Source organism: uncultured Jatrophihabitans sp., assembly GCF_964246335.1.
Lineage (GTDB): Bacteria > Actinomycetota > Actinomycetes > Mycobacteriales > Jatrophihabitantaceae > Jatrophihabitans.
Genome location: NZ_CAXTQF010000010.1, coordinates 1 through 55,146 on the forward strand (window position 1 = coordinate 1; position 55,146 = coordinate 55,146).

Consider the following 55,146-nt stretch of genomic DNA (forward strand, 5'->3'; position numbering starts at 1 on the left):
GGTCAGGGCAGCAGCAGGCAGCTGTCGCCGAACTCGTGCCACCGGTACTGCGCGCGCAACGCCTCGTCGTACGCGTCGTCGACGAGCTCGCGACCGGCCACCGCGCGCAGCAGGTCGAGGTGTGAGGCACCCGGCGCGTGCCAGCCGGTGACGAGGCCGTTGACCACCCTCGCCGGGCGGTCCGCACCGAGCACGACGTCGGTCCACCCGGATGCTGCACGGACCACGCCGTCGCCGTCGGCCGCGGTCTCCAGAGCACGCGTCACGGTGGTGCCGACCGCGACCACCCGACCGCCCCAGGCGCGGGTCATGTTGACCGCACGCGCCGTCGCGTCGGGCACCCGGAAGCGCTCGGCCTGCGGCGGTTCACCGGCGTCCGGCGACGACACCCCGGTGTGCAGCGTGATCGGCGCGACGCCGATGCCGGCGGTGACGAGATCGGTGACGAGCCGGTCGGTGAACGGGCGGCCGGCGCTGGGCATCTCGGCACTCCCCGGCTCGCGCGCGAACACCGTCTGGTACTCGGCAAGGGGCTGCGGCCGCGGCACGTAGGCGTAGCGGATCGGGCGACCGTGGCGGGAGAGGTAGTCGACGACGTCGCCCTCGACGTCCACACCGGCGCGCCACAGCCGCCGCTGGTCCCGTGGGTGCGGCTCGAGCACGCGCAGCTGCACCGCGTCCGGGAGCGTGATCACGTCACCGGCCTGCACGTTGTCGAGCGGGCCGGCGGCGCGCCCGGGTGGCCGTACCTCGACGACCCAGGACCCGTCGTCCAGCGCCGCCGCGAAGTGCACCGTGACGAGCTGGTCGCCGCGGCGGCCGTCGACCGCCGCGGGCAGCGTGCCCGAGGTGTTGACGACGACGACGTCGCCGGGCACGAGGAATTCGGCGAAGTCGGTGAACCGCGCGTGCTCGACGCCGTCGCGCCCGGCCACGAGCAGCCGCACGGCGTCGCGGCGAGCCGGCGGCGCATCCGCCTCGAGCCGATGGGGAAGTGCGAACGCCGTCATGCCGCGACCATCAGGTCGGCGGCGCGCACCCGGCGGTACAGCGGGCGCAGCGCGATCAGCCGCAGCAGCGCCGGCACGACGGTCGACGGCTCCGGCCGGTCGTCGATGTTCTCGCCGGGGAACGCCGCCTGATGCATCGCGGTGCGCATGTCGCCGGGATCGAAGGCGTAGGCGGCGACGTCGGGTTCTTCGGCCGCGAGCACCGCAGTGAGGTGGTCCAGCGCGGCCTTGCTCGAGCCGTAGCCGCCCCAGCCTTCGTAGGCCTCGACGGCTGCGTCCGAGCTGATGTTGACGACGACGCCGGCACTGCGGCGCAGCAGCGGCAGCAGCGCCTGTGTCAGCGCCGCGGGCGCGACGACGTTCGTCTCGTACACCTGGCGCAGGGCGTCGATCGGGTGTTCGGCCAGCCGCGGCAGCGGGCTGGGACCGAGGTCGCTGGCGTTGTTGACGAGCAGGTCGAGCCGACCGATGTCGCGGACGACGTGCACCAGCTCGGCGCGGTGCGCGGGATCGGTGACGTCGCCGCACACCGTGCGGACGTCGGGCAGCTCGGCGGCCAGGCTCGCCAGCGGATCTGCCGACCGGGCGTCGGTGACGACGCGCCAGCCCTGGGCGGCGAGCTCGCGCGCCAGTGCCCGACCGAAGCCGGCCGATCCCCCGGTGACGAGTGCGATGGGTTGCGTTTTCGATGTCATGCATCCCATGCTTGTAGTTGAAGTCAGCTTCAAGTCAAGGAGACGAGTGCGGCCCACCGATCTGTTGACGGTCAGCGACGTCGCGCAGCGCAGCGGGTTCGCGCCGTCCGCCCTGCGGTTCTACGAGCGCGAGGGGCTCATCGAGGCGCAGCGGACCGGCGGCAACCAGCGTCGCTACGAGCGCACAGTGCTGCGCCGGCTGGCGTTCGTCCGTGCTGCGCGCAACGTCGGGCTGAGTCTCGACGAGGTGGCGGCGGCGCTGGCGACCCTGCCCGCCGGGCGCACGCCGACCCGCGCCGATTGGACGCGGCTCTCCCGGTCGTGGCGCACCCGGCTGGACGCGCAGATAACCGCGCTGCAGAAGCTGCGCGACGGCCTCGACTCGTGCATCGGCTGTGGCTGCCTGTCCATGCGCAGGTGTCAGATCTCCAACCCCGACGACGTGCTCGCCCGGCGCGGGCCCGGCGCGCAGTTCTTCCCCGCTCCCCTCCGCGAGAGCGGCCCGTCAGGACGCCAGTCCGTCGATCACCTCGGCGCCGGGGAGCTCGGCGAGCAGCGCGGACGGTAACGCGATCTTCGACCGACGCAGGCCGCTGCCGATCACGACGGCATCGTGCGCCAGCACCGCGGCGTCGACGAGCACCGGCCAGTCCGCGGGTAGGCCGATCGGCGTGATGCCGCCGTACTCCATCCCGGTCAGGGCCACGGCGTCGTCCATCGCCGCGAACGACGCCTTGCGCGCGTCGAGCCGCTTGCGCACCACGCCGTTCACGTCTGCGCGGGTCGTCGCCAGCACCATGCACGCGGCGTACCGCGTGATGTCACCGCGGCGCCCGGCGATGATCACGCAGTTGGCCGATTCGGCGAGCGAGACGCCGTAGCGGGCACAGAACTCCGCGGTGTCGGCGAGGTCGGGATCGATCGGCGCGGCGAGCACGGCGTCGCGGCCGGCCAGTGTGCGCAGCGCGGCCGCGACCGGCTCGGCGACGAGCGTGTCGGTGGCGGGCTGCCAGTCCAGGTTCCCGGGTCCGGTCATGCACCCGAACGTACTGTGGGCGACATGAGCACTGACGCCGACACGGACTCGGCGGTCGAGCAGATCCTGCGCAGTTACGACACCATCGTGTTCGTCGGCGCCAGCGACGCCGAGCACAAACCGGCGCACTACGTGCCGGAGCACATGCGCGAGCACGGTTGGCGGATCGTCCCGGTGAATCCGCGCGGCGGCACGATCCTGGGCGAACCGACGTACCAGTCGCTGGCCGACGTGCCGCAGCCCGTCGGCGTGGTCGACGTGTTCCGCCCGTCGGAGCAGACGCCGGACATCGCGCGGCAGGCGGTCGCCGCCGGCGCCACAGCGCTCTGGCTGCAGCTGCACATCGCGTCTGACGAGGCGCGGCGCATCGCGCAGGACGCCGGCCTGCTCTACGTCGAGAACCGCTGCATGATCATCGAGCAGCGCCGGCTCAATCTCAACGCGCCGTCGCACTAGCCGACTGCCACCGCGCGAACTGCACGAGCTGGTCGGCCAGGATCTGCAGCGCGCCGTCCACGACGTCGTCAAAGGTCCCGTCCGCACCGGGCTTCTGCTCGACGGTGTTGACCGTGACGCCGAACGGTGTCGGCCAGCCGCGCAGTGAGTGCACGGCCGAGCGCACGGACACGAGAGCGGTGCCGCAGGCCTGCCAGCCGGCCGCGCCGACGATCACGCCTACTGCGCGGCCGTCGAGGTAGGGCCGGGCGTCGTCGCGCAACGCCTCGAGGTGGTCCAGGGCGTTCTTGACGAGTCCGGACATGCCGCCGTGGTATCCGGGGGTCGCGATGATCACGCAGTCGGCAGCGCGGACGGCGTCGACGAATTCGCGCGTCACCTCCTCGTGCGACTGCGTCTCGACCAGCTCGGTCGAGTAGATCGGCACCCGACCCAGCACGTCCCCGGCGAACGCCTGCGTACGCGCCCCGCGCGCCGCGACGTGCGCGAGCGCCTGCTGCAGCAACTGATTGGTCGACGAGTGCGCGCCCGTCGACCCACCCATGCCGACGATCAACGGCCGGGCGTCGGCCTGTTCGCTCGCGTCGCTCACCTCGACCACCCTATGGTCGGACGGGTCGGTAGCGCAGAGAGGACCGTCGTGGATGCAGCGCAGGCAGCCCAGTACCTCACGTCGAACCACCGGGCCGTCATGGCGACCTTCCGCCGGGACGGCCGGCCGGCGATGTCGCCGGTGACCGTTGCCGTCGACGAGCAGGGTCGGGTCTGCGTGAGCACCCGGCAGACCGCGATGAAGGTCAAACACCTGCGCCGCGACCCGCGCGTGGCGATCACCGCGTTCCCCGACGAGTTCTACGGCGAGTGGGTGCAGGTGGAGGGCAGCGCCGAGATCGTCGAGCTGCCCGACGCGATGCCGCTGCTGGTCGACTACTACCGCAGCGTCAGCGGCGAGGACCATCCCGACTGGGACGAGTACCGGCAGGCAATGACCGACGAGCAACGCGTCATCGTCCGCTTCGACATCGAGCGCGCCGGACCGAACGTCACGGGCTGATCAGCCGGCGGAGAACCCGTCCGGCATGCCTTCGGCGGGCTGCCAGTCCACGTCGACGTCACGTACCGAGCCCGGCGTGTCGCCGCCCTGCAACGCGTCGACCAGCTGCTGCACGGCCGCGCGCTCGCCCTCCGCGACGACTTCGACCCGTCCGTCCGACAGGTTCGACGCACGACCACGCACCCCGAGTGGCTCGGCGCGGCGCCGCACGAAGTCCCGGAAGCCCACGCCCTGGACGTCGCCGCTCACCATCGCCGTCAACCGGGCCTCGTCCGCCATGCCGCGATTATCGCGCGCGGCCAGGACGGGTCAGCTGGCGATGCGCAGCCTGCGTGCGTCGCCGTGCCACGGCCGCGGCGTCTGCGGCCAGCCCGCACCCGACTCGCGGTCCCAGAACTGCTGCGCACCGGCGTCGGCGGGCCGTTCGTACTGGTCGGCGATCTCGTCGATCGCGTCAGGCCGGCCTGCCGGCCGGTGCCAGGCGTCGTGAGTCACGTAGTCGGTCATGCCGGCCGCCTCTCGCCAGGGTGCGCCATCTGTCGTCAATGATCGACAGCGCGGGTTACCAGCGGGTTTCGGCAGGACGTGCGTCGTGCAAAATCACGCGGCGGTGGATCAGCCGCCGGCGAACGGGGGCAGCACGTCGACGACCGCGTCGTCGCCGAGCGGATCGTCCTCGGCAGATTGCGCGCCATCGACCAGCAGCGACGCGATCTGGCTCAGCCGGGCCGTTGCCGGGCGACTCGCCAGCCGGGCACGCAGCTCGCGCAAGGTGCCTGCGTCGCAGCGCTGCGACGAGACTCCCGCGGCACGGGCCGCGCCGGCCCAGTACCGGACGGTCACGGTCGCCACCAGTTCATGCTGCCAGAGGGCGGCCTGGCGGATAGACGCGCACATCGCGCGCATGCACCGACACCCACACCGCCCGGCCGCGTTCGAACCCGGCACCGGCGAGCAACGCCGCGTCCATGTCGAGGTCCGCGTCGAGGTCTCCGCGCACCGTCACCCGGATGCGATCACCGAGCGGTGCGAGCGCGGCCACCGTGCCGCGCCATACGCTTCGCTCGGCGGATGCGGGTGCGGGTTCGGTGGTGTGGATGGCGATCGCTGACGTGCGGACGGCGGCGAGCACCTGCCCCGCGCCGGCCGGCAGGTGGGCTGCTTCGAGTGCCACGCCGTGGCCGACGTACACGCGGGTTCCCTCGACCCGGCCGGCCCACAGGTTGGCGCCGACGAGCCGGGCGACGTAGGGCGTCAGCGGCATGGTGGTGACCTCCGCGGGTGTGCCCTGCTGCACGACGCGGCCCTGCTCGAGCACGACGATGCGGTCGGCAAGCAGCAGCGCCTCGACCGCGTCGTGGGTGACGAGCAGCGTCGGGCCGGCGAAGGCGGCGAGGTGCTCGCGCAGCTCGCTCTGCACCTCGGCGCGGGTCTGCACGTCCAGCGCCGCGAGCGGTTCGTCGAGCAGCAGCGCGCGTGGGGCGCTGGCGAGGGCACGGGCCAGCGCCACCCGCTGCGCCTGGCCACCGGACAACTGCCGCGGATGCCGGCGCGCCAGATCGCCGATGCCCAACCGGTCCAGCCACCCCTGCGCGGTGGCCTGCGCCTGCGCACCCCTGACCCCGCGCGAGCGCGGACCGAAGGCGACATTGCCCAGCACGCGCTGGTGACTGAACAGCCGGTGGTCCTGGAACACGACACCCAGCTCGCGGCGCTGCGCGGAGACGAAGGTGTGCGTTGCCGGCTCGTCGAAAACTGTGCCGTTCAGCGCGATCCGGCCGTCGTCGACCGCGGCGAGGCCGGCCACGGCCCGCAGCAACGTGGACTTGCCCGCGCCGTTCGGCCCGAGCACGGCAAGCACCTCTCCCCCGCGTGCGGCCGCAGCAGCGGACAACTCGAACGTTCCCCGCCGCACCGTGACGTGCACGTCGAGACCGTCCGCGGCCGGCCCGGTCATGACGCCGTCCCGAAGGTCGGCCGCAACCACCGGTCGCGCATGACGCCGAGCACCACCACTGCCACGAGCATCAGCGGCAGCGCGAGAGCGGGGGCCTGGGACGGGTCGTTGTCGAACACGTAGAGCACGGCGGACGGGAGCGTCTGCCGCGGGCCGCTCAAATTGCCGGCGAACAGCAGCGTCGCGCCGAACTCGCCGAGCGCGCGCGCCCAGCACAGCACAGCGCCCAGCACGATCGCCGGTGCGACGACGGGCAGCGTGACGTGCGTGAAGATCCGGCCGCGGGATGCGCCGAGCGTCGCCGCGGCCTCCTCGACGCCGACGTCGACGACCCGGAATGCACCCTCGACGGTGATCACCAGGAACGGCATCGCGACGAACGTCTGCGCCACCACGATGGCGGGAACGGTGAACGGCAGCGGCGCGCCGAACACCGACTGCACCTCGTCGCCCAGCAGGCCGAACCGGCCGAATGCGTCGAACAGGCCCACGCCGCTGATCACCGGCGGCAACACGAGCGGGATGATCACGATCGCGCGCAGCAGGCCCATGCCCGGCAGCCGGACCCGGGCCAGCACCCAGGCAAGCGGCACGCCGATGACGAGCGATGCGGCCAGCGCCAGCAGCGAGGTCTCGACCGACACGCGCAGCGCTGCCCAGATCTGGTTCTCGCGGTAGATGCGCCCGATCGAGTGCCACGGCGTCCGCCACACGAGCGCGACCGTCGGCACGAGCAGGAACAGCACGCCGATCAGGGCCGGCGGGATCACCGCCACCGGCGTGCCGAGCGCTGCGCGATTGGCCGCGCGGCGCGCCGGACGCCGGCCGGGGGTCACGGCTTGGCGAAGCCCGCCTGCGCGAGCACCTGTTGGCCCGTCGGCGACTGCACGAAGCTCACCCATGCCTTGGCCAGCGCCGGGTTCTTGGCGTGGGTGAGCGCCGCGATCGGGTACTCGGTGGTGGCGTTGACGGACGGGTCGATCGTGATGCCCTTGACCTTCGGGCCGGCCGCCTTGACATCGGTGATGTACACGATGCCGGCGTCGACGTTGCCCGACTCGACCGCGGCCAGCGTGGTCTTGACGTCCGCGAAGTTCGCCTTGGGCGTCACCTTGATCCTGGCCTTGGCGAACGCTGCGCGTGCGACGACGCCGCACGGCACCGCCGGCGCGCACAGGCCGACCTTGACGTTCGACTTCGCCAGATCGGCGAGCTTCGTCACCTTGCCCGGGTTGCTCGGCGGCACGGCGATCTGGCCGCTGTTCGACACGAAGTTCACCGGGCTGCTCGCGTCGCCGGCCTTGACCACGGTGTCCATGTTCTTCGGCGCCGCCGACGCGAAGACGTCGACCGGTGCGCCCTGGGTGATCTGCGCGGCCAGAGCGGAGCTCGCGGCGTACATCGTGGTGACGGACGTGCCCGGGTGTGCCTGGATGAACTGGGCTTTGAGCGTGTTGAACGCGCCGGTCAGCGACGCTGCGGCGTCGACGGTGATCGAGCCCTTCAGCGCGCTGCTCGACGACGACTGCGCGCCGCCGGACGACGTGGAGCCGGACGTGCTCGACGTGCTGCTCGAGGAGGAGCAGGCGGCGAGCGTCACCGCCAGGACCGCGACGATCATCGAACTGACCCAACGCTGCACAACGGCCTCCCCGACACGTACCGGTCCGAGCTTGCCGGGACCTTGTTCGCCCGACCGCTGCACCTAGGACATACCTAGGCAAAGCGACGGCCAACGTATCACTGGGCCATACGATGCACGCGTGGCCGACTACCTGCGCATCGGAGAGGTGGCACAGGCCGTCGGCGTCAGCGTCGACACGCTGCGCCGGTGGGAACGCGACGGCCGGGTGCGGTTCGAGCGGGTCAACAACCGGCGGGTGCTGCCGACAGATCGGCTCGCCGCGTTGGCTGCCTCGGTCCCCGCGCCCGCCGGATCCGGTTCGAGCGCCCGCAACCACCTGACCGGGGTCGTCGTGGACGTCCGGCGCGACGGCGTGATGGCGCAGGTCGAGCTCAGTTGCGGCGAGTTCCGGGTCGTCTCGCTGATGAGCCGTGAGGCCGCGGACGAACTGGGCCTGGCCGCCGGCGTGCGTGCGACGGCGGTCATCAAAGCGACGAACGTCGTCGTCGAAACCTGAGCGGGCCGACAGCGATTTGGACGTGCCTGGACCGGCCTAGTAACCTGAACTCACCGACGCGGGGTGGAGCAGCTCGGTAGCTCGCTGGGCTCATAACCCAGAGGTCGCAGGTTCAAATCCTGCCCCCGCTACTCAACAGGTCCGAGTGTCAAGGGCTTCAGCGTTTGCCGCTGAAGCCCTTGCTCATTTCTCCGGCATTGCACCGCAGTTCGTGGTGGGTGCGGGCGTGGTCACAATTGTGCGCCGAGGCACGTCAGGTAGGTATGACCGTCGCCCGTCCGAACCGAATGGAACCGCCATGCCGCAGATCGTCGACTTCGTGAACGTGTCCACCGCCGGCCTGGATTCCTCGCCGGTGGCCGCGACGCTGGCCGGGCTGCGGGCCAACGAAGCCCGCTACTGGAAGAACAAATACGACCACGACTTCACCGTTGATTCAGCCGACGACGCCAAAGACGTCGTCGACTACGTTCACCGGATCCTGCAGACGGAACGCGACCTCACCATCGACTCCCGGCCCCTGCAGGCGACGTCGTTCAAGGTCGCGGGTCTTCGGATGGCGTTCGTCATCTACGAGTCCGGTCTCATCGTCAACGTCATGTACGCCGTCGAACCCGGTGGAAAGCGAGCCGTCGGCTTCAAACTGGCCGACGGCATGGATGTGCCGGCCGAGCTCGACGCCAAGTTCAAGTTCGCGCGCCAGAAGTCCAAACTGGCCGGCACCATTCGCGGCTCCTACTTCGTGATCAAAGGTCAGTACTGACGAGCCTGGCCCCGGCGATGACGCGCGGACGACCTGACGCCCTGAGACCCCTTCGCCCGCGAAGCTAGCGCCATGAACTGGTTCACCCGGTGGTGGGAACGCGACATCCTGCAGGCCGACAAGCTGCCGCTGATGCTGTGCTTCGTCGCGTTCGTGGTCACATTCTTCGTCACCCGGACGATCACCAGGCTCATCCGGGACGGGCGCGGACCGTTCAAGAACAACATCAGCGGCACCGGGACGCACATCCACCACGCCGTGCCAGGGATGATCTGCCTGATCATCGGCGCATTCACGTCCGTCGGACCGACGAGCCCGCATGACACGTGGCTGAACTGCGCGGCCGCCGTCCTCGTCGGCGTGGGCACGTCGCTGGTGCTGGACGAGTTCGCGCTCATCCTGCATCTGACCGACGTGTACTGGACCGACGAGGGCCGATTGTCGGTCGATACCGTCTCGCTCGCCGCGGCATGCCTGGGTCTTGGCCTGGTCGGCTTCAGTCCGGTCGGCGTCGACGACATCGGCACCGCCGAACTCGGCATCCGGCTGTCCGCCATCGTGTACCTCGGCAGCAACCTGCTGCTGGTGCTCATATGTGTGCTCAAGGGCAAGTGGGTTGTCGCGGCGTTCGCCATCCTCGTGCCTGGCCTGAGCCTCGTGGGGGCCGTCCGGCTCGCTCGACCGCGCTCGGTGTGGGCGCGACGGCGGTACCGGGGTCTGCAGACGGACCGGTCGCAACAACGCTCGGACCACATCGACGAGCGCTGGCAGCCGGCGCTCGACCGATGGACCAACCTGATCGGCGGCCGCCCCGACCCTGCCTCACCCCCCGTGCGTGGCAGCGAGGAGTAGATCCTCGGCATGGAGCTGATTGGGGTCCTCGGCGACGTCGCGGCGCTGCGCGAGGGCGGTCAGCACCAGTTTGCGGACCCGTCGCCCGTCCCATCCCGCGCACTGCGCGGCGAGCTTGCGGTGCAGACCTTCGTCATGTGCGAGGGGCTGCACGCCGGGCCAGATGCCGGCCAGCTCGAGCAGGGAATGCTGCAGGATCGCGGCGATCGTCGTCTCGTCCGGCAGGTCGAGGCCGACGACGAGGTCCGCGCGGGACAGGAACGCCTCGTCGACCGCCTCCGGGAAGTTCGTGGTCGCCACGACGAGCGATCGCGGATGATCGACGGCAAGTGCGTCGATGCCGGCCAGGATCGCGTCGGTCGCCCGGTGCACGTCGACCGGGTTCGTCGCGAAAGCCGCGGCCGAGCGGCGCACCGCGAAGCTCTCGACCTCGTCGATCAGCACGACCAGGTGCGGGCGGCGCTGGGCGAGCTCGGGCAGCGTTTCGGTGAGCAGCCGGGTGACGTTGCGCTGGCTCTCCCCGAGCAACTCGCTGGGGAAGGCGTGCGGGTCCACCTCGACATAGGTGGTGGCGCCGGCCGGGGCCAGCGCCCGCGCGGCGGCCTGCCCCAGACCCCGCGCCAGCGTCGTCTTGCCCGTCCCGGGCGGCCCGGACAAGACGATCAGACCGTGCGGCAGGCCGGCCAGCGTGGCGAGTGCGCGGCCGTGCCGCAGGGTGAGCAGCGCCTGGTTGAGCAGCCGCTCCTTGGTGCCCGACGGGACGATGATGTGATCCCACGGCCCGTCGTGATGATCGGCGGGCAGGACGTGGACCGACAGCAGACCGGGCGGCAGCCGCTGGGCGGAGGCGGTCACGGCCACGTCGGGCGCGGCAGGTCCGGCCACTCGATCTCGTGGTAGTTGCCGGCCTGCGCGTCGCGGACCGCATCCGGCGGCTCCTCGAAGAGCACGACCGGATCCATCAGCACCCGCATCGTCTCCAACAGGCTGTCGAACATGTGGATGCGAACGACCTTCGCGGTCTCGGTCGCCGAGTCGTTGAAGTGCTGATGCCACAGGTAGTGGTCGACGACGATGATGTCGCCCTTCTTCCACGGGTGGTTCGTGCCGCCCTCCGGCTCGGCGCCGAGGTAGCTGTGCCCGTGGCCCTCGACGACGTACAGCCACGCCTCACCGGGATGGCGGTGCATCGACTGGCCGCGGCCCGGTCCGATCTCGAACATGGCCATCGTGATGCCCGACGCCTGGTAGCCGATCGCACGGTCGAGCAGGAACGTCGTGCGCGTACCGCGCGGGGTCGGCAGCAGTTCGAGCTCGTCCCAGCTCGTGTGCAGCCGGCCGCTGCGCCGGGCCTGCTGGTCGCGCGCCAGCCGGCGCAGGCGCCGCGCGTAGGGATCGTCACCCTCGATGCCCGCGGAATACCCCGGGCGGCCGGGCAGCGTGTCGACGGGCTCGTCGCCGCGGTCCTCGAGCACCGACATGCCCATGGTGGCCAGCATCGGCTCGCTGGAGAACGACAGGTAGCGCGCGGTCTCGTCGTTCTCGTTGCCCGACCGGTGCCAGGCCCACGCCGGCAGGTGCAGCGAGTCCCCCGGGGCCCACTCGATGCGCTGCCCGTCGATCTCCGTCCAACCCCGACCGGCGACGACGAACAGCATGGCGTCCCACGAGTGACGATGGATCGTCGTCGTGACACCCGGATCGATCTCGTGCGCCAGCGCGTCCATCGACCGGGTCGGCCGGTCCGCGTCCTCGCCGGTGTAGACCCCGACCCGCGAGCGGCGTGCGGTCGGCGCCATGACGACGTCCTCGAGCGCCGCGACCGTCTTCTGGTAGCCACGCCACTCCTCGATGAACGCCGCCCGGCGGCGCTTCTGGACGTGGTAGTGCGTGGTTTCTGTCGTGGTGCGAGACGTCATTCAGCCGGCCGCCTTCACGAACGACGCATCGACGATGCTCGACAGGTCGAGTTTCGAGACCTCCGGGCGGCTCGCCGCGAGCACCTGCTGCGACGTCGCCAGCTGCGCGACCGTCGGGGTCGGCACGTCCGGCAGGACTTCCTGTGTGTAGTAGTCGTACGTCGCGGCGAGCGCCTTCTGGTCACTGACCTGTAGATGCTTCTGCAGCTCGGTGATCGAGTACGCCTTGTCGCTCTTCTCCCGCTTGATGGCCTCCATGATCGCGTCGATGAAGTCCTGCACCTGCTTCTTGTGCCCGGACACATAGGCCTTCGTCGCGGCAATGCCGACGTTCGAGGTCGGGATCTTCTGCTTGGCCAGGTCGAGGACCGAGTGATAGCCGAGCGAGTCGAGCTTCGTCGTGGCCGGCGGGTGCGTCATCGCGGCATCGATGGTGCCGCTGGCAAGCGCGTTGTTGACGTTCGTCACCGAGCCGAGCGGCACGAGGTTCACGTCGGTCTTGCTGAGCCCGAGCTGCTTGAGCGCGTCCAGCGTGGCGATGTAGAGCGACCCGCTGGTGGTGGTGATGCCGATCCGCTTGCCCTTGAGTTGCTTGCCCGGCACCTTCGCATACAGCTCGTACGGGAACACCGGCGTCAGCGTGGCCAGGTAGGACACCTTCGCGCCGGACGCCGCGCCGGACACCATCTCCGACGCGCCGATCGAGGCCAATTGGGTCTGACCCGAGACGAGCGCCGGGAAGCCGTCCGAGCTGGACAGGCTGACGAGCGAGACGTTCAGCCCGTGCTTGCGGAAGATGCCGGCGTCCACGCCGATCCACAGGGGCAGCTCGTCGGCCACCACCTGGCTGAAGCTGACCTTGAGATTGGTCGTCCCGCCCTTGCTGGTGCCGCCTCCGCCACCACCCTTGTCGGACACCGCACTGTTGCAAGCGCCGAGCACGAGTGCCGCTGTCGCCGCGGCAGCAAGTGCTGTGAGCCGCCGTGTCCTGGTCCCGGTTCGCATGGTTCGCCTTCCGCTGTTCGTCGGTGGTGGAGTGGTGGTTCGGACGAGCTCAGTGCGACGCCGGACGCCAAGCGGCGAAGTGCCGCTCGATACGGCGCAGGATGCCGGTGAGCACGACACCGGTGACCGCGAAGATGATCAGGCCGGCGAAAACGACGGACGTCTGGAACTGCTGACCGGCGGTGTTCATCAACAGCCCCACCCCGTGCTGGGCACCGGACAGTTCGGAGACGAAGACGCCGATGAGGGCCTGGCCGACAGCCAGTCGCAGCCCGCTGATGATGAACGGCACGGTGCCGGGCAACGCGACGGTGCGGAACGTCTGGAGGTCGCTCGCGCCGTAACAGCGCGCGACCTTGCGCACCGACTCGTCGATGCTCTGCACACCCGCCGCGGTGTTGATGATGATCGGAAACACCGCCATCAGGAAGACGATGGCGACCTTCGACGTGTTGCCGATGCCGAACCAGATGATCAGCAATGGCGTGAGCGCGATACGCGGTGTCGCGTACAGGAAGTTGATGAACGGGTTGAGCACGTAGGACACGTAGCGGTACCACCCGACCAACAACCCGATCGGCAGCCCGACCACGACACCCAGTAGCAAGCCGGACAGCAGCTCCTCGCCGCTCGTGCGCAGGTCGACGCCGATGGTGTCCGAGGTGAGCACGTCGCGCAGCGCGCGCAGCACATCCAGCGGCCCGGGCAGGACGATCTTGGGTTCGACTCCGGCGAGGGCGACGATCTCCCACGCCGCGATGGCCACCACGACGGCGCCGAGCCCGCACAGGAACTTCGCCGGCGGACGGAGACTGCGGCGACGACGCGCCGCAGTCGGTAGCGCGCTCGGCCGCGCCGACAGCGTGGTCACTGCGCAACCTCCTCGGGCGCGGCGGGCGTGGATTGCGGCGCGCCGGCGCCGGCATCGCGCGCAGAGTGCAACGCGTCGGTGATCTCGTCGACCAGCACGAGAAAGTCCCGGGACCGGCGCGCATCCAGGTCGCGTGGGCGGTCCATCGGCACCTTCGTCTCGTGCACGATGCGCCCGGGGCGCGGTCCGAACACGCACACCCTGTCGGCGAGGAACGCCGCCTCGGTGATGTCGTGCGTGACGAACAGAGCCGTCACCGATTGCGCGGCGCAGATCCGCAACAGCTCGGCCTGCATGACCTCGCGGGTCTGCGCGTCGATCGATGCGAACGGTTCGTCGAGCAACAGCAGTTCCGGTTCCACGGCCAGTGCGCGCGCGAGATTGACCCGCTGTTGCATACCGCCGGACAGCTCGTGCGGGTACCGGTCGCCGAATTCCGCCAACCCGACGAGTTCGAGCAACTCGCGAGCGCGCTCGCGGCGGCTCTGCTTGGTACCGACGCGCCCGAGATCGAGGCCGTACGTGACGTTCGTGAGCACCGAGCGCCAGGGGAACAGGCTGGGTTGCTGGAACACCATGGCGCGGTCGCGCGACGTTCCCCGGATGGCTTGCCCGTCCAGCATCAGTGTGCCGCCGGCGATCGGCAGCAGCCCTGCCACCGCGTTGAGGAGAGTCGTCTTACCGCAGCCGGACGGTCCGACGATGCAGACGAACTCGCCGCGGTGGACGGTCAGGTTTGCCCCGTCGACCGCGAGAACCGGCTGACTGTCGTCCTTGCCGCCATACTCGATCTTGACATCGAAGGCGTCGAGATGTGCAGCCCGAGTGCCCGCCTGCGCGCGTTCGACCAGAGCCGCTGACCCGTCGCCGGCACTGAGCACGTCTGCGCTCCGCTTCGCCGTCATGTACAGACCATAAGGTCTGACCTAAGACCAATCAACCGTTACGCCGTGGAAGGCGACACCAGACGTTCACCTGTCCTACGTTTGGTGCGATGAATCCCCCTTCTGCTACGCCCTCGGTACGGCGTTCGCGGCTCCCGGTCGGGCTTGCGCCGCTCACCCTGCATCGACCCGGCGATCCGTTCGCCCTGATCGACGCGGCGGCCCGCGCCGGCTTCGCGGCGGTCGGCATGACGCCACGGACCCCGGACGGTGCATGGGCGTCCTGGTGCCGGCAGCCCACCCTGACTGCTGTCGCGAGCGCCGCTGCGAACAGCGGATTGGCGGTGACCGACGTGGGCGTGGCGACCCTGGACACACCGCAGGACACGGACGCGGTGCATCGACTGACAGAGGTGGCAGCGGCGCTGGGCGCCGGCGTGCTGATCGTCCTCGATCGCGATCACGACGCCCGGCGAGCGCACGACAGTCTCGCCGCGATCACGGAATCCGCCGCGCGCTCGGGGGTCACGGCGGGCCTCGAGTTCATGGCGTACTCGGCTGCGCCGGACGTCTCGAAAGCTCGCCGCCTGACTGCGGGCACCGCCGCCGGAATCGTGTTCGACGTCTTCCAGCACGAGCGTGCGGGCGGCAGTCCCGCCGACCTCGACGAGGATGACCCGCTCGTCCTCGTCCAGCTCGCCGACGGTGTTCCGATGTCGGACGTCGACCTGCGCACCGAGGCGCTCACCGATCGCCGGCTGCCCGGCCACGGCACGTTCGACCTGCCCGCGTATCTCGCCCGCGTCCCGGCCGGCGTCCCGATCACCGTCGAAGCCCCTTGCCTCGCGCTGGCGCAGCTGCCCTGGCACGAGCAGGCCCGCGCCGCCGCACAGGCCACCTCCGAGTTGTTGGACCGGCTGCTGCCGGAGGCCTGATCGCCGCACGTACATGTGCGATCATCACGGCGTGAGCGACGGAACCGGCGGCGCAGGTTCAGCCGGGGACATGTTCCGCGTGGTGTCCTCGAGCCGGATGTCCGAGGCCGTCGTCGAGCAGATCCGGACGCTGATCCGCAGCGAGGAGCTCAAACCCGGCGATCGACTGCCCAGCGAACGCGATCTCGGCGAGCGCATGGGAGTGAGCCGGGTGACCGTGCGCGAGGCGCTGCGCGTCCTCGAGGCCGGCGGCCTGCTGCAAATCAGGGTCGGCGCCCGTGGCGGCGCGTTCGTCACGACCCCGTCGTCGTCCACGATCGGGTCCGGCCTGGCCGACCTGATCAGCCTGTCGCCACTGACCGCAGCCGAGGTCACCGAGGCGCGGCAGATCGTCGAGCTCGGCATCATCCCACTGGTCGTCGAACGGGCCACCGAGCAGGACATCGCCGATCTGCGCGAGATGGTCAAGGATCATCAGGCTGCTCTGCGCAAGGGCGAGTACGCCATGCAGATGTCGGCCGCCTTCCACGTGCGCGTCGCCGCATGCACCCACAACGGCGCGATCGAGATGCTTGTCCACTCGTTCCACGGGCCGCTGCTGATGTCGCTGCGGGAGGCGCAGGTGGCTGCGCCGCTCATGGGCCACAAGGGCACCGCCGAACATCGCGAATTCGTCGAGGCCATCGCAGCGCACGACGCCGATCGAGCTCACGAGATCATGGCGACGCATCTTGCCCGCACCGCGCGCCGTGTGGCGAAGGTCCGGACAGCCCGCAAGAACGCTCACTGAACCTTCGCCGGACCACCGCGCGGCTGGACACGGGCCGGTGCTCTTCCGCTCGCGCCTTTCTTTTGGTCTAATGGACTGGCCAAAGGAGGTTAAGTGACTCAGTCGGACACCGATCTCATCGTCGTGGGCGCCGGGCCGGTCGGGCTGTATGCCGCCTACTACGCCGGCTTCCGGCAGCTCCGCACGACGTTGGTCGACTCGTTGCCCGAAGCCGGCGGGCAGATCGCCGCGCTGTATCCGGAAAAGCTGATCCACGACGTCGCCGGCTTCCCGGCGGTCAAGGGACGGGACCTCGTCAGCGCCCTGCTCGCGCAGGCCGAACAGTTCAACCCGCAGTGGCGCCTGGGCAGGACGGCCGACGCGCTCGAGCACGTCGACGGCGGACGGGTGCGGCTGACTCTCACCGACGGCGAGCAGATCTGCGCACGCGCCATCGTCGTGGCCGGCGGTATCGGCACGTTCACCCCTCGGCCACTGCCCGCCGGATCCGGCCTCGTCGGGCGGGGTGTCGATCACTTCGTCGTCGACGTCGACCTGTACGCCGGCCATGATGTGCTCGTCGTCGGTGGCGGTGACAGTGCCGTCGATTGGGCCGCGATGCTCGAGCCGGTCGCGCGGTCCGTGACCCTCGCACACCGACGCGACACGTTCCGCGCGCACGAGGCGTCGGTCGCTGCGCTGCGGGCGAGCCGAGTCGCCATCCGCACGCCGCACGTCCTGCACGAACTGCGCGGATCCGACGCCGTGACCGCGGCGGTCCTGCGCGACACGGGATCGGGTGAGCTGGTGGATGTCGCGTGCACCCGCGTCGTGGCCGCACTCGGGTTCACCGCCAACCTCGGCCCGCTGACGCGGTGGGGGCTGATGATCAAGGACCGGCACATCGTCGTCGATTCGAGCATGCACACGGGCGTCCCCGGCGTGTACGCGGCGGGCGACATCACCGAGTACCCGGGCAAGGTGCGGCTCATCTCCGTCGGCTTCGGCGAGGCCGCCCTCGCGGTCAACAACGCCGTCGCCGCCAGCGACCCGACCGCGGCGCTGTTCCCCGGCCACTCCACCGCAACCGCCGCCTGACAACAATCCGGAGGGAAGTCATCATGCCGTTCTTCATCGGTGCCGACTGCCTGGACGTCAACGACCTGTCGTGCGTCGAGGAGTGCCCGGTCGACTGCATCTACCAGGGCGAGCGCAAGGAATACATCAACCCGCACGAGTGCATCGACTGCGGCGCATGCGAGCCGGTGTGCCCGGTTTCGGCCATCAGTACCGACCTCAACAAGCTGACCGACGATCAGGTGGCCTGGCGCGAGGACAACGCGGCGTTCTTCGACGCCGTCCTTCCCGGCCGGGAGCAGGCATTGGGCTCGCCCGGCGGCGCCATGGCGCTCGGCCCGCTCGGGGTGGACACGCCGATGGCGAGCGAAGCCCAGCAATAGCCTGCTGTGCATGGCTGCAGTTCCGGCGGTGCACGGCGTCGTCTTCGACATCGGCGAGACCCTCTTCGACCGCACCCGCGAATGGGCCGGGTGGGCGGCCTGGTTCGGCACGACGCCGCACACGTTCTCCGCCGTGTTCGGCGCGGTCGTCGCCGCCGGTGGCGGCGTCGACGACGTCGTACAGCGCTTCCGGCCGGACAGCACCTACGCGCAGCTGCGGCCGGAGGTCGACGCGGCGGGCCTGTTGCCCCCGTTGACCGAGTCGGACCTCTATCCCGGCGCGCGCGCAGCCTTGCAGCAGTTGCGCGACAACGGTCTCGTCATCGGGGTGGCCGGCAACCAGCCCGCCGCGATCGGCGGCCAGATCAGAGACCTCGCGCTGCCGGTCGACTGGGTCGCCGTCTCCGCCGAACTCGGCGTGCGCAAGCCGGCGCCGGCGTTCTTCGCCGAGTGCGCCGAGCGGTGCGGCGTCGGCACCGACCAGCTGCTCTACGTCGGTGACCAACTCGACCAGGACGTCACGGCGTCCCTGGCGGCGGGTTGTCAGGCCGGCAGGGTGCGGACCGGCCCCTGGGGACGGTTGCAGCACGACCGCGACGTCGAGGCCCGCTGTCGCGTCGTCGTCGCAACGATCGCGCAATTGGCGGACGCATTGGCGGCAGACACCGAGTTCTGAAGCGGTTCATCGCCGGCGTACAGCCACTCGCTGACCGACCGACCTAGCGTGGGACGAGGTCGCAAATCGCGCGATCACGACGTGCGGCCAGCCGGTCGGAGAGGACGCTGCTCGATGCACTCCACAGCTCTGGTGTTGCCCCGCAGAGAATGCAAACCGCGTGCTTGCGGTACGACCATGATGATCGACACCGGTTTGCCGACGCGGCAGTTCGCCGATGTCGTCGCCAGCTTCGCGCCACTGATCGATGTGGTGAAGTTCGGCTGGGGCACCGCACTCGTCACCGACGACATCAAGTACAAGATCGACGCCCTGCGCGAGCACGATGTGGATTACTACTTCGGCGGCACGCTGTTCGAGATCTTCGCCGCCCAGGACGCCGTCGACGACTGGCGTCGCTATGTCGACGCGTTCGGCTGCCGCACGGTCGAGATATCCAACGGCACGATCCCGATGTCCAACACCGCGAAGGCCGAGTACGTCGCACGGTTCACGCCGGAGCTGCGGGTCTACAGCGAGGTCGGGTTCAAGGATCCGACGCAGTCCGAGCACCTAAGTCCGCAGCAGTGGGTCGACTACATCTGCGAGGACCTCGAGGCCGGCGCCTACAAAGTGATCACCGAGGCACGCGAGAGCGGGCGCAGCGGTATCTGCCGAGCCGACGGCACGCTGCGTACGGACCTGATCAGGAAGATCGCCCGGTCCGGCATCGACATGACCGACCTCGTGTTCGAGGCGCCGACGAAGGATCTGCAGGTGGCGATGATCCGCGAGTTCGGCGCCAATGTGAACCTGGGCAACGTGGCCGTGGCCGACATCGTCGGACTGGAGACGTTGCGGACCGGTTTGCGCGGCGACACGCTGCTGGACTTCACCACGCCGCTGGCGGTTGCGCATGCGTGAGCAACGCGACGCGTTTCACCTGGCAATACCTACACATGACCTCGACGAGGCGTACGACTTCTACGTCGCAGGGCTCGGCTGCAAGCTCGCCCGACGCTACGACGACCGCATCACGCTCGACTTCTTCGGCGACCAGGTGGTCTGCCACCTGTCGAGCGAGACCGTCGCCGAAGATGACGTACGGCTCTACCCGCGCCATTTCGGCGTCACGTTCCGCGAATACGCGGACTGGCAGCGGCTGCGGGCACTGGCCGACACCCGCAAGCTGACGTACTTCGCCGACCCGTTCCGGCGCTTCGAAGGCATGGTCGAGGAACACGACAGCTTCGTGCTGCAGGACCCGTCCAACAACCTGCTCGAGTTCAAGCACTACGCGGACCCGCGGATGATGTTCTGACGCGGACCCGGCTGCGCCGCAGCATCGGCCGACCGGTCAGCACCAGGCTCAGTGGGATCCTCCGCAGAACCTCGGCCGTGACGACCGACGCGGCCAGCACCGCAACGTAGAGCCCGATCACGTACAACACGTTGTTGACGTGCGCCGCGCCCCACCCGTGGTCGATGCGCGGGAAGAACCAGATGAATGCCGGGTGGACGAGGAAGACCGCGAAGGACCGGTCGGACGCGGTGTCCACCATGCGCCGCAGCGACTGGTTCGCCGGCAACTGCGCGTATCGCTGACCGAGCAGGAACATGGTGAGCACCGCCGCGGCGGTGCACAGAATCGTTATCGGCTGCAACACCGCAGACGCGGTGGTCGGCGTGACGCCGATGTCGAGCTGGCTGACGTAGTAACCGAGCGTCACGCAGGCGGCCAGCGCGCAACCGACAGCCGTCGCGCGACGATGACGGCTGAGCCAGTCGCGCAGTCCGTCCACGTGCCACGCGGCGACGCCTCCGGATATCACCCAGAACTGGTAGTTCCAGATCAGCACGTTCTGATGCTCGTTGAATCCCGCCTGCCAGCTGCTCCAGGGCGTGGTCCAGTGCAGGCCGGTCAGCACCGCCACCTCCAGCGCACCTGATACGACGAGCAACGCCACGTGATGGCGTGCGGTCGCGCGCAGGAGCGCAGCGAGCAGTGGGAACAGCAGGTAGACCTGCAGCGTCACGAGCAGGAAGTACAGGTGATACCAGGCCGTGCCGTAGAGCACGTCCTGCACGACTCCCCCGGGCCACGACGGGGTGCGGCCCGACGACGCAACACGATCCAGCAGGCAGTAGCCGAGCGACCACAGCAGGTACGGAATGCCCACCAGCTGGAACCGGCGACGCCAGAAACGCGCGAGCTGCAGGTGCCGGCGGCCGTAGTTGAGCACCAGGACGAAGCCGGTCAGCCAGAAGAATGCCTCCCGGGTGAAGTGCAGCAGCACGAGGAAGCCGCCGGCCGTCCGGCTGTTGCTGGTCGCTTCGCCGATGACGTGCACGGCGATGACGCAGGCGAAGGTGAGCACTCGCACGACGTCGAGCTCGTCGACCCGCGACAAGCGCGTTCGCGCCGGCGATGCGGACGGCGCGATGTCGGCCGCGCTGCTCACCGTGCTGCGCGCGGCGCCACGTCGCCGAGCTCGGCGCGTACCGCTGCGCGTTTGACCTTGCCGGTGGCGGCGCGAGGGAGGTCGTCGACGAGCAGGATCTCGACCGGGCGCTTGTACCTGCTCAGGTCGCTCGCGGCGCGCCGCGTGAGGTCGTCGACCAGTCCCGCCGTCTCCGTCGCGGCGGCGACGACGACGGCGACGGGCACCGCACCCAGGGTGTCGTGCGGTCGGCCGACGACGGCAACGTCGGCGACCCGGTCGTCACCGCGCAGGACCTCCTCGACCTCCGTCGGGTAGATCAACTCACCGCCCCGGTTGATCTGGTCGTCGGACCGTCCGGCGATGTACAGCTCGCCGTGCTCACCGAAGCGGCCGTCGTCGCCCGAGTCGAGCCAGCCGCCGTCGTCGAACCGGTCCGCCGCGCGGCCGCCCTCGTAGGACCCGATGACGCCCGCACCGCGTATCCAGATCCGCCCGATGCCGTTCGCATCCGCGCCACGCACCTCGACCTGCGCGCCGGCCGGTGCACCCACCGAGCCCGGTGGCGTGGAGCCGTCGACGGCACCGGCGGTGATCTGGCTGCCCGCCTCAGTCATCCCGTAGCTCTCGACCACGGGCACGTGCAGTGCGTCCTGGACATGGCGCCGGAGCGCGTCGGGCAACGGCGCCGACGCGGATCGGATGAGCCGAAGGGTGGGCGGCGGAGCGGGCGTCTGGTGGGCGAGCACGCCGAGGATGGCCGGCACCGCGTTGATCCAGGTGACCTCGCGCTCGTTCATCAGTGGCCAGAAGTCGGTGCGGTGGAAACGGCGGTCCAGAACGAGGGTCGACTCGGCGGCGAGCGTGGCGAGCACGGCGACGACCTGCCCGTTGATGTGGAACAGCGGCAGCGGGTTGTAGCCGCGGTCGTCGGTTCGCAACGCCAGGTTCGTCGCGACCGCCTGCGCCACTGCCAGGAGCTGGTTCTCGCGCAGCAGGACGACCTTCGGCGTGCCGGTCGACCCCGAGGTGCGCATGAGCACACCGCCTCCGGCGCTGACCGTGGGGTGCTCACCGGGTTCGGCGCGCAGCTCGTCGTGGTGCACGACGTCGAGCACAGCTGGCGTGGGGTCCGTCCGGTCGGAGACGATCACGTCGCAGGCCAGCGCCCGGACGGCGCGCTCGCGGTCGGCCGACGGCGCGTCCGGGTCGAGCGGTGCGGACAGCCGACCGGCCGCGATGACGGTCAGGTGCGCCACCGCGAGACTCAGCGGATCGTCGATGTCGAGCGCTACACGCTTGAGGTCCGGACGTGCGGCGAACCACGTCACGCCGGCGTGCAGGGCGTCAGCCAGCTCGCCGTAGGTGATCGCGCGGGAGCTGCGCGCGTCCTCGAGGTAGACGGTGGCCCGCGGCGCGGCGTCGGCGAGGGCGAGGATGCCGTCGGTCATGCCGGAGCCTCGTCGGGCGCACTCTTCGCGACGCCCGGCACCACGATCAGCTGCGACGTCTTGATGAACCTGACGCTGACGACGCCGACGGCGAGCAGCACGGCCGAGAACGCCAGGGCGACCGGGTAACCGAATGCGCCCGCCAGCAGACCGAACACCGGTGCGGCGATGACGCCCGCCACGCCGAAACCCGTGTTCACCAGCCCGCTGGCGACCCCGCTGTGCTCCGGCGCGACGTCCATCGGGATCGTCCACAGCGGGGCGTTGCACAGCTCCAGGAACAGGAACGCCACCGTCAGGCACGCCGTGACACCGACGACGTTGTGCACGATCAGCACCGGCAGCAGGAACACAGCTGACCCGATCAGCCCGATCAGCAGGCCGGCCTTGCGCGCGCGCCCCAGGCTGCTGGTGCGGCGCAGCAGGGCGTCGGACAGCAGACCGCCGAGCCAGTCGCCGACGAAACCGCCGCTCAACGTGATCGAGGTGAAGACGGCGGAGGCGCCGAGCGCCAACCCGAAGTGCGAGGAGAAGAAGGACGGCATCCAGGTCAGGTAGACCCAGAGCACCCAGCCGTAACAGAAATCGGTCACGGTCACCGGGGCCATCCGGCGGATCAGCGGCCGCCAGGGGGGCGGACGTCGCACCGCCGCGCCGTCGGCGGTGTCGTGCAGCTCCTCGAGTTCTCGGTGCCCGACGTCGGGGTGATCACGCGGGCGATCGCGGAAATAGCGCCACCAAACCACTGCCCAGGCGGTACCTGCGAGGCCGGCCACGATGAACGAACCGCGCCAACCGACGTGCGGCAGCGAGATCAGTCCGGCGACGATCAGCGGCGCCAGCGCGTTCGACAACCGTGATGCCGCGTGCACGACGCCCTGCCCGAACCCGCGGCGGTCCTTCGGTAACCATGCCGACATCGCATGCGTCGCGGTGGCGAAGGCCGCACCCTCGGAAAGGCCGAGCAGGAAGCGGACGGCGAGCAGCATCACCAGGCTGGACACGACGCCGGTGAGGATGGTGAACAGCCCGCACAGCGCGGCGATGACGCCCAGCGCACGTCGCGCGCCGAAACGATCGCCGGCCAGGCCGCCGACCGCCTGCAGGATGCCGTAGGGCAGCGCGAACGCCGAGGCGGCGAGCCCGAACTGGAACGTCGACAGGTGCAGGTCACCCACCAGACCGTGCGGTCCGGCCGTGGAGATGTTGACCCGGTCGAAGTACAAGATCGCGTACAGCGCGCACAGCAGCAACAACACCCGGCCGCGGATGCGGTGCATCAGTGGGCTCGGCTTCGGTGCGGTGGCCGGGGCGGACTCGTCGAGTAGTTGCTCGGCGCTCACCGGGAATCAGCCGCCGTCGGCGCGAGGTCGAGGTGCACTCTTCAGCAGTAACACAGCTTTCGTCGGTCTCAGCTGTGAACGGATCGTGACCCAGCTGTTGGCCGCCGGTGTTGGGCAAAGAACTGCGCGATGAGTGAGGGCAGGGCGATCGCAGCGGAAACCTGGACCTCGCCGTGCACGGTCCCCTCGCCGGGCCACAGATGGCCGATGCCGTCATAGGCGACGGTGCGTATGGCAGTGCCCGCCGAACAGGCACGCGAGTCTGTCACCTCGGCGTGCGGCGGGTTCGTCACGGTAGTGCCGGCGGTGCATCCGTCGCGGCGGCGGTAGCCGGCCGCCGCGGCCTCCAGGAGTGGGATCGGCGGCTTGCCGGCGTGGTCGGTCGGCTGGTCGGGATCCTCGCGTCCCATCGCCAGCAGCACCGAGACCGGCGTCGTGGCGCTGCACGGCTGCTGCGGCACGGCGCCCATCGTGGCGACCGCTGCCCAGAGGTCCGCATCGGTGCACGACAGCGCCAGGGCGAGCTTGCCGCCGTTGCTGTAGCCGACGAGGTAGGAGCGGGTGCGGTCGACCGGTTGGCGCGCCAACGCGTCGCGCGTCGCAGCGGCGACGAATCCGGCATCGTCCAGGCTGGTCTTGCCTGCGTCGTGACAGCAGGCGACGCCGGGGACCTTCCACGACTCGTCGTAGGACACCGGGTAGACCGTGACGGACTTGCCGGCCGACACCGACGACAGCAAGCCGGTGCGTTCGGCCTCGAATGCTGCCGACGCCCGCCACCCGCCCAGCACGACCGTCATCGGCAGCGTGCTGCTCCTGGTTGCCGAGTCGGGCGCCGCAACGAGGTACGCCCGCCGCCTGCCCTGGAAGGTCAACGTGTGCACCGAGAACGCGATGCGCGGCCATGCCTTGCGCAGGCTGCTCACGGACACTCGGGTCGATGTCGGGCCGTGCTGCCCGGTGACGTCGGTGATCGGCGGGTACGAAGTGGCCGATGTCGAATGGTCACCGGTGCTGCTGGGCAGCCGCGGCGTGGACCGCAGGGCCGTCGTCGGGTGCGACGGCGCTCGGCGCGGGCCGCCCGGTTGCGCGGTCGAGGACGTGTCCGAACATGCCGTCACCAGGAGTGCGAACCCGATGCCGGCTGCCGCAAGAGCCAGGGCCGAGCTGCGGCATCGCGACACAACCGACGAGCATGCTTGGTGAACCTGTGAGTGGCGGCCCGGCCTCAGGTACGGGCCCGGGCGAGCCCCGCGCGCAGCACGGGGGCAGCCCGCGACGCGATGTAGCGATAGCCGGCGTCGTTCGGGTGTCGGGGCACCGGCCCTGCGAAACGACGTTCGAGTGTCGGCGTCATCCACTTCCGGCGTATCGGGTCGAGGTACAGGGCGTGCTCCGCCCGGCACGCGCTGCGCAGGTCGCCGTCGATCGCCGCGACTGCCCGGTCGACCGGCAGGCGCGCAGGTATCGGGCCGAGGACGGCGACGCGGGCCTTCGTGAAGCGCCGCTGCGCCAGGCAGATGGTGGCGCGTGCCGCCGCGCGCTCGATGCGCGCGGGTGTCCCGACGTCGTTGCGGCCGCCCTGGATCAGCACGAGGTCGGGAGCGGGACGGACGCGCAGATGTGCGAGCCGGTGCCGGAAGGTGCCCTGGTGCCGCGGCCCGGCATTGACGAATCCGGTGCCCCCGATGCCGTACACCCGGGGCGACTCGTGCAACTGTCGGGCCAGCAGCCACGCGTACCCGTGGTGCGGACCCGAGGCGCCGACGCCGGCCGTGTAGGAGGCGCCGATGACGAGCATGTGCCGGGTCGTGCCGAGGCGCGGACGCCGCCACGGGCCGCACCGGTGATGGCGGGGTGCCGAGCCGGCGACGTGCGCGCGCGACTCCGCGGCCTGGGTACGCGCCACGCCGACGCTGGCGAAGCCGACGCAGGCGATCGCGCAGGCCACGGCGACCACGACGACGCGACACCAGACTCGGTGCAACGCTCGAGTCGACATCGGGAACCTCGTTAGCTCACTGTTAGGCCGGAGGGCAATGTAGCTCGGCGAGCCCAGGAATTCACGCATCGTGCAACGCCGGATTCTCAGCCGTCCCTCCGGCGCCGCCCGGCAGCCCCGCGACAGCCTGCGGTTGCCATGTCGTGACGCAGAGTTATCGTCTGGCTACCGCAACCCTCCTCGAAGGCAGACCTCAATGACGAGCTCGGTCACCGCCCGCACATCCGCCAGTCCGATCGCCCGGCGCTTCCTCGCCCTCACCGCCGCGACCCTCACCGCCGCGGCGGTGTCGATCGTCGGTGCCGACAGCGCCGTCTCGGCGCCCGCGCACACCAGCCGTGCCGACGCGTCGGCCCTCGGCCGCAACGTCGTCGTGTTCGACCCGAGCATGTCGACCGCACAGATCCAGCAGAAGGTCGACGCGATTGCGGCGAAGCAGGTGACGAACCAGTTCGGCGTGCAGCGCTACGCGTTGCTGTTCGAGCCGGGCACCTACGGCAGCGTGGCGCAGCCGCTGAACTTCCAGGTCGGCTTCTACACCGAGGTCGCCGGCCTCGGCCAGAACCCGGACGACGTGACGATCAACGGTTCGGTCGACGTCTACAACCAGAGCGACGGCACAGCGCTGGACAACTTCTGGCGCTCGCTGTCCAACCTGCACATCGCGGTCACCGGCCCGGGCGGCAACGGCAGCACGAACGGCTGCTACGGCAACACCGAGTTCTGGGCCGTGTCGCAGGCGGCGCCGATGCGCCGCGTGGATGTCACCGGCAACACGACGTTCATGGACTACTGCACCGGCCCGTCGTACGCCAGCGGCGGTTTCGTCGCCGACACGTCCTTCGGCTCCAGTACGCCGGTGAACGGCAGCCAGCAGCAGTTCTACGTGCGCAACAGCAGCATGGGCGGCTGGAGCAACGGCGTCTGGAACCAGGTCTTTTCCGGCGACGTCGGCGCACCGGCAACGAACTTCGGCACCAAAGCCGCCGATGGCACCACGAACTCGTACACGACGCTGGCCACCACTCCCGTCTCGCGGGAGAAGCCGTATCTGTACACCGACAAGAACGGCGCCTACCGCGTCTTCGTCCCGTCGGCGCAGTCGAACTCCGTGGGCACGACCTGGCAGGCCGGGCAGACGTCGGGTCGTTCGCTGCCGTTGAGCCGCTTCTACGTAGCCCGCCCCGGCGACTCCGCCGCGCAGATCGACTCGGCGCTGGCGCGCGGTCAGAACCTGCTGCTGACGCCGGGCATCTACCACGTGAACAAGACCCTGCAGGTGAAGCGGGCGAACACCGTGGTACTCGGCCTGGGTCTCGCGACCATCGAGCCGGACGCCGGCAACACCGCCATGACCACCGCGGACGTGCCCGGCATCGACGTCGCCGGGGTCATCTTCGACGCCGGCGCGAAGAAGTCGCCGGCACTGCTGCAGGTCGGCGCCGCACCGGCGCGGCACAACCCGCGTGCGTCGCAGTCGACCGACCCGACCGCTCTGCAGGACGTCTTCTTCCGGGTCGGCGGCGCACACGTCGGGCGGGTGACGAACGGTCTTGTCGTCAACAGCGACAACACGATCCTCGACGACATCTGGTCGTGGCGTGCCGACCACTCGCAGAACCCGAACGACACGGGCTGGTATGTCAACACCGCCGACAACGGGGTCGTCGTGAACGGCAACGACGTCACCGCCACCGGGCTGTTCGCCGAGCACTACCGCAAGTACAACGTGCTGTGGAACGGCCAGCGCGGCGAGACGATCTTCTTCCAGAACGAGCTGCCCTACGACGCGCCCGACCAGGCCGCCTGGACCCACGACGGCGAGCCCGGCTACCCGGGTTACACGGTCGCGGACTCGGTGCGCACGCACGTCGCGTACGGGCTGGGCAGCTACATCTACACGAACGTCGATCCCTCGCTGCACTCGGCGAACGGGTTCGAGGTGCCGAACCGGCGCGGGGTGACGATGCACGACCTCGTCACCATCTCGCTGAACAAGGCCGGGACGATCGACCACGTCATCAACGGGGTGGGCGCGCCGGTCACGCCGACGTTCCAGGGCCCGAGCGACGTCGCCGTCTATCCCGCCGGCTGACGCAGGAGGTCGTCGGTGAGCTCGGCGACCAGGTCACACAGCGCAGCGTCCTCGGCCAGCTGGGATTCGAGCAGGCCGAGGACGTGGCGCACTGCCATCGCGGTCGGCGTCGCGCGGGCAGCCGCCACCAGTCGCGCCGACTGCGGGTCCGGCGGCGGCTCGGGCAGGCTGCGCAGCGCCGCGACGTAGACGGCCAACACCCGGACGGCGGCGACCGGCAACCGCCCGGCGCGGCGCTCGGCGTGCAGCACCGGCAGGATGCGCACCGGGATCTTCTGCGAGCCGTCGGCAGCGATCTGCAGGATTTCGTGCCGCAGCCGGGTGTTCGTGAACCGCTCGACCAGCGAGTCGCAGTAGCGCGCGGTCGCGTGCGGATCGAGCGGCAGGTGTGCGCCGGCCAGCTGCCACCACTCCCGCACCCAGCCGAGCAGCGTCGGGTCGGCGGTCGCCTCGGCGACGGTGCGGTGGCCACGCAGCAGACCCGCGTAGGCCAGCAGCGAATGCGCACCGTTGAGCAGCCAGAGCTTGCGTTGCTCGAACGGTCCGACGTCGTCGACGAACCGTGCACCGGCGGCCTCCCATGCCGGCCGGCCGCCCGGGAAGTCGCCGCTGAGCGTCCATTCGTGGAACGGCTCGGTGACGACGGGTGCACGGTCCGACCACTCGCGGACGGCGTCGCGGTCGGCGTCGCTCGCACGCGGCGTGATCCGGTCGACGACCGTCGACACGAACGCGACGTGTTCGTCGATCCACGGCTGCAGCGTCGCGTCGACCTCGGCGGCGGCGTCGCGCAGCACGCGGGCAACGACCGCGCCGTTGCCCGGCAGGTTGTCGCACGGGACGAGCGCGATCGGACCGACGCCCGCCGACCGTCGTGCGAGCAGCCCGGCCACCAGGCGCGCCGGCGCGGTGCCGACGGTGGCGGCACGGTCAGCACGCAGGGCGTCGAGGTCGGCACGCACCGAGGCGTCGGAGGTGTCCAGCCCGCCGTCGGCCCCGCGGCAGTAACCGGCCTCGGTCACGGTCAACGTCACGAGTGCGACGCCCGGGTCGGCCAGGTAGCCGAGGTAGGCGGCGTAGTCGGTCGCCGCGTGCGCCGCGGACAGGGTCGGCACGACCTCGATCAGGTCGTCGTCGGGTGAACGCGTGATCACCGTGTAGAGGCAGTCCTGCGCGTCGAGCGCATCGGCCAACGCGCGGTGGCGGCCGGCGAAGGCGGCGATCCCCCACTCCCCCGCGTCCGGCGCATGCGCCGTGTACCAGGCCTGGTGCGCGCGGAAGAAGTTGCCGAGCCCGAGATGCACGTGCCGGACCGGCGCGCGTGGCGACGACCTGCGCGGGGCTCCGGTCACAGCTTGAACACGTGCCGCGGGTTGTGCACGACGAGTGCGTGCGCGATCTGCATTGCGTCGTCCTCGTCGAGGCGATGCTCCCCGACCAGGCCTGCGAGGTGGCCGGCGTCGATGCGGCGCGACATGTCGTGGCGCGCCGGGATCGAGCAGAACGCCCGGGTGTCGTCGACGAAGCCGCTGCTGCGACTGAACCCGGTGGTCTCGGTGATCGCGGCGCGGTACCGGCGGATCGCGTCCGGCGCATCGAGGAACCACCACGGCGCACCCGCGTACACCGACGGATAGAAGCCGGCCAGCGGTGCGATCTCGCGGGAGAAGGCCGTCTCGTCCACCGTGAACAGCACGAGGTGCAGGTTGGGGTGTGTGCCGTAGCGCTCGAGCAGCGGCCGCAGCGCGCGGGTGAACTCGGTGCGGACCGGGATGTCGTGGCCGGTGTCCGCACCGAAGGCCCGGGCCGTCGGTGCGTGGTGGTTGCGATACACACCGGGGTGCAGTGTCATGACCAGTCCGTCGTCGCACGCCATGCGCGCCATCTCGCCGAGCATGTGCCGACGAAACGCCGCGCACTCCTCGGCGTTGGCCGCGCCGCGCAGTGCAGCGCGATAGACGCGCTGTGCGTCCTCGGGTGCCAGCGGATCGGTGCGCGCGTCGATCGCGCTGTGGTCGCTCGACACGCCGCCGTGGGCGACGAAGTAGCGGCGGCGTTCCTCGAGCGCGGCGACGTAACCCGGGTAGTCGCCGGTGTCGATCCCGGCGGCGGCGCCGAGCCGTTCGATCGCGGCCGGCCAGTCCGGTCCGGCCGGGTCGAGGTAACGGTCCGGCCGGAAGGTCGGTACGACGCGTCCGCCCCATGTCGGGTCGGTGCGCAACTGCTCGTGTGCGGCGAGGTCGTCGCACGGGTCGTCGGTGGTCGCCAGCACCTCGATGCCGAAGCGCTCGTACAGCGCACGCGGCCGGAAGTCGGTGCGCTGCAGGCACGCCGCGATCCGGTCGTACACCGCGTCGGCAGTGTCGGCCGACAGCTGCTGCTCGACGTCGAAGATGTCGGCGAGCTCGCCGTCCAGCCAGTAGCGCACGGGTGTCCCGCGGAAGAGCGGCCAGTGCTCGCCCAGCAACCGCCAGGCCGACCGGGACTGCGACTCGCTCAGCGGGCCGGCGCCGACGCCGAGGCGGTCCAGCGGCACACCGCTCGCGTGCAGCAGCCGGGTGACGTAGTGATCCGGGCTCAGCAGCAGCGTGGTCGGGTCGGCGAACGCTGCGTCCTCGGCCAGGATCCGCGCGGCCACGTGACCGTGTGGGCTGATGATCGGCAGCGACCTGATGTGCTCGTAGATGCGGCGGCCCACCGCGCGTACTCCTGGATCGGCGGGCAGCAGTCGGTCGGGATGCAGCGTGAGCGCGCGGCCGGCCATACAGCCATCATTCGCGTGCTGCGACCGGTTGTGTATCGCGGGCCCGGGCCCGGCTTGTCCCGCGTTCCCGACGCGGAGCAGGGTGGGCACATGAGCACCGTGCCGCCGACGTCGACCACCGCCGGCGCGCGCACGATCGGTGGCACCGGCGACCCGCTCGCCGAAGAGACGGTCACCCGGTTCGTCGCGGACGCGCTCGCAGACGTCGACCTCGACGGCAGGACAGTGTGCATCGTCATCCCGGACAGCACGCGCAGCTGCCCGCTGCCGTTGCTGCTCGGCGCGGTGCACTCAGCGCTCGTCGACCGCGTCGCCGCGATGACGGCCGTCGTCGCCCTCGGCACGCACGCGCCCATGAGCGAGGACCACCTGGCCCGCTGGCTCGGCTACGACGTCGACGATCCCGCGCGCCGCTACCCCGGCCTGCAGGTGATCAATCACCGTTGGGACGACCCGGCCACGTTCGTCGACCTCGGCCACATCTCGGCGCAGCGGATCGGCGAACTGTCCGGCGGCCTGCTGCACGTGGGGGTCGACGTCAAGATCAATCGCGCCGTGGTGGAACACGACATCGCCCTGGTGGTCGGCCCCGTGTTCCCGCACGAGGTGGTGGGCTTCTCCGGCGGTAACAAGTACTTCTTCCCGGGCGTGGCCGGCCAGGAGGTCATCGATCTCTCGCACTGGCTCGGCGCGTTGATCACCAGCGCGAACATCATCGGCACCCGTGGCATCACCCCGGTGCGGGCGATGATCGACCAGGCGGCGCAGCTGATCCCCGCGCAGCGGCTGGCGCTGTGCACCGTTGTGCAGACGCACACGGGCAAGGTGCTGGCCGCGTCGTTCGGCACGCCGGAGGACGCGTGGGCAGCGGCCGCCGACGTCGCGGCGCAGACGCATGTCCGCTATCTCGACGCGCCGGTGCGTCGCGTCGTGTCGGTGATCCCGCACAGGTACGACGACATCTGGACCGCCGCCAAGGGCTTCTACAAGCTCGAACCGGTCGTCGCGGACGGCGGCGAGGTCATCCTCTACGCGCCGCACATCACCCAGCTCGCCGCGATGCACCCGGAGATCGAACAGATCGGTTACCACTGCCGCGACTACTTCGTGCAGCAGTGGGATCGGTTCGCCCATCTGCACTGGGGAGCGCTGGCCCACTCGACACATCTGCGCGGCGCCGGCACCTGGGATCCGCACACCGGCGAGCACGACCGGGTCAAGGTCACTCTCGCCACCGGCATCCCCGAACACGTCGTGCGCGCCGCGAATCTCGACTACCTCGACCCGGCAACCGTCGACCTCGACGCGGCCGCGGCCGACCCGGACACCTTCTTCGTGCCGGACGCCGGCGAGGTGCTCTACCGCCTGCGCGGCGAGCAATGAGCGATCCGCAGTGGTCAGCCGACGACCGCGCCGCCGTCGCGCGGGTGAAAGTAGTCCTGGACGGCAACGCCCCGCTCGGTGTCGCGTTCTCCGGCGGCGTCGACTCCTCGGTGCTGCTGGCGCTCGCCGTGCGGCAGCTCGGCAGCGAGGGCGTGCTGGCCGTCCTCGGCATCTCCCCCAGCCTGGCCGCCGACGAACGCGCGGGCGCCCACGAGATCGCCCGCTCGCTCGGCGTGCGGATTGTCGAGATCCGGACCGACGAGGGCAGCAACCCCGACTACCGCCGTAACGACGCAGACCGCTGCTACCACTGCAAGCAGGAGCTGTTCACCCGCATCTCCGACGACGTGGTGCGTGCCCACGGGCTGCGCGCCGTGGCCTACGGCGAGAACGCCGACGACGCCCGGCGCCCGGACCGGCCCGGCGCACGCGCTGCTACCGAGCACCGCGTGCTGCGTCCGCTCGCCGACGCGGGGATGGACAAGGCCGTCGTGCGGCGTATCGCGCACGGGCTCGGGCTGGCGAACGCGGACAAGCCCGCCGCGCCGTGCCTGGCCTCGCGCATCCCGCACCACGACGAGGTGACACCCGCCAAGCTGGCGCAGATCGAGCGCGCCGAAGCCGCCGTGCGCCGCCTCGGCTTCGCCGACGTGCGCGTCCGGCACCACGGCGACGTCGCGCGGGTCGAGTTGGTGCCGGACGACCTCGCGCGGGCCGTCGGGGAGCCGTGCCGCACCGAGCTGCACGCGGCGGTGCGTGCGGCCGGTTTCCGGTTCGTCGCGGTGGACCTCGCGGGCATCCAGTCCGGCGCGTTCACGCTGCCGCTGGTGACCCGTGGCGCCTGACCCGGACCCGGACGTGGTCGGCGACTTCGCCCGGCTCGACCACGACCGGCTGGCGCGCCGCGGCTACCCCGAGGCGGTCTACGCGCAGGGCAAGACGCCGGCGCAGCTCGCCGCGATAGCGGCGGCCGCAGCGGAGCGCGCGCACGGCGTGACGCTGTTCACCCGCATCGACGACGCGGGTTCGGCGGCCGTGCTGCAGGTGTTGCCGGACGCGGCACACGACGAGGCGGCGCGGCTGATCGCCTGGCCGCCGGACCCGCCGGAGCCGACCGGCGGCCTGGTCACCGTCCTCGCGGCCGGGACGTCGGACCTGCCGGTCGCGCGCGAGGCGGCGCTGACCGCGCGTTACCTCGGCCGGCGGTACGAGCTCGTCGTGGACGTCGGCGTGGCCGGCCTGCACCGCGTACTGCGGCAGCTCGAATTGCTGCGCCGGTCCCGCGCGATCGTCGTCGTCGCGGGCATGGACGGCGCGCTCGCCTCGGTGGTCGCCGGGCTGGTCGGCGCACCCGTAGTCGCCGTCCCCACCTCGATCGGTTACGGCGCATCGTTCGGCGGCGTCGCGGCGCTGCTGACGATGCTCAACGCCTGCGCGCCCGGTGTCGCGACGGTGAACATCGACAACGGCTACGGCGCCGGGCACCTGGCCGCGCAGATCGCCGCCCCGCCGGCCGACTGAAACGGCTACGGCACCGGCTCACCCGGCAAAAGCCCCGCCGCCTCGGCCGCACGGCCGGCATCGGCGAGCACGTGCGCCACCGGCCGACCCAGTTGCGCAGCCAACGCGGCGGCGTCGTCGTACTCCGCGCTGACCTGCACGATCCGCCCGCCACTGTGCGCGATCTTGACCCGGACCGGCCGGCCGCCGACATCGACGCTCGCCCACGTGCGGGCGAGGGCATGCTTGCCGACGTCGTGGCTGCGCGTGCCGATCGCACTGGTCTGCTCGACGACGAGATCGCGCAGCATGTCAGCCGATGCCTGCGCGGCGAGCACGTGCAGGGTGTGCCCGGGCCGCCCCTTCTTCATCAGGATCGGCGTCAGCCACGCATCGCGCGCACCGGCGTCGAGCAGCGCGGCGAGCACCGCGGGCCACGCGCGGGGATCGAGATCGTCCACGTTGGCCTCGATGACGACCTCGACGTCGAGCGCCGCCGGGGTGGACGTCGGCGTACCGAGGACGACGCGCACGACGTTCGCGCGGCCGTCGCGCTCACGCGTCCCCGCGCCGACGCCGACGCACTGCACCGTCATGTCCGGCAACGGACCGGCGGCGTCGGCGAGGGTAGTCACCAGCGCGACACCGGTGGGCGTGGCGAGCTCACCGTCGCCACCTGTCATGACCGGCCAGCCACGGGACAGCTCCAGCACTGCCGGTCCCGGCAGTGGCAACGAACCGTGGGCGGTCTCGACCGTTCCGGATCCGAGCGCTATCGCCGAGACGGTGATCGACCCGACGCGCAGGTCGTGCACCGCGGCACACACGCCGACGATGTCGCCGATGGCGTCCAGCGCACCGACCTCGTGGAAGTGGACGTCGGCCGCGTCGATGTCGTGCACCGCCGCCTCGACCTGCGCGAGCCGCGCAAACACCGCCGTCGCACGCTCGCGGACGTCGGGCGCGAGGTCGGCGGCAACGAGCAGCTGGCGGACGGCCGACCACGTCCGTGGGTCCGAGTCCTCGACGAGCGGCGTGACGCCGGCCTTCGCGGCACGCAGTCCGGCGCGTCGGGTCGGCGCGACGTCGACGGTGAGCTCGCCCGGCGCGACGGCCCCGACCTGCGCCCGGACACGCTCGAGGTCCGCGCCGGCGTCGAGCAGAGCACCGAGCAGCATGTCGCCGGCGACGCCCGCCGAGGCGTCGATCCACATGGCGACATCGGGCTGGCTCGACATGGTCGGCAGCGGCGGGCGTCAGGCGCGGCGCTTGCCGAGCCGGCTGCCGCCGGACACGAGCGTGGCGAGGATGGACGCGAGCACTGCAAGCTCCTTCAGGTCGGTCGTGCCACGCTAACCGTTGCGGGCCGGCGACCCGTCACGCGCACCTCGCGCGCGGGGAGGACCCGACATCGCGCAGGGCGAACATCGGCAGCGTCAGGTGCGCCAACGGGCCGATCCCGAGCGCGTAGACGACCGTGCCGACGCCGACCGAACCGCCGAGCAGCCAGCCGGCGACGAGCACCGTGACCTCGATCGCCGTGCGCGCGACGCGCACCGAATGGCCGCGCGCGGCGAGGCCGGTCATCAGCCCGTCGCGTGGGCCCGGGCCCATCCCGGCGCCGATGTACAGGCCGGTCGCCAGCCCGTTGAGCACCACCCCCGCGAGCATGACGGCAATCTGGACCACCAGCCGGTGCGGCGCCGGCACGCACCAGACCGTGACGTCGATGGCCAACCCGACCAGCACGACGTTGGCCAGCGTGCCGATACCGGGCCGTTGGCGCAGCGGCACCCACAGCATGAGCACCACGGCGCCCACGATGATGGACCACGTGCCGACCTGCAGGCCCAGGGTGCGGGCGAGGCCCTGGTGCAGCACGTCCCACGGGTCGACACCGAGGCCGGCCTGGATGAGCAGCGCGTCGCTGACGCCGTAGAGCAGCAGCCCGGACAGCAACCGCGCCGTGCGTTGTGCGCGCCGGTCCGCAGGGACGGCGGCGACGTAACGCATGCGCAGACCCTGCCACGTGCACCGGCGTCGCGTCGTCAGGATTTCTTGCGCTGGTGAGATCGGATGAACCGGCATTGTGCCCGACCGGCGTGCGTGCTGGGGTGGACCGGTGAGCGCGTCGACGGCCTCGCAGAGGCCCCGTGAGCCCTATGCGGACCGGCATGCGGCCGGCGACGCGCTGGCCGCCGCCCTCACCGATTACGCCGGACGTGACGACGTCGTGGTGCTCGGCCTGCCGCGCGGCGGGGTGCCGGTGGCGGCACGCGTCGCGACGGCGCTGCGTGCGCCGCTCGACGTGCTCGTGGTGCGCAAGATCGCCGCGCCGGTGCAGCGCGAACTCGCGATGGGCGCGGTCGCCGTCGTCGGCGATGCGGTCGAGGTGGTCACCGACGGCCGCGTCGTGGACCGGGTGCGGCCCACCGACGAGCAGTTCGCGCAGGCTCGCGACGACGCCCTCACCGAACTGCGCCGACGCGCGCAGGTGCTGGCATCGCGCCGGCCGGTCGGCGTGGCCGGTCGCACGGTGCTCGTGGTGGACGACGGCATCGCGACCGGCTCCACATTGCGCGCCGCGATCGCGTGTCTGCGCAATCAGCAGCCGAGCCGTGTCGTGGTCGCCGCGCCCATCGCGTCACCGCGGGTCTACGCGGACCTGTGTGCCGAGGTCGACGACGTCGTGTGCCCGTGGTTGCCGGACCGGTTCGTCGCGGTAGGCCAGGGTTATGTCGACTTCACCCAGACCACCGACGATCAGGTGCTGCGGCTCCTGTCACGCGGCAGGCCCTAGGTTGGCGGGATGACGTCGTTGCAGTCGTTCGCCGAGCTCGCCCGGGCCGCGTCCGGGTTGACGGTGGTGTCCACGCAGCGTCCGGACAGTTCGCTGCAGGCGTCCGTCGTCAACACCGGCGTGCTCGACGGCGTGCTGGACGACACCCCGGTCGTGGGCTTCGTGACCTACGGCAAGGTGAAGCTGGCGAACCTGCGCGTCAACGGGCTGCTCGCGCTGACCGTGCGCGACGGGTGGCACTGGGCGACCGTCGAGGGCCGCGCGACCATCATCGGGCCGTACGACCCGCATGTGGACATCGATGCCGAGCGGCTGCGGCTGCTGCTGCGTGAGGTATTCGCCGCAGCCGGCGGCGAGCACGACGACTGGGACGACTACGACCGCACGATGGCCCGCGAGCGGCGTTCGGTGGTGCTGGTCGCGCCGTCGCGCGTCTACGGCAACTGAGCTGCGCCGCTCACGAGTCGAAGCCGAGGCCGACGCGGTCGAGGGTGCGCAGCCACAGGTTGCGCCGGCCTTCGTTGCGGTCGGCCGCGGCCAGCGCGAGGCGGGTTGCCTGCACCCCGGCGTAGGCGAGCGGCTCGGGCGGGAACGGCAGCGGCTTGCTGCGCACCAGCTCTAGGTCACGTCGTTCGGACGGGCGGTCGTCGAGGAGGTCGAGCATCACGTTGGCGCCGAAGCGCGATGCGCCGACACCGAGGCCGGTGTAACCGAGCGCGTACGCCAACCGGCCGCCGTAGCCGGTGCCGAAGAACGGGCAGAAGCGCGTGCAGGTGTCTATGGCGCCGCCCCAGCGGTGACTGAAGCGCAGCCCGCGCAGTTGCGGGAAGGTGTCGAAGAACTGCCGGGCGAGCAGCTCGAAGGTCGCCGACCGCTGGTCGTAACTGGGACGCATCCGGCGGCCGAAGTGGTAGACGGCGTCGTAGCCGCCCCACAGGATGCGATTGTCGCTCGTCAGCCGGTAGTAGTGGAACTGATTCGCGACATCGCCGATGCCCTGCCGGTTGTGCCAGCCGATGTCGGCCAGCTGCGCATCGGTGAGCGGTTCGGTGACGAGCACGTAGTCATAGACCGGCACGGTGTACAGCCGCACCCGGCGCAACAGCGCCGGGAAGGCGCTGGTGGCCATCGCGACGCGTCGGGCGGTCAGCCCCCCGGCGTCGGTACGCAGCACCAGCTCCGCGCCGGAGCGTTCGACGTCACGAACCGGGGTGCCCTCGACGATGCGCACGCCCAGCTGCTCGGCGGCGTCGGCCAACCCCCAGGCGAGCCGCGCCGGGTCGATCAACGCGGTGGTGTCCGGGTTCCAGAGCCCGGCGAGATAAGTCGGCGAGTTCACTTCGGCGCGCACCGCGTCGGCGTCCAGGAACCGGCCGGAGCCGCCGCGCAGCTCGTCGACCTGGTAGGGCTCGGTGGCGACGTCGAGCTCACCGGCGCGTTCGAAGGCGCAGTCGATGGCGTAATGCTTGACGGTCTGCTCGATCTCGTCGAGGTTGCGCCGCCCGAGCTCGTCGAGCAGCGCGAGCTCGGCCGGGAACCGCGCCGCGCCGTTGGCCTCCCCGTGGGTCAGGCTCGCCGCGCAGAACCCGCCGTTGCGTCCGGTCGCCGCCCACGCCAACCGGTCGGCCTCGACGAGCACGACCTCCCGGTCGGGATCCTGCTGCTTGGCGAGCAACGCGGTCCACAGTCCGGAGAAGCCACCGCCGACGACGGCAAGATCGCAATGCGCGCGTCCGGTCAGGGCAGGCCGCGCGTGGGGTCGGTCCGATGAGTCGAGCCAGTACGGCATCGGCTTGGCGCTGGTCAGCGTCGCGGCGACGTCCATGCGGCACACAATGCCAGGCAGGTGAGACGACCGACACTGTGCGACCACGCGCGCGGGGGCAGACTCGGCGGATGGACTCCTACACCCGCGGCAACCTGCGCTTCGACGTCACCGACTCCGGGCCGGCCGACGTGGCCGACGACAGCATCGTCGTCCTGCTGCACGGGTTCCCGCAGAACCGGCATGAGTGGACCCAGGTCGCCGCGCGACTGAACCACGCGGGCCTGCGCACGCTCGCGCCGGATCAGCGTGGCTACTCCCCCGGCGCCCGTCCGCAGGGCCGGCGCGCCTACGTCCAGTCCGAGCTGGTCGAGGACGTAGTGGCGTTGCTCGACGCCGTGGGCGCCCAGCGCGTACACCTCGTCGGACACGACTGGGGCGCGGTCGTCGCCTGGGCCTTCGCGTCGCGGTACCCGCAGCGGCTGCACACGCTGACCGCGATCAGCGTCCCGCACCCGAAGGCGATGGGCTGGGCGATGGCGCGTGGGCAGATCCTCAAGTCGTGGTACGTCGGGCTGTTCCAGATCCCGCGGTTACCCGAGGCGGTCCTGCCGTCGCGCCGCGTCCGGGCACTGCTCGGCGGGACGGGCCTGACGCCGGAGCAGGTGGCCGGCTACCTCGAGCCGCTCGGCAAGGACGGCCTGACCGCCGCGCTGAACTGGTACCGGGCCTTGCCGATCTCTTCGCGGGAGAAGGGTTACGCGCACCGCACGACGGTGCCGACGACCTACATCTGGAGCGACGGCGACGTCGCGCTCGGCCGCGCCGGCGCCGAGGCGACGCAACGGTTCGTCACCGCGCCGTACCGCTTCGAGGTGCTGCAGGGCTACAGCCACTGGCTGGCCGACGAGGCCCCCGACGAGGTCGCCGCGGCGATCGTGCAGCGAGTGCGCGACCGCGAACCCACGACCTGACACCAACTCCCGTGATCAACAGTAGGAAATGAGCCCCAGGAGGCTCATTTCCTACTGTTGATCAGCGGGAGTTGGGAAGTGGTTACTTGTCCAGGGCGTTGGCGACGCGGTCGTGCGCGGCCCAGATCTCGTCCGGCAGGTTCGTGAACGCGTCCAGGTGCTCCTTGCGATGCGCCATCTCCTGCTGCCAGCGTTCGACATCGATCGACAGGATCTTGTCGAGATCCTCCTTCGAGATGTCCACGCCGTCGAGGTCGAGCTCGTCCTCGTTCGGGATGATGCCGACTGCGGTCTCCCGGCCGGTCACCTCGCCGTTCTTGAGCTGCATCAGCCACAGCAGCGGGCGGATGTTCTCCTGATAACCCGGCCAGAGGTAGTGGCCGTCGTCCGGGTCGCGCTGGAACCAGTTCACGTGCGCGAAGATCGGCTGGTCCTTCGCCGCACCGACGATCTCGAGCCAGTGCGCCGCGTACGGGCCCTCGGGATACGACATGAACGGCCGCATCGACATCGGGTCGTAGCGCAGCGTGCCCTCGACGCCCTCCGCGGCGAAGGTGGCCTCGGCACCGAGCGTCAGGCCGTCGTAGACACCCTCGGCGAGGTCGTGGATCGCGCGGATGAGCGGCTCGCGGTCCCGGGTGCGGCCACCGAAGATGATGCCGTCGATCGGCACACCGATCGGTGACTCGTAGTCTGGCGCGATGTTCGGCACGTTCGCGAGCGTCGTGGTGAACCGGCTGTTCGGGTGCGCCCACGGCTCGCCCGCGTCGTCGGCCCCACGCTCGGCGATGAGGTTGCCCTTCCAGTCGCGCCAGCCGTCGACATCGGCCGGCGGCTCGGGCGTCTTGCCCTCCCACCAGACCTCGTGCGTGTTCTCGTTCCACGCGACGTTGGTGAAGATCGCCTTCGTCCCCGGGTCGATCGAGCGCAGCGCAGTGGGGTTGGTCTTCTCGTTGGTGTCCTTCGCGACGCCGAACACGCCGTACTCCGGGTTCAGGCCGTAGAGCTTGCCGTCGTTCGGATCGACCCACAGCCAGGCGATGTCGTCGCCGTAGAAGGTGACCTTGTACCGGTCGCCGAGCTTGCCCGGCGCCTGCATCATCGCCAGATTTGTCTTGCCGGACGCGGACGGGAAGCCGCCGGCGATGTGGTACGTCTTGCCGGTCTGCTTGTCCTCGATGCCGATCAGCATGAACTGCTCGGACAAGAACTTGCCCGACGCCCAGCCGTCGTAGGCGGCCTGCCGCAACCCGTGCGCGATCTTGCCGAGCAGCGCGTTGCCGCCGTAGGACGAGCCGTAGTGCAGGATCGTGCGCTCGTCGGCGACGGTCACGAAGTAGCGCTCGTCGTCGTCGGTGCCCTGTCCGAGGTTCTCGAGGTCACCCGTGACGTGCACCGCCCGCACGAAGCTGTTCGGGTCGGTGAGGTTGTCGATGTGAGCGACCCCCACACGCGCCATCCGGATCATGTGCAGGACCACGGTGCGCGTGTCGGTGAGCTCGACACCCGCGGCGTAGGCCTCCAGCGGGGAGCCGGCCGGCGCCATCAGATACGGCACCACGTACATGGTCTTGCCCTCGGACGCGCCGCGCATGCGCTCGGTGAGCAGCGGCTTCATCTCCGACGACGGCCGCCAGTTGTTGTAGACGCCCTGATCGTCCGGATTGCTCGTCGCGACGATCGTGCGTTCCTCGGAGCGCGCGGTGTCCTTCGAGTAGCTGCGCGAGTAGTACAGACCCTCGCCGGCCGGCTCGAGTTCGCCGGCATCCAGCGCTTCCTGGATGAGCCGGCTGTCATCGGCGGCACTGACGACCTCGACACGCTCCGCTCCGGTGATCTCCGCCCAGTGCTGCACGTACTCGCGCACGTGGGGGTTCTTGAGTCCGGCCTCGTCGAGCGCCTTCACGACATCTGCCATGGGTCTGTCTGCGTCCTCTCGGGTCACGTGCCTGTCCTACCCGCGAGCGCTGCGCCGCGATTTGCGCGCCAGCAACCGAATGCTCGGTGAAAACGGGAGAAGGCCGAACCTTTTCTTACCATCGGTAAGCGCTCTCGGACGGCATAGTGTGCGGGATGCCTCAACCCGGCCGAGGCCGCGTCAGTGCCGTTAGACCGTGGTGCGTCGGCTATCCGTGCAGGCGGACCGGTAAGTTCTCGTAGCCGCGCAGGATGCGCGTGCTGCGTCGCCGTGCACCGGCGGCCAGCGTCAGATCCGGGAATCGGTCGAACAGCGTCCGCAGTCCGACGTCGCCCTCCATCCGGGCCAACGCCGCACCCAGACAGAAGTGCCGGCCGGCGGAGAACGACACGTGGTCTTTCGCATTCGCTCGGCGCACATCGAAGATGTCCGGGTCGGCGAACACCGCCGGGTCGCGGTTCGCGCCGGCCAACAGCGTCGTCACGAGCGCGCCGCGCGGGATCGCGGTGCCGGCGACCTCGGTGTCGCTCAGGGCGGTGCGGCCGGTGAGCAGCACCGGCGGGTCGTAGCGCAGGATCTCGTCGACGGCGTTCGGCCAGAGGTCCGGCTCGGCCCGCAATGCCTCGAGCTGATCGCGGTGCTCGCACAGCAGCGCGACGCCGTTGCCGAGCAGGTTGACCGTCGTCTCGAAGCCCGCGGCAAGCACCAGACCCGCTGTGGCCTTCAGCTCGCGCTCGTCCAGATGGACGCCGTCGTCCTCGGCGGTGACGAGCTGGCTGAGCAGGTCGTCCCCCGGCTCGGCGCGCAACCGGCCGAGGTGTTCGCCGAGCCAGGTGTCGAAGCCGGCCAGCGCGGCCTCGGTACTGCGGAACTGCTTCCACGTCAGGCCGAGATCGAGACTTGGCGCCGCCGCGCCGCCGAACGCAAGTACGCGCTCGCGCTCGTCGGTCGGCACGCCGAGGATCTCCGCGATCACGGTGACCGGCAGCAGCGTGCAGTAACGCTCGACCAGGTCGACGACATCGCCGTCGGCCGCGGCCGTGACGTCGTCGAGCAATTCGTCGGCGATCTGCTGGGTGCGACGGCGCAGCGCCTCGACGGCCCGCGCGGTGAACACGCGGGTGACGAGCTTGCGGTACCGGGTGTGGTCCGGTGGATTCGTCACCAGCAGCGACGGCGGCTCCAGCGGGCCCAGCACGCCGGTGTCCGCGGCCCAGCCGAACACCCGGCCGACGGGCCCCGCGAGCTGCGCGCGGTCGAAGCCGACGCGGAAGTCGTTGCTGGAGAGCACGTCGCGCACCGCGGGTAGGGAAGCCGTCAGGTAGGCGAACTGGCCACGGTGGATCGGCGCGAGTTCGCGCAGCTCACGGATCAGCTCCAGGACGTCGGCGCTGCCCGAGCGGCTCACCTTGATCAGCCGGCCCTGCACGTCGCCCTTGCGCGCCGCGACCAGCATCGCGGCGCGTGGCAGCGCATGTCCCAGACCCCACCGGACGAGCGGCTTGGCGCGATCTGCGGCCTTGGAATCACCCGGCCGGTCGGTCACCGGTCCGTGAGCGGGCACGCCCGGCCTGTGCGTCTCGGACGTGACCGGATCAGTGACTGCCATCGGTGCCTCCCTCGCGGAACGCGCAGTGCGCGCCGCCTACTGCGTGAGTCCCTCGTCGTCGGCGGCCACCTGGGCGAGACCCGTGCGCAGCGTCGTCGCGACGCTCGCGAGTTCGCCGGAGCGGCGCACCAACAGCTTGCGTACCGGTGTCAGCTTGTCACCCTTACGTCGCCGTATCACGTGGACGTGCACGTGAAAGACGGATTGGGCGCCCGCACGGCCGTCGTTGAGCACCAGATCGACCCCGTCCACCGCGATTTCGCTGCGGTACAGCCCACGCGCCACCCGTTGTGCGATCCCGAACACACCGCGTCAGCGCGGGGTGGCCGACGGTGTCGGCAATCGCCCCAGAATCGCCAGCAAGCCGTCGATGCGCTGGTTCGCCGCACCGATCTTGGCCTGGTCACCGCTCTTGATCGCCGCCTGGAGCTGCCCGTACGCCTGATTGAGCTGGGCGTTGACCTGCGGCGTCGTTGTCGGGACGCCGGGCGCGACCGTTGCCGGTGGCGCCTTCGACGCCGAACTCGGCGCGGACGTGGTAGCCGGCGGCGAGGTCGACGACGACGGACTCGAACTGCTGCCCGGCTTCGTCGTGGTCGGCGTCGGCGACTGACCGACGTTGGAGATGGACGAACCGGGATCGCGGTTCTGCACGACGTCGGCCAACGCCTGGTCGAGGGTCTGGCCGTACCCGATCGCGTCCTGCGCGCCGTAGTAGACGATCACCCGCGACAGGATCGGATAGGACGACGACACATACAGCGGCTCGACGTAGAGGAACGAGTTGCCGACCGGCAATGTGAGCAAGTTGCCGTGGATGACCCGCGACTGCCCGGTACCGAGCAGCGTGATGTCCTTCGAGATCGTCGCCTGGCTCTTGAACTTGTTGGCGACCTGCCCGGGCCCGGGGATCGCCGACTTACCCGGCAGTTGCAAGACACTGATCTTGCCGTAGTCGGCCCCGTAATCGCTGTCCACCGAGATGTACGCAGCCAGGTTCGGCGAGTTGTTGACCACCATCGGTGAGGTCAGCTGGAACTCGGCCTTCTGACTCGTCGTGCCCGGTGGATTGGCGAGCACGTAGTACGAGGGCTGGTCGCCGACGGCACCTGGCGCGGGATCCGGCGGTACGGACCACTTGCCCTTGCCGTTGTAGGAGTTGCGCGGGTCGTTGATGTGGTACTGCGCCAGCAGCGCGCGCTGGGTGTTGAACAGGTCCTGCGGGTAGCGCACGTGCTGGCGCACGTCCGTCGGCATGTCCTTCACCGGCTTGACCAGACCGGGGAAGACCTTCGTCCAGGACTTCAGGATCGGATCGTGGGTGTCCCAGTCGTAGAGCGTCACCGTGCCGTCGTAGGCGTCGACGGTCGCCTTCACCGAGTTGCGGATGTAGTTGATCTGCGTGTCGCGCTGGTCCTTGCGCAGCGACGTGCCGGTGACGGCCGACAGCGATTGACGCTCGGAGTACGGCAGGTTGGCCATGGTCGTGTACCCGTCGACCATCCACATCATGTGGCCGGTCTGCTGGTTGACGAACGGGTACGGCGCCCCGTCCACGGTGAGGAAGGGCGCGACCTTCTGCACCAGGGCTTTCGGATCCCGGTTCAAGATGATCTTGGCGCCCTTCGCGCCGACGGCGTCGTTGAGGATGAAGTTGGTTTCCTTGTACTTCAGCGCGAACGCGAGCTTGGTCAACGGGCTGCTGAGCGAGACGCCACCCTTGCCGGCGTAGGTGATGTTCGCGCTGTTCGAACCGCCGTTGAACTCCCGCTTACGACCCTGCGCACCGACGATCGAATAGCTGTTCATGCCCTGGCCGTAGTAGATCTCCGGTTGGGTCAACTTCAACGGGCCGCCCGGCGGGATGTCGCCCTCGTCGAAGGAGGTCTTGCCGGTCGTGATGTCCCTCTCGGCCTGTGCGGCGACGAAGCCGTACCCGTGCGTGTAGACCGTGTACTGGTTGATCCAGTTGTCCAGCGATCCGGTCAGATTGCCGGGCACCAGTTCGCGTGCGCCGACGACGTAGTCGTGCGTGACCCCGCCGACCTGGTAGCGGTCGATGTTGAGCTTGCTCGCGAACCCGTAGGGGTAGAGCACCTTCTGCAGGTTGGTGAAGGTGGGGCCGACGACGCCGGGGTCCAGGATCCGGATGTTGTTCAGGGTCGTGTCGTCGGGATGAGCCGTGGTGTCGACCGCCGAGACGTTCGGGTTGTTCAGCGCGGCGTAGTTCTTGTACGTCACCGTGCCGCCGTTCTTGCCCTTGGCAGTGACGATGTCGTAACCCTGACGCGTCGCCTTGATGTTGCGCGAGATGTAGGGCGCTTCCTTGTCGCTCGCGTTCGGGTTGACCGTGAGGTGCTGCACGATCGACGGATAGATGCCGCCGATCAGGATGCTCAGCACGAGCAGCACGACGAACCCGATGCCCGGCAGGATCGCGTTGCGCAGCCACATGCTTGCCAGCACACCGACCGCCAGCACGATCGTGATCCAGAACAGGATCGTCTTGGCCGGCAGGGCTGCGTGCACGTCGGCGTACGAGGCGCCGGTGAACTTGCTGCGGCCGGTGAGCACGAACCCGTAACGGTCCAGCCAGTAGGCGACGGCCTTGAGGGCCATGAAGACGAACACGAGCGCCGTGATGTGCCGGCGCGCCGCGAGCGTGACCTTCGGTCCGGGCGTCTGCAGCCGGATCGCCCCGGTGAGGTAGTGGATCGCGATCGACAGCAACAACGCGAAGATGACCGCCGTGAAACCGAAGCCGAGCATGGTGCGGTAGACGGGGTAGTCGAAGGCGTAGAACGAGACGTCGCGGTGGAACTGCGGGTCGGTCTGATGGAACGACGTGCCGTGCAGCCACAGCTGCCATTCCTGCCAGTTGCCCTGCGCCGAGGCGCCGGCCGCGAGCAGTGAGATGACCATGACCAGCGCCAGCACCCAGCGCCGCCGCGGCTCGACCATCCGCACGTAGTTCTGCAGGTTCTGCTGCTCGGAGGACATCGGCCGGAACGGTGGCTTGATGCGATAGGCGACGGCCATATTGCCGCCCAGGATCGACGCCATCAGCACGCCGAAGATGAAGAACAGGATCAACCGCGTCCAGAACATCGTCGAGTAGACGTTGTGGTGACCGACCGAGCCGAACCAGAGGTAGTTGACGTAGACGTTCGACAGGTTCAGCAGCAGGATCAGCAGCACGACGAGGATCGCGACCACCGCGAGCACGATCTTCGAGCGACGCGAGAAGACCAAGGACGGCATCGGTGGCCGCATCGTCACAGGTGACTCCTTGCAGGACGGCAGAACGTCTGGGTCAACGTACCGGGCGGTGCCGCGGTTCCCGGCGGGCATCCGTCACGATGGACGGGTGTTGCTCGAACCGACGATCGCCGAGATCGAAGCTCATGTCGGCGCTGCGGGCTGGGACCAGCGGCCCACCCTGTTCGCGCTGGTGCGGGCGGCCCGCTTCGCCGCAGACGACCCGCAGACCGCGGCACGGCTGGGCATCGACGCCGTCGACCCGGACACCCTCACGCCCGTCGAGCAGGACGAGCTACCCGACGAACCACTGGACACCGTGCTGGCCGGCATCGCGTGGCCCGAGGCGGTGACGGGCTGCGTGCTCAGCCAGGAGATCGTGATCCTGCCGCCGGACGCCGACGAGCAGGCGCCCGATGCGAGCGCCGAGGACGCTGCCGGCCACCCGGAACGACGCGAGGCGCGCCTCGTCGCGGGCGTGCTGCGCGACGGCAGCACCGGCGCCCTCCTGCGTCTGCGCGCGCAACCCGGCGACACCGAGGGCGATCTGCTGACCGGGCCGGACCTGGCGCCGAACCTCGTGGCCGCGCTGCTCGACACCTTCGCCGACGACTGAACCCGCCGCATCGTTCAGCAGCCGGCCGGCGACTTGCCCTGCTCGAGCTGTTCGAGCGCGGTGACCGCGCCGTGCAGCGACGTGACCCGCACGATCTTCAGGCCGGCAGGGGTCGCGCCGACGACGTCGTTGCAGTTGCCGGCCGGAGCGAGGAACACCGTCGCTCCCTTGGCCCGCGCCGCGATCATTTTGAGCGCGATGCCGCCGATCGGGCCTACCTTGCCGGAGGCGTCGATCGTGCCGGTGCCGGCGATGAACCGGCCTTGGGTGAGGTCGCGCGAACCGACCTTGTCCATGATCCCGAGTGCGAACATCAATCCGGCCGACGGACCGCCGATCTCGTTGCCGAGTCCGAGGTCCACGGCGAACGGCGCCGCGCACACGGTGCCCGGCGTGATGCCGAGCGACCCGCCCTTGCGGCCCTGCAGCGACGGGCCGAGCTTGAGGCTGGTGTCCACCTGCTTCCCGGCGCGTTCGAGCCGGATCGGCACGGTCGTGCCCGGTGCTTCGACCGACAGCACGGCGCGCAACGCGTTCTCGCTCGCCGTTGGTCTGCCGGCCACGGACTCGAGCACGTCCGCGGGCTTGAGCACGGCGCGGCCCGCGCCGTTGGCGAGCACGCCGGTGATCCCGAACCTGCGCGGATAGCCGAGCTCGCACGACGCCGCGGCAATCGCGTTGTCCTGCGAGGCCGTGAAGTCGGCGGTGTTCTGCTTGTCCGTCTGCTGCTCGCTCTGCCCGGGGGGATAGACCGACGAGCGCGGCACGACCACCTGATCGTGTGCGAGCCAGCCGGTGAACGCCTGGAACGCGCTGATCGAGTCGTTGCTGACGCTGACTGTGGTCAGGTTGAGGTGCCCGCTGCGCTTGGCCGGTGTGCGGCCGTCGATGCCGATGATCTCCTGCGTCGCCTTACCGGTGTTGTAGCTGCCGAGCGTGTTGTACGTCGGGCCCGGCGACAGGATCACGTATGGCACGGGCATCGTGAGGGCGAGGACGAACAGGACGATGAACGCCACGCCTGCGACGATCAGCGTGCGCACCCGGCGACTCATCGACCCGAGTGCCGCCCCGCCCGGGACGGCGTCGATCGCAGGGAACGAACGGCGGGGCACCGGCGCAGCGTATCCGCCGCAACTATGACGAGCTGTAGGGACCGCGATCGCGCGAGCGCGCCGTTTGGGCGAGCGCGTCGAGGTAGTCACCGTGGGCGCGCACGGCCTCGCCGGTCGTCGGGATGCGCTTGGGTCGAGCACGCAGCCAGGACACCAGCGCCGCCAGCACGGTGAGCGCAACCGGGATCAGCAACCACACGACCCAGCTCACGTCGGCGACAGTACCGACGACCGACGTGTTCGCCGTGCGCGCAACGCGGGGTGCCGGCCGGCCGATCCGGAACGCCGGGGTGCCTCGGTTCGTCGGACTACCGTGGACAACATGACGAACTTCCCGTTCGGCTTCGGTGCCGGGTCAGGCGGCTCGGGTGACGGTAACGGCGACGACAACGGCGGCCTGCCGGACATGTTCGCGCAGATGCCGTTCTTCGCCGAGCTGCAGAAGTTGATGTCGTGGTCCGGCGGTCCGGTCAACTGGGACCTCGCCAAGCAGCTCGCGATCCAGACGCTGTCCGGCCACAACCACAGCGTGACGCCGGCCGACCGCAGCGCGATCGCGGATGCGGTACGGCTCGCCGACCTGTGGCTCGATGACGTCACCGACCTGCCGTCCGGCGTCACCACCGTCGAGTCGTGGACACGCGCCGAGTGGCTGGAGCGGACGCTGCCGGTGTGGACGTCGCTGTGCGACCCGGTGGCCGCGCGCGTCGTCGGCGCCATGTCCGAGGCGATGCCGACCGAACAGCTGCAGGCACTGGGCCCGGACAACCCGCTTGCCGGCATCATGAATCAGATCGGGGGCATGATGTTCGGCGCGCAGGTGGGGCAGGGCCTCGGCGGCCTGGCGCAGGAGGTGCTCGGCGCCACCGACGTCGGTGTGCCGCTCGGCCCGGACGGCGTCGCCGCGCTGGTGCCCGAGAACATCACCGAGTTCGGCAAGGACCTCGAGCGTGGCGCGGACGAGGTGCGGCTCTACCTCGCCCTGCGCGAGGCCGCGCATCAGCGCCTGTTCACCCACGTGCCGTGGCTGCGGCAGCGGCTGCTCGACACGGTCGACGCCTATGCCCGCGGCATCACCGTCGACATGTCCTCGATCGAGTCGGCCATGCAGGGCATCGACCCGATGAACCCGGAGGGGCTGCAGGACGTGTTGTCCGGCGGGTTGTTCACCCCGCAGAACACTCCCGAGCAGCAGGCCGCGCTCCGCCGGCTCGAGACGCTGCTCGCGCTCGTGGAGGGCTGGGTCGACACGACCGTGTCGGCGGCAGCCGGGGACCGCATGCCCGGCGCCGACGCCATGCGCGAGGCGTCGCGTCGCCGGCGCGCCACCGGCGGGCCGGCCGAGCAGACGTTCGCCACGCTGGTCGGCCTCGAGCTGCGCCCGCGCCGACTGCGCGAGGCGGCCACCCTGTGGTGGGGCGTCACCGAGAAACGTGGTGTCAGCGGCCGCGATGCGTTGTGGTCGCACCCGGACCTGCTCCCGACGGCGGACGATCTGGACGACCCGCTCGGCTTCGCCGACACCGTGCTGTCCGAGGCGGATTTCACCGCACCGGACGACCTCAGCGGCCTGGACCTCGGCCCGGTTGATTCGTCGCACGGCACGTCCGACCCCGACCCCGACCCGGAGTCCGAACCCGAACCGACGGATCCTGATCCCGCCGACCCCGAGGACCGGCCCGACTCACCGTCCTGAGCGACCCGGGTCAGCCGGCCGCGGCGGCGGGTCGGGTCGAGTCGCCGTCATCGGCGTCGTCGACGTCCTTCGCGGGGTCCAGGTCGTCGGCCAGGTCGGCCAGGTCGTCGGCGAGATCATCAGAGATCGGCAGGTGCGCGGCGGCACTCAGCCCGTCGAGATACCCGCGGGCGCGCTCGGTGCGCGGGTAGGTCGCCAGCAACTGCCAGAACCGTGGACCGTGCCCGGCCTCGAGCAGGTGAGCCAGCTCGTGCAGCAGCACGTAGTCGCGCACCCATGCCGGGACCTCGCGCAGCTGGCGGGAGAGCCGGATCGTGCCGTCGGCCGGCGTGCACGACGCCCAGCGGGTGCGCATCTGCGGCACCCACCGGACACTGCGTGGCTGCGGCGCACCGGCGAGGTAGCGCGCGGACAGCTCGCGGGCACGCGCGGCGAGCTCGGCGTCGCCGGCGCGAGGCCGGCGCGGGCCGGTGACCCGCGCGACCATCCGGCCCACCCATTCCTGCTCCTCAGCGGCGGTGAACCGATCCGGGATGAGCACGACGACGCGGTCGCCCTCGCGGTACGCCGACACCGTCCGGCGGCGACGCGCACTGCGGCGGACCTCGACCGGGCAGCCGTGTTCTGCGGCCAGGGTCGGACGCGACGCGCGGTGGGGCACGGGCCACACGCTAGCGATCGGGTCCGACGATCCGGTCGCGCCGCGCGGTGCCCGGCCCCGCGATACCTGCGACGACCGCGGTCATCCACAGCCCCTCGGCGCGTCGTGCACAGGGTCATCCACAGGTGTGGACATTCACTTCAGGGTTACGCGAAGATCGACAAGCCCCATTACACGGCGTAACGGCTTGCGGCACAATCTCCACGGAACGTACAAGCCCACCTCACACGGTCAACTGTGGATAACTCACGCCGCGGCGCGGTCGACGTGCGAGCGTGTGCCGATGACCGTGCTGGACCCGCTAGCCGCCGCTGCCGCCGCCGAGTCCGGCGCCGCACAGTACATGCTGGCTCCGGCGACGCGGCTGTTGTGGCGTTCGCCCACCGCGGTACACCTCGAACTCGGCAGCCGCGCGGTACTGGTCGAGGGTTTGCCGGTGCCGCTGATCCAGCGCGTCGCCGGTGCGCGTCCTCCGGTGCCCGACACAACCCGCGACGCGGGCGCCGCGATGCCCGACCCGGACGCGCGGCACGCGTTGCGTGCGCTCGCCGAGGCGGGCTACCTGTGGCCGCTGGCCGACCCACCGGCCGCCGCCCGGCTCGACGGTGACGAGCGGCTGCACATTCCCGCGGCCCGCCTCGGCCCCGAGTTCGCAGCACTGACCGCCCGGCACGGCGCCCACGCGGCCGAGATCCTCGCCGTCCGCCGGGCCGCGTCGGTGCAGCTGTTCGGCCCGGCACGGCTGAGCGCCCACCTCGCGGCGCTGCTGGCCGCGTCCGGAGTCGGACGGGTGCACTGCGCGCTGAGCGGCTCCACGATGCTGCACCACACGCTCCCCGGCGGGGTGCGACCGGGCGACGAGGGACGCCCGCTCGAGCGTGCCGCCGAGAACGCGGTGCACAACGCCGCCCCGGATACCGACACGAGAGCGCCCGATCCCGCGCAACGCCCCGATCTCACCGTGCTCACCGCCGACGGCCCGGTCGCCGACGACCGCCGACGCGCGCTGCACGCCCGCAACGCGCCGTACCTCGCGGTCACCGTCGGCGTCGACCACGGTGTCGTCGGGCCGCTGGTGCTGCCGGGGCTGACCAGCTGCCTGGGCTGCGCCGACCTGCACCGCCAGGATCGCGATCCGGCCTGGCCAGCGCTCGCCGCGCAGCTGAGCGTGCCGCGCCGCTACGGGCCGGCCTGCGACGCCGCGACCGCGACCTTCGTCGCTGCCACCGCGGCGATGCAGGCGCTGACCTTCCTCGACGGCGGCGAGCCCGCCGTGATCGACGCGACGCTCGAGCTCCGGCTGCCCGATTGGCGGCTGCGCCGGCGCAGTTGGCCGCCCCATCCGGACTGCGACTGTGCCCACAGTGCCCCGGGCGGCAGCGCGATGTCCTGACGCCTGGGCACAATGTGCGGCGTGACGGCGAATACGGGCGACGACGACATCCCGCAGCGTCGCCGCACCCGAACCGCCAAGCTGGCGTCGCTGCCGCTGGGCGTCGCCGGCCGCGCCACCCTCGGCCTGGGCCGCCGGATGACCGGCCGCTCCGCGGAGGAGGTCACCGCCGAGCTGCAGGCCAAGACCGCCGAGCAGCTGTTCGCCGTCCTGGGCGAGCTCAAGGGCGGCGCGATGAAGCTGGGCCAGGCGCTGTCGGTCTTCGAGGCCGCGCTGCCCGAGGAGCAGGCCGCGCCCTACCGCGAAGCGCTGACCAAGCTGCAGGAAGCCGCGCCGCCGATGCCTGCCGCGACGGTGCGCAAGGTGCTCGACGAGCAGTTCGGCCGCAAGTGGCCCGAGCGCTTCCGCGAATTCGACGAGACCCCGGCCGCCGCGGCAAGCATCGGTCAGGTGCACCGCGCCGTCTGGACCGACGGCCGCGAGGTCGCCGTCAAGCTGCAGTACCCCGGCGCCGGCGCGGCCCTCATGGCCGACCTCACCCAGCTGCGTCGGTTCGCCTGGCTGTTCGCACGCATGTCACCCGGCCTGGACGTCAAGCCACTGCTCGCCGAGATCCAGGAACGGGTGCTCGAGGAACTCGACTACACCCACGAGGCGCAGGCCCAGCGCGATTTCGCGGCGGGGTACGCGGACGACGACCAGATCATGGTGCCGCGCGTCGTCGCGAGCGCGCCGAAGGCCATCGTCAGCGAGTGGATGGACGGTCGCCCGCTGTCGTCGATCATCGCCACCGGCACGCAGCCCGAGCGCGACCACGCGGGCTCGTTGCTGGCACTGCTGCACTACTCGGCACCGGCGCGCTGCGGGCTGCTGCACGCCGACCCGCACCCGGGCAACTTCCGCATCCTGCCCGACGGCCGGCTCGGCGTCGTCGACTTCGGCGCCACCGCCGCGCTACCGGGCGGCTACCCCGAATCGCTCGGTCGGCTCACCCGGTTGACCGTCGACAACGACGGTGCGGCGGTGATGGAGCTCATGCGCGAGCTGGGCTTCATCCGGCCTGACGTCACGGTGCGCCCGCAGGATCTGATCGATTTCCTGGGCACCGCGGCCGAGCCGTTGCGCGAGGACACGTTCACCTTCAGCCGTGCCTGGATGCGCCGGCAGGCGGCCCGCCTGTCCGACCCGCGCAGCGCCGAGGCGAAGGTCGCACGCCAGCTGAACCTGCCGCCGTCCTACATGCTCATCCATCGCGTGACCGTGGGCACGATCGGCATCATGTGTCAGCTCGAGGCCACCGCGCCCTACCGCCGGCTGGCGTTGGAATGGCAGCCCGGATTCGCGAAGGAGTAGGCCATGACCGAGCCGGCACCGCAGGAGTCCGTCTTCACCTACGGGGCACCGACGTTGAAGTTCGGCGACGGCGCGTCCGACGAGATCGGTTACGACCTCGCGCAGCTCGGCAGCACCCGCGCTCTGGTGATCACCGATCCGCGGGTGGCGGCCACCGGACTCCCCGAACGAGTCGCGGCGCAGATGGCCAAGTTCGGCGTCGAGGCGGCGGTCTTCGAGGGCGCGCGCGTGGAGCCCACGGACGCCAGCCTGCAGTCGGCCATCGACTGGGCCCGCGCACACGGACCGTGGGACGCGTTCGTCGCGGTGGGCGGCGGCTCGAGCATCGACACCGCGAAGGCGGTCAACCTGCTGCTGACCAACCCCGGCGAGCTGATGGACTACGTAAACGCCCCGGTCGGCGGCGGCGCCGACCCGGTCAACGTGCTGCACCCGCTCGTCGCGGTGCCCACAACCACGGGCACCGGTTCGGAGAGCACGACGATCTGCGTGCTGGATGTGGTCTCGCAGCGGGTCAAGTCGGGCATCAGCCACGCGCGCCTGCGCCCCATGCTGGCCGTGGTGGACCCGCTGCTGACGGTCACGCAGCCGGCCGGCGTCACCGCCTCGGCAGGCATGGACATCCTGTGCCATGCGCTGGAGAGCTACACCGCGCGCCCGTACACGGCGGGCAAGCGCAAGCAACCCGAACAGCGGGTGCCCTACTGCGGCTCGAACCCGGTGTCGGACATGTGGTCCGAGCGCGCGCTCGGCCTGATGGCCACCAGCTTCCGCCGGGCGGTGAGCCACGGCGACGACCTCGACGCGCGGCGCAACATGGCACTCGCCGCGACCTTCGCGGGCCTCGGGTTCGGCAATGCCGGCGTGCACATCCCGCACGCGAACGCATACCCGATTGCCGGGCAGGTGCGCGATTTCCGTCCGGACGGCTACCCCGACGACGAGGCGATGGTGCCGCACGGCATGTCCGTGTCGTTGACGGCACCCGAGGCCTTCCGGTTCACCTTCGAGGCCTCGCCCGAACGGCACCAGCGCGCAGCCCGCTTGCTCGACCCGGACGCGACCGACGACGGCCCTGACCTGCTCGCGGACACGCTCGCGTCGCTGATGCGCGACATCGGCATCCCGGACGGCGTGAGCGCCGTCGGCTTCGGCGAGAACGACGTCGAGGACCTCGTCGAGGGCGCGCTGAAGCAGCAGCGGCTGCTCGCCACGGCGCCACGCGAGGTGCGGGCGGAAGACCTGGACGGCATCTTCCGGCGGTCCATGTCCCTGTGGTGATTCCCGCCGGGTGCGTGACCGCGGGCACAGTTACTCGTTGGTAATGACGACACCAACTGCGCCGGTACCGGTCACCGGCAGACCCGAGGAGTCGTCATGCCCCGCCTGACCAAGCTCGCCGTCACCGCAGCGTCGCTCGCCGCAGTCGCGGGCGTCGCCTTCGCCGCCACCACCGCGTCCGGCGCCACCTCGGCGCCGCTGAACTACGTCGGCATGGGCGATTCCTACAGCGCCGCGTCGGGCAACGTGCCGCCGGACCCGAGCGCGGCGCCGCAGTGTCTGCGCTCGACGGTCAACTACCCGCACCTCATCGCCGCCACGACCGGCGCCAAGCTCACCGACGTCACCTGCGGCGGCGCACAGACGAAGGATTACTTCTCGAGCCAGTACCAGGGCCTCGCCCCGCAGCTGGACGCCCTGAGCTCGAAGACGCAACTCATCACCATGACGATCGGCGGCAACGACAGCAACGTCTTCATCGACTCCATCGTCGAGTGCGGCGTCGCCGGGGCGACCACCGCCGGGCAGGGCAGCCCCTGCAAGGACCGCTACGGCTCGTCCTTCGACAACACGATCAACCACACGACCTACCCGTCGCTGGTCAAGACGCTGCAGGCGGTGCACGCGAAGGCGCCGCACGCGCGCGTCGCGATCCTCGGTTACCTGCAGATCCTGCCGAAGAGCGGCGGTTGCTACCCGCAGATGCCGGTCGCGAGCGGCGACGTGCCCTACCTCGACGACATCCAGGCGACGTTGAACAGCGCGGTCAAGCGGGCGGCGGCGGCCACCGGCACCACCTACGTCGACGCCACGAAGATCTCGCAGGGCCACGACGCGTGCCAGGCGGAGGGCGTGCGTTACGTCGAACCGGTGATCGGCGGCACGAACCCGGTGATCGTGCACCCCACCGCGCTGGGGGAGTCGACGCTCGCGCAGCTGACGATCACGACGCTCCACCTGCACTGCCGCGGCGGCGGGCCGGCCCGCCGACGCGCTGACGTGCTGACGTGCTGCAATGGCGGCATGCGCGAGACGTGCTCGGTCTGCGGGCGGCAGGCGGACCCGCAGGTCGACGGTGATCCGCCGCTGGCGTGGAGCGCCGAGCCGATCGGCGACGCCGAGGGCACGCGTTGGGTCTGCGCGCAGTGCACGCGCGAGCACGTCCGCGCGATCGAGGCCAAGCTCGACCCGCACTGGTGGTAATCCCCGCCTTCCCACCCGAGATGGTCGCTGCGCGGGCCCGCGCAGCGACCATCTCGGGTGGGA

At 70.5% G+C, this 55,146-nt stretch carries 58 protein-coding genes and 1 tRNA gene; 27 read left to right on the plus strand and 32 right to left on the minus strand.

Going from position 1 to position 55,146, the window contains the following annotated elements:
* Positions 1-2: 2 nt before the first annotated feature.
* The gene (locus tag ACFFCN_RS04735; protein ID WP_375489982.1) at positions 3-1,010 is read right to left on the minus strand and encodes an S-adenosylmethionine:tRNA ribosyltransferase-isomerase; all 1,008 of its coding nucleotides are present in this window, start codon (positions 1,008-1,010) and stop codon (positions 3-5) included.
* The gene (locus tag ACFFCN_RS04740; RefSeq protein ID WP_375489983.1) at positions 1,007-1,705 is read right to left on the minus strand and encodes an SDR family NAD(P)-dependent oxidoreductase; all 699 of its coding nucleotides are present in this window, start codon (positions 1,703-1,705) and stop codon (positions 1,007-1,009) included. Before ACFFCN_RS04740 ends, ACFFCN_RS04735 begins: the two co-directional genes overlap by 4 nt.
* 46 nt (positions 1,706-1,751) lie before the next feature.
* On the opposite strand from ACFFCN_RS04740, the gene soxR reads away from it, so the two are divergent.
* A complete protein-coding gene (soxR, locus tag ACFFCN_RS04745; RefSeq protein ID WP_375489984.1) occupies positions 1,752-2,273 on the plus strand; it encodes a redox-sensitive transcriptional activator SoxR in 522 nt (173 codons plus the stop codon).
* Here the strand turns inward: soxR and ACFFCN_RS04750 are convergent.
* Positions 2,211-2,741 (minus strand): YbaK/EbsC family protein, encoded by a 531-nt coding sequence (locus ACFFCN_RS04750; protein WP_375489985.1) that lies wholly within the window; start codon positions 2,739-2,741, stop codon positions 2,211-2,213. The genes soxR and ACFFCN_RS04750 overlap by 63 nt on opposite strands.
* Before the next feature lie 24 nt (positions 2,742-2,765).
* Between ACFFCN_RS04750 and ACFFCN_RS04755 the strand changes: the two genes are divergently transcribed.
* Positions 2,766-3,197 (plus strand): CoA-binding protein, encoded by a 432-nt coding sequence (locus tag ACFFCN_RS04755; RefSeq protein ID WP_375489986.1) that lies wholly within the window; start codon positions 2,766-2,768, stop codon positions 3,195-3,197.
* On the opposite strand, the gene ACFFCN_RS04760 is transcribed toward ACFFCN_RS04755, so the two are convergent.
* The gene (locus ACFFCN_RS04760) at positions 3,178-3,789 is read right to left on the minus strand and encodes an NADPH-dependent FMN reductase (protein ID WP_375489987.1); all 612 of its coding nucleotides are present in this window, start codon (positions 3,787-3,789) and stop codon (positions 3,178-3,180) included. The genes ACFFCN_RS04755 and ACFFCN_RS04760 overlap by 20 nt on opposite strands.
* A gap of 48 nt (positions 3,790-3,837) precedes the next feature.
* Between ACFFCN_RS04760 and ACFFCN_RS04765 the strand changes: the two genes are divergently transcribed.
* Positions 3,838-4,251, plus strand: coding sequence for a PPOX class F420-dependent oxidoreductase (locus ACFFCN_RS04765; protein WP_375489988.1), 414 nt, complete (start codon positions 3,838-3,840; stop codon positions 4,249-4,251).
* Here the strand turns inward: ACFFCN_RS04765 and ACFFCN_RS04770 are convergent, their stop codons facing one another.
* From ACFFCN_RS04770 to modA, 6 genes are all read right to left on the minus strand, one after another.
* Positions 4,252-4,530 carry an acylphosphatase gene (locus ACFFCN_RS04770; protein WP_375489989.1) on the minus strand — a complete coding sequence of 93 codons (279 nt, stop codon included), beginning with the start codon at positions 4,528-4,530 and terminating at the stop codon, positions 4,252-4,254.
* Between the two features lie 30 nt (positions 4,531-4,560).
* Positions 4,561-4,758 carry a hypothetical protein gene (locus tag ACFFCN_RS04775; RefSeq protein ID WP_375489990.1) on the minus strand — a complete coding sequence of 66 codons (198 nt, stop codon included), beginning with the start codon at positions 4,756-4,758 and terminating at the stop codon, positions 4,561-4,563.
* A gap of 108 nt (positions 4,759-4,866) precedes the next feature.
* Positions 4,867-5,103: a MoaD/ThiS family protein gene (locus ACFFCN_RS04780; protein WP_375489991.1), complete on the minus strand. Its 237-nt coding sequence runs from the start codon at positions 5,101-5,103 to the stop codon at positions 4,867-4,869.
* Between the two features lie 4 nt (positions 5,104-5,107).
* On the minus strand, positions 5,108-6,208 hold the full coding sequence (locus ACFFCN_RS04785) for an ABC transporter ATP-binding protein (protein WP_375489992.1): 1,101 nt from the start codon (positions 6,206-6,208) through the stop codon (positions 5,108-5,110).
* Positions 6,205-7,044, minus strand: a complete 840-nt coding sequence (modB, locus tag ACFFCN_RS04790; RefSeq protein WP_375489993.1) for a molybdate ABC transporter permease subunit — start codon at positions 7,042-7,044, stop codon at positions 6,205-6,207. The genes ACFFCN_RS04785 and modB overlap by 4 nt, the downstream gene beginning before the upstream one ends.
* On the minus strand, positions 7,041-7,829 hold the full coding sequence (gene modA, locus ACFFCN_RS04795; protein ID WP_375489994.1) for a molybdate ABC transporter substrate-binding protein: 789 nt from the start codon (positions 7,827-7,829) through the stop codon (positions 7,041-7,043). Before modA ends, modB begins: the two co-directional genes overlap by 4 nt.
* A gap of 142 nt (positions 7,830-7,971) precedes the next feature.
* Between modA and ACFFCN_RS04800 the strand changes: the two genes are divergently transcribed.
* The 4 genes from ACFFCN_RS04800 to ACFFCN_RS04815 all read left to right on the plus strand — a co-directional run bounded on the left by ACFFCN_RS04800 (position 7,972) and on the right by ACFFCN_RS04815 (position 9,964).
* Positions 7,972-8,349, plus strand: a complete 378-nt coding sequence (locus tag ACFFCN_RS04800; RefSeq protein ID WP_375489995.1) for a molybdopterin-binding protein — start codon at positions 7,972-7,974, stop codon at positions 8,347-8,349.
* Positions 8,350-8,406: 57 nt separating this feature from the next.
* Positions 8,407-8,480, plus strand: a tRNA-Met gene (locus ACFFCN_RS04805).
* A gap of 167 nt (positions 8,481-8,647) precedes the next feature.
* Positions 8,648-9,112, plus strand: a complete 465-nt coding sequence (locus ACFFCN_RS04810) for a phage tail protein (protein ID WP_375489996.1) — start codon at positions 8,648-8,650, stop codon at positions 9,110-9,112.
* 72 nt (positions 9,113-9,184) lie between these two features.
* Positions 9,185-9,964 (plus strand): hypothetical protein, encoded by a 780-nt coding sequence (locus ACFFCN_RS04815; protein ID WP_375489997.1) that lies wholly within the window; start codon positions 9,185-9,187, stop codon positions 9,962-9,964.
* On the opposite strand, the gene ACFFCN_RS04820 is transcribed toward ACFFCN_RS04815, so the two are convergent.
* The 5 genes from ACFFCN_RS04820 to ACFFCN_RS04840 form a co-directional block, all read right to left on the minus strand.
* A complete protein-coding gene (locus ACFFCN_RS04820; RefSeq protein ID WP_375489998.1) occupies positions 9,935-10,819 on the minus strand; it encodes an AAA family ATPase in 885 nt (294 codons plus the stop codon). The genes ACFFCN_RS04815 and ACFFCN_RS04820 overlap by 30 nt on opposite strands.
* Positions 10,816-11,883, minus strand: a complete 1,068-nt coding sequence (locus tag ACFFCN_RS04825; protein WP_375489999.1) for a cupin domain-containing protein — start codon at positions 11,881-11,883, stop codon at positions 10,816-10,818. Before ACFFCN_RS04825 ends, ACFFCN_RS04820 begins: the two co-directional genes overlap by 4 nt.
* On the minus strand, positions 11,884-12,801 hold the full coding sequence (locus ACFFCN_RS04830) for an ABC transporter substrate-binding protein (RefSeq protein ID WP_375490000.1): 918 nt from the start codon (positions 12,799-12,801) through the stop codon (positions 11,884-11,886). It lies immediately after the preceding gene.
* A 136-nt stretch (positions 12,802-12,937) separates the two neighbouring features.
* A complete protein-coding gene (locus ACFFCN_RS04835) occupies positions 12,938-13,759 on the minus strand; it encodes an ABC transporter permease (RefSeq protein ID WP_375490001.1) in 822 nt (273 codons plus the stop codon).
* Positions 13,756-14,664, minus strand: a complete 909-nt coding sequence (locus ACFFCN_RS04840; RefSeq protein ID WP_375490002.1) for an ABC transporter ATP-binding protein — start codon at positions 14,662-14,664, stop codon at positions 13,756-13,758. Before ACFFCN_RS04840 ends, ACFFCN_RS04835 begins: the two co-directional genes overlap by 4 nt.
* A gap of 89 nt (positions 14,665-14,753) precedes the next feature.
* Here ACFFCN_RS04840 and ACFFCN_RS04845 point away from each other — a divergent pair, with 89 nt between their 5' ends.
* The 7 genes from ACFFCN_RS04845 (at position 14,754) to ACFFCN_RS04875 (ending at position 19,783) form a co-directional block, all read left to right on the plus strand.
* On the plus strand, positions 14,754-15,578 hold the full coding sequence (locus tag ACFFCN_RS04845) for a sugar phosphate isomerase/epimerase family protein (RefSeq protein ID WP_375490003.1): 825 nt from the start codon (positions 14,754-14,756) through the stop codon (positions 15,576-15,578).
* A 70-nt stretch (positions 15,579-15,648) separates the two neighbouring features.
* The gene (locus tag ACFFCN_RS04850) at positions 15,649-16,368 is read left to right on the plus strand and encodes a FadR/GntR family transcriptional regulator (protein WP_375490052.1); all 720 of its coding nucleotides are present in this window, start codon (positions 15,649-15,651) and stop codon (positions 16,366-16,368) included.
* Between the two features lie 93 nt (positions 16,369-16,461).
* Positions 16,462-17,445 (plus strand): NAD(P)/FAD-dependent oxidoreductase, encoded by a 984-nt coding sequence (locus tag ACFFCN_RS04855; RefSeq protein ID WP_375490004.1) that lies wholly within the window; start codon positions 16,462-16,464, stop codon positions 17,443-17,445.
* Positions 17,446-17,468: 23 nt separating this feature from the next.
* Complete coding sequence (gene fdxA / locus ACFFCN_RS04860) at positions 17,469-17,807, plus strand: ferredoxin (RefSeq protein WP_375490005.1); 339 nt, start codon at positions 17,469-17,471, stop codon at positions 17,805-17,807.
* A gap of 10 nt (positions 17,808-17,817) precedes the next feature.
* Positions 17,818-18,483, plus strand: coding sequence for an HAD family hydrolase (locus tag ACFFCN_RS04865; RefSeq protein WP_375490006.1), 666 nt, complete (start codon positions 17,818-17,820; stop codon positions 18,481-18,483).
* A gap of 114 nt (positions 18,484-18,597) precedes the next feature.
* Positions 18,598-19,386 (plus strand): phosphosulfolactate synthase, encoded by a 789-nt coding sequence (locus ACFFCN_RS04870; protein ID WP_375490007.1) that lies wholly within the window; start codon positions 18,598-18,600, stop codon positions 19,384-19,386.
* The gene (locus tag ACFFCN_RS04875; protein WP_375490008.1) at positions 19,379-19,783 is read left to right on the plus strand and encodes a VOC family protein; all 405 of its coding nucleotides are present in this window, start codon (positions 19,379-19,381) and stop codon (positions 19,781-19,783) included. Before ACFFCN_RS04870 ends, ACFFCN_RS04875 begins: the two co-directional genes overlap by 8 nt.
* Here ACFFCN_RS04875 and ACFFCN_RS04880 read toward each other — a convergent pair.
* From ACFFCN_RS04880 to ACFFCN_RS04900, 5 genes are all read right to left on the minus strand, one after another.
* The gene (locus ACFFCN_RS04880) at positions 19,749-20,924 is read right to left on the minus strand and encodes an acyltransferase (protein ID WP_375490009.1); all 1,176 of its coding nucleotides are present in this window, start codon (positions 20,922-20,924) and stop codon (positions 19,749-19,751) included. The genes ACFFCN_RS04875 and ACFFCN_RS04880 overlap by 35 nt on opposite strands.
* Positions 20,921-22,354, minus strand: coding sequence for a class I adenylate-forming enzyme family protein (locus ACFFCN_RS04885; RefSeq protein WP_375490010.1), 1,434 nt, complete (start codon positions 22,352-22,354; stop codon positions 20,921-20,923). The genes ACFFCN_RS04880 and ACFFCN_RS04885 overlap by 4 nt, the downstream gene beginning before the upstream one ends.
* Positions 22,351-23,697 (minus strand): MFS transporter, encoded by a 1,347-nt coding sequence (locus tag ACFFCN_RS04890; protein ID WP_375490011.1) that lies wholly within the window; start codon positions 23,695-23,697, stop codon positions 22,351-22,353. The genes ACFFCN_RS04885 and ACFFCN_RS04890 overlap by 4 nt, the downstream gene beginning before the upstream one ends.
* 68 nt (positions 23,698-23,765) lie before the next feature.
* Positions 23,766-24,818: an alpha/beta hydrolase family esterase gene (locus ACFFCN_RS04895; protein ID WP_375490012.1), complete on the minus strand. Its 1,053-nt coding sequence runs from the start codon at positions 24,816-24,818 to the stop codon at positions 23,766-23,768.
* Positions 24,819-24,925: 107 nt separating this feature from the next.
* Positions 24,926-25,699, minus strand: a complete 774-nt coding sequence (locus tag ACFFCN_RS04900) for an SGNH/GDSL hydrolase family protein (protein ID WP_375490013.1) — start codon at positions 25,697-25,699, stop codon at positions 24,926-24,928.
* Positions 25,700-25,895: 196 nt separating this feature from the next.
* Between ACFFCN_RS04900 and ACFFCN_RS04905 the strand changes: the two genes are divergently transcribed.
* On the plus strand, positions 25,896-27,794 hold the full coding sequence (locus ACFFCN_RS04905) for an adenylyl cyclase (RefSeq protein WP_375490014.1): 1,899 nt from the start codon (positions 25,896-25,898) through the stop codon (positions 27,792-27,794).
* On the opposite strand, the gene ACFFCN_RS04910 is transcribed toward ACFFCN_RS04905, so the two are convergent.
* Together ACFFCN_RS04910 and uxaC are read right to left on the minus strand one after the other, a co-directional pair.
* Positions 27,779-29,146, minus strand: a complete 1,368-nt coding sequence (locus tag ACFFCN_RS04910; protein ID WP_375490015.1) for a mannitol dehydrogenase family protein — start codon at positions 29,144-29,146, stop codon at positions 27,779-27,781. The two genes, ACFFCN_RS04905 and ACFFCN_RS04910, sit on opposite strands and share 16 nt — an antisense overlap.
* Positions 29,143-30,558 (minus strand): glucuronate isomerase, encoded by a 1,416-nt coding sequence (uxaC, locus tag ACFFCN_RS04915; protein WP_375490016.1) that lies wholly within the window; start codon positions 30,556-30,558, stop codon positions 29,143-29,145. The genes ACFFCN_RS04910 and uxaC overlap by 4 nt, the downstream gene beginning before the upstream one ends.
* Positions 30,559-30,648: 90 nt before the next feature.
* Between uxaC and ACFFCN_RS04920 the strand changes: the two genes are divergently transcribed.
* Genes ACFFCN_RS04920 through larB form a run of 3 tightly spaced genes read left to right on the plus strand, consistent with a single transcriptional unit; the run spans position 30,649 to position 33,462 of the window.
* The gene (locus ACFFCN_RS04920) at positions 30,649-31,941 is read left to right on the plus strand and encodes a lactate racemase domain-containing protein (protein WP_375490017.1); all 1,293 of its coding nucleotides are present in this window, start codon (positions 30,649-30,651) and stop codon (positions 31,939-31,941) included.
* Positions 31,938-32,786 carry an ATP-dependent sacrificial sulfur transferase LarE gene (larE, locus tag ACFFCN_RS04925; protein WP_375490018.1) on the plus strand — a complete coding sequence of 283 codons (849 nt, stop codon included), beginning with the start codon at positions 31,938-31,940 and terminating at the stop codon, positions 32,784-32,786. Before ACFFCN_RS04920 ends, larE begins: the two co-directional genes overlap by 4 nt.
* Positions 32,776-33,462: a nickel pincer cofactor biosynthesis protein LarB gene (larB, locus tag ACFFCN_RS04930; RefSeq protein WP_375490019.1), complete on the plus strand. Its 687-nt coding sequence runs from the start codon at positions 32,776-32,778 to the stop codon at positions 33,460-33,462. The genes larE and larB overlap by 11 nt, the downstream gene beginning before the upstream one ends.
* Positions 33,463-33,467: 5 nt before the next feature.
* Here the strand turns inward: larB and larC are convergent, their stop codons facing one another.
* Together larC and ACFFCN_RS04940 are read right to left on the minus strand one after the other, a co-directional pair.
* Positions 33,468-34,679: a nickel pincer cofactor biosynthesis protein LarC gene (gene larC, locus ACFFCN_RS04935; protein WP_375490020.1), complete on the minus strand. Its 1,212-nt coding sequence runs from the start codon at positions 34,677-34,679 to the stop codon at positions 33,468-33,470.
* A 139-nt stretch (positions 34,680-34,818) separates the two neighbouring features.
* Positions 34,819-35,454, minus strand: coding sequence for a YitT family protein (locus ACFFCN_RS04940; protein ID WP_375490021.1), 636 nt, complete (start codon positions 35,452-35,454; stop codon positions 34,819-34,821).
* A 109-nt stretch (positions 35,455-35,563) separates the two neighbouring features.
* Between ACFFCN_RS04940 and ACFFCN_RS04945 the strand changes: the two genes are divergently transcribed.
* Both ACFFCN_RS04945 and ACFFCN_RS04950 read left to right on the plus strand, forming a co-directional pair.
* Positions 35,564-36,241 carry a phosphoribosyltransferase gene (locus ACFFCN_RS04945; protein ID WP_375490022.1) on the plus strand — a complete coding sequence of 226 codons (678 nt, stop codon included), beginning with the start codon at positions 35,564-35,566 and terminating at the stop codon, positions 36,239-36,241.
* Between the two features lie 9 nt (positions 36,242-36,250).
* The gene (locus ACFFCN_RS04950) at positions 36,251-36,688 is read left to right on the plus strand and encodes a TIGR03618 family F420-dependent PPOX class oxidoreductase (RefSeq protein ID WP_375490023.1); all 438 of its coding nucleotides are present in this window, start codon (positions 36,251-36,253) and stop codon (positions 36,686-36,688) included.
* 10 nt (positions 36,689-36,698) lie between these two features.
* Here ACFFCN_RS04950 and ACFFCN_RS04955 read toward each other — a convergent pair whose 3' ends face one another.
* Positions 36,699-38,066, minus strand: a complete 1,368-nt coding sequence (locus ACFFCN_RS04955; RefSeq protein WP_375490024.1) for an NAD(P)/FAD-dependent oxidoreductase — start codon at positions 38,064-38,066, stop codon at positions 36,699-36,701.
* Positions 38,067-38,137: 71 nt separating this feature from the next.
* Here ACFFCN_RS04955 and ACFFCN_RS04960 point away from each other — a divergent pair, with 71 nt between their 5' ends.
* Positions 38,138-38,980 (plus strand): alpha/beta fold hydrolase, encoded by an 843-nt coding sequence (locus ACFFCN_RS04960; protein ID WP_375490025.1) that lies wholly within the window; start codon positions 38,138-38,140, stop codon positions 38,978-38,980.
* Positions 38,981-39,062: 82 nt separating this feature from the next.
* Here ACFFCN_RS04960 and ACFFCN_RS04965 read toward each other — a convergent pair whose 3' ends face one another.
* From ACFFCN_RS04965 to ACFFCN_RS04980, 4 genes are all read right to left on the minus strand, one after another.
* A complete protein-coding gene (locus ACFFCN_RS04965) occupies positions 39,063-40,898 on the minus strand; it encodes a phosphoenolpyruvate carboxykinase (GTP) (RefSeq protein ID WP_375490026.1) in 1,836 nt (611 codons plus the stop codon).
* Between the two features lie 208 nt (positions 40,899-41,106).
* Positions 41,107-42,507, minus strand: coding sequence for a cytochrome P450 (locus ACFFCN_RS04970; RefSeq protein ID WP_375490027.1), 1,401 nt, complete (start codon positions 42,505-42,507; stop codon positions 41,107-41,109).
* A gap of 36 nt (positions 42,508-42,543) precedes the next feature.
* Positions 42,544-42,813: an HIT family protein gene (locus ACFFCN_RS04975; protein ID WP_375490028.1), complete on the minus strand. Its 270-nt coding sequence runs from the start codon at positions 42,811-42,813 to the stop codon at positions 42,544-42,546.
* A 6-nt stretch (positions 42,814-42,819) separates the two neighbouring features.
* Entirely contained in the window at positions 42,820-45,780 is a 2,961-nt protein-coding gene (locus tag ACFFCN_RS04980) for a UPF0182 family protein (RefSeq protein ID WP_375490053.1), read from the minus strand.
* A 94-nt stretch (positions 45,781-45,874) separates the two neighbouring features.
* On the opposite strand from ACFFCN_RS04980, the gene ACFFCN_RS04985 reads away from it, so the two are divergent.
* The gene (locus ACFFCN_RS04985) at positions 45,875-46,381 is read left to right on the plus strand and encodes a PPA1309 family protein (RefSeq protein WP_375490029.1); all 507 of its coding nucleotides are present in this window, start codon (positions 45,875-45,877) and stop codon (positions 46,379-46,381) included.
* A gap of 14 nt (positions 46,382-46,395) precedes the next feature.
* Here the strand turns inward: ACFFCN_RS04985 and ACFFCN_RS04990 are convergent, their stop codons facing one another.
* A complete protein-coding gene (locus ACFFCN_RS04990; protein WP_375490030.1) occupies positions 46,396-47,496 on the minus strand; it encodes a PDZ domain-containing protein in 1,101 nt (366 codons plus the stop codon).
* 22 nt (positions 47,497-47,518) lie between these two features.
* Positions 47,519-47,707 (minus strand): hypothetical protein, encoded by a 189-nt coding sequence (locus tag ACFFCN_RS04995; RefSeq protein ID WP_375490031.1) that lies wholly within the window; start codon positions 47,705-47,707, stop codon positions 47,519-47,521.
* A gap of 111 nt (positions 47,708-47,818) precedes the next feature.
* Here ACFFCN_RS04995 and ACFFCN_RS05000 point away from each other — a divergent pair, with 111 nt between their 5' ends.
* Positions 47,819-49,192: a zinc-dependent metalloprotease gene (locus tag ACFFCN_RS05000; protein ID WP_375490032.1), complete on the plus strand. Its 1,374-nt coding sequence runs from the start codon at positions 47,819-47,821 to the stop codon at positions 49,190-49,192.
* 10 nt (positions 49,193-49,202) lie between these two features.
* On the opposite strand, the gene ACFFCN_RS05005 is transcribed toward ACFFCN_RS05000, so the two are convergent.
* On the minus strand, positions 49,203-49,862 hold the full coding sequence (locus ACFFCN_RS05005; RefSeq protein ID WP_375490033.1) for a M48 family metallopeptidase: 660 nt from the start codon (positions 49,860-49,862) through the stop codon (positions 49,203-49,205).
* Positions 49,863-50,136: 274 nt separating this feature from the next.
* On the opposite strand from ACFFCN_RS05005, the gene ACFFCN_RS05010 reads away from it, so the two are divergent.
* From ACFFCN_RS05010 to ACFFCN_RS05025, 4 genes are all read left to right on the plus strand, one after another.
* Entirely contained in the window at positions 50,137-51,246 is a 1,110-nt protein-coding gene (locus ACFFCN_RS05010; RefSeq protein WP_375490034.1) for a thiamine biosynthesis protein ThiF, read from the plus strand.
* Positions 51,247-51,267: 21 nt separating this feature from the next.
* Entirely contained in the window at positions 51,268-52,599 is a 1,332-nt protein-coding gene (locus tag ACFFCN_RS05015; protein ID WP_375490035.1) for an ABC1 kinase family protein, read from the plus strand.
* A 3-nt stretch (positions 52,600-52,602) separates the two neighbouring features.
* A complete protein-coding gene (locus ACFFCN_RS05020; RefSeq protein WP_375490036.1) occupies positions 52,603-53,880 on the plus strand; it encodes a hydroxyacid-oxoacid transhydrogenase in 1,278 nt (425 codons plus the stop codon).
* Between the two features lie 96 nt (positions 53,881-53,976).
* Positions 53,977-55,083, plus strand: coding sequence for an SGNH/GDSL hydrolase family protein (locus tag ACFFCN_RS05025; protein WP_375490037.1), 1,107 nt, complete (start codon positions 53,977-53,979; stop codon positions 55,081-55,083).
* Positions 55,084-55,146 lie beyond the last annotated feature (63 nt).

Bases quoted from the DNA above. Each gene is read 5' to 3' on its own strand.
- ACFFCN_RS04980 (WP_375490053.1), bottom strand. From the start codon at position 45,780: ATGCGGCCACCGATGCCGTCCTTGGTCTTCTCGCGTCGCTCGAAGATC.
- ACFFCN_RS04775 (WP_375489990.1), bottom strand. From the start codon at position 4,758: ATGACCGACTACGTGACTCACGACGCCTGGCACCGGCCGGCAGGCCGG.
- ACFFCN_RS04770 (WP_375489989.1), bottom strand. From the start codon at position 4,530: ATGGCGGACGAGGCCCGGTTGACGGCGATGGTGAGCGGCGACGTCCAG.
- ACFFCN_RS05025 (WP_375490037.1), top strand. From the start codon at position 53,977: ATGCCCCGCCTGACCAAGCTCGCCGTCACCGCAGCGTCGCTCGCCGCA.
- modA (WP_375489994.1), bottom strand. From the start codon at position 7,829: ATGATCGTCGCGGTCCTGGCGGTGACGCTCGCCGCCTGCTCCTCCTCG.
- ACFFCN_RS04815 (WP_375489997.1), top strand. From the start codon at position 9,185: ATGAACTGGTTCACCCGGTGGTGGGAACGCGACATCCTGCAGGCCGAC.
- ACFFCN_RS04825 (WP_375489999.1), bottom strand. From the start codon at position 11,883: ATGACGTCTCGCACCACGACAGAAACCACGCACTACCACGTCCAGAAG.
- ACFFCN_RS04755 (WP_375489986.1), top strand. From the start codon at position 2,766: ATGAGCACTGACGCCGACACGGACTCGGCGGTCGAGCAGATCCTGCGC.
- ACFFCN_RS04950 (WP_375490023.1), top strand. From the start codon at position 36,251: ATGACGTCGTTGCAGTCGTTCGCCGAGCTCGCCCGGGCCGCGTCCGGG.
- ACFFCN_RS04750 (WP_375489985.1), bottom strand. From the start codon at position 2,741: ATGACCGGACCCGGGAACCTGGACTGGCAGCCCGCCACCGACACGCTC.
- ACFFCN_RS04960 (WP_375490025.1), top strand. From the start codon at position 38,138: ATGGACTCCTACACCCGCGGCAACCTGCGCTTCGACGTCACCGACTCC.
- ACFFCN_RS04940 (WP_375490021.1), bottom strand. From the start codon at position 35,454: ATGCGTTACGTCGCCGCCGTCCCTGCGGACCGGCGCGCACAACGCACG.
- fdxA (WP_375490005.1), top strand. From the start codon at position 17,469: ATGCCGTTCTTCATCGGTGCCGACTGCCTGGACGTCAACGACCTGTCG.
- larE (WP_375490018.1), top strand. From the start codon at position 31,938: ATGAGCGATCCGCAGTGGTCAGCCGACGACCGCGCCGCCGTCGCGCGG.
- ACFFCN_RS04905 (WP_375490014.1), top strand. From the start codon at position 25,896: ATGACGAGCTCGGTCACCGCCCGCACATCCGCCAGTCCGATCGCCCGG.
- ACFFCN_RS04870 (WP_375490007.1), top strand. From the start codon at position 18,598: ATGCACTCCACAGCTCTGGTGTTGCCCCGCAGAGAATGCAAACCGCGT.
- ACFFCN_RS05010 (WP_375490034.1), top strand. From the start codon at position 50,137: ATGACCGTGCTGGACCCGCTAGCCGCCGCTGCCGCCGCCGAGTCCGGC.
- ACFFCN_RS04785 (WP_375489992.1), bottom strand. From the start codon at position 6,208: ATGACCGGGCCGGCCGCGGACGGTCTCGACGTGCACGTCACGGTGCGG.
- ACFFCN_RS04920 (WP_375490017.1), top strand. From the start codon at position 30,649: ATGAGCACCGTGCCGCCGACGTCGACCACCGCCGGCGCGCGCACGATC.
- ACFFCN_RS04840 (WP_375490002.1), bottom strand. From the start codon at position 14,664: ATGACGGCGAAGCGGAGCGCAGACGTGCTCAGTGCCGGCGACGGGTCA.
- ACFFCN_RS04845 (WP_375490003.1), top strand. From the start codon at position 14,754: ATGAATCCCCCTTCTGCTACGCCCTCGGTACGGCGTTCGCGGCTCCCG.
- ACFFCN_RS04875 (WP_375490008.1), top strand. From the start codon at position 19,379: ATGCGTGAGCAACGCGACGCGTTTCACCTGGCAATACCTACACATGAC.
- ACFFCN_RS04735 (WP_375489982.1), bottom strand. From the start codon at position 1,010: ATGACGGCGTTCGCACTTCCCCATCGGCTCGAGGCGGATGCGCCGCCG.
- ACFFCN_RS04955 (WP_375490024.1), bottom strand. From the start codon at position 38,066: ATGGACGTCGCCGCGACGCTGACCAGCGCCAAGCCGATGCCGTACTGG.
- ACFFCN_RS04885 (WP_375490010.1), bottom strand. From the start codon at position 22,354: ATGACCGACGGCATCCTCGCCCTCGCCGACGCCGCGCCGCGGGCCACC.
- ACFFCN_RS05020 (WP_375490036.1), top strand. From the start codon at position 52,603: ATGACCGAGCCGGCACCGCAGGAGTCCGTCTTCACCTACGGGGCACCG.
- ACFFCN_RS04900 (WP_375490013.1), bottom strand. From the start codon at position 25,699: ATGTCGACTCGAGCGTTGCACCGAGTCTGGTGTCGCGTCGTCGTGGTC.
- ACFFCN_RS04740 (WP_375489983.1), bottom strand. From the start codon at position 1,705: ATGACATCGAAAACGCAACCCATCGCACTCGTCACCGGGGGATCGGCC.
- larC (WP_375490020.1), bottom strand. From the start codon at position 34,679: ATGTCGAGCCAGCCCGATGTCGCCATGTGGATCGACGCCTCGGCGGGC.
- ACFFCN_RS05000 (WP_375490032.1), top strand. From the start codon at position 47,819: ATGACGAACTTCCCGTTCGGCTTCGGTGCCGGGTCAGGCGGCTCGGGT.
- ACFFCN_RS04850 (WP_375490052.1), top strand. From the start codon at position 15,649: ATGTTCCGCGTGGTGTCCTCGAGCCGGATGTCCGAGGCCGTCGTCGAG.
- ACFFCN_RS04965 (WP_375490026.1), bottom strand. From the start codon at position 40,898: ATGGCAGATGTCGTGAAGGCGCTCGACGAGGCCGGACTCAAGAACCCC.
- uxaC (WP_375490016.1), bottom strand. From the start codon at position 30,558: ATGGCCGGCCGCGCGCTCACGCTGCATCCCGACCGACTGCTGCCCGCC.
- ACFFCN_RS04810 (WP_375489996.1), top strand. From the start codon at position 8,648: ATGCCGCAGATCGTCGACTTCGTGAACGTGTCCACCGCCGGCCTGGAT.
- ACFFCN_RS04970 (WP_375490027.1), bottom strand. From the start codon at position 42,507: ATGGCAGTCACTGATCCGGTCACGTCCGAGACGCACAGGCCGGGCGTG.
- ACFFCN_RS04865 (WP_375490006.1), top strand. From the start codon at position 17,818: ATGGCTGCAGTTCCGGCGGTGCACGGCGTCGTCTTCGACATCGGCGAG.